Source organism: Chitinophaga sp. 22308, from assembly GCF_052045305.1.
Classification (GTDB): domain Bacteria; phylum Bacteroidota; class Bacteroidia; order Chitinophagales; family Chitinophagaceae; genus Chitinophaga; species Chitinophaga varians_A.
This window is the reverse complement of record NZ_JBQEOP010000002.1, coordinates 806,991-862,267: the sequence shown is the minus strand read 5'-3', so window position 1 is coordinate 862,267 and position 55,277 is coordinate 806,991. Positions and strand designations below refer to the sequence as shown.

Below are 55,277 nucleotides of genomic sequence, written 5' to 3'. Positions count from 1 at the left end.
TAGTATAGAACCGACCAATTACTGCTAAAGGTACAGCATACATCCCTAAAATCAAGAACCCGCTGGCCTGCAGCGGGTTCTTGGTCACTATAAATATTGATTTCCGGGCTTATTCTGTGACATAAAAAGATGCATGGTATTGCACCGTGCCCGTAGGCACTATTCCGTCAAACGCCAATACCTGGAAATACTCCGCCGGAGCTTCCGGATACCGCAGCCGTGCATCAGCCTTAAAACCAAACCGGCCGTAGTACGCTGGGTCTCCCAATACCACACAGCCTTTTGCCGGCAGCTGTTCCAATGCCGCCAACGCCGCTTTGATCAGTGCCGTGCCAATGCCGGTCCCCTGCCGTTCGGGCACAACAGACACCGGTCCCAGACCGAACCAGCCATTTTCCCCGGAAGATATTTCCACCGGAGAAATGGCGACGTGGCCGGTCAACGTACCATTTTCTTCCGCTACCAGCGACAACGTTAACTGTCCACTGGCGCGCAGCGCGTGGACGATCAACGGTTCAGTACCGCTGGAATGGGCCGCAGATAGGAATGCTGACCGGGTTACATGATCTATTTGCGGGATATCGGATATTTTTTCTTTTCTGATGATATATTGGTTTGTATTCATTGCCAGATAATAATTGTCCTGACGCCAGGTTGAGTCATGGCATAACAGGTGTGTATAAATGTTTTTCCTTAAAGCATTCGTATGTAAATTACCGGCGGAGAGCCGGTAACTACGCTATTACAATATCCAGCATCCAATAAAGGTAAGAAATTTATTCCCGTTATTTTGCTACGCTGGCAGTAGAATTATTCGGTAAATTTGAAATATGATCTACCGCCTCCTGTTTATACTCCTGTTCCTGCCAACGCCACCCGGTAAAAAAGTGATTTCCGGCCGTCTCATGGCCGATAAGTCTTGGGATTATGACCACACCTTTTCTCAGGTCGTCGTGAAAAGTAAAGGAAAGATTATTGGCAGGAGCAACATTACCGCACAAGGGACATTTACCTATACTTTCCCGGACGGTATACCTAAACAGGTGGATATTCACTATACAGGGCTCGGTATGGGCACTGATATGTACCTTCAGCATGTTGAACTGACTGACACCCCGGACACCATGCAGCTCACCATTCCTGTTCCGGCACCCACAGGGACAGACAGCACCGGTAAAACTATTTGTCCTAAATGCAAAAAGGCAGATGAGACCAGGCAATTGGTTTATGGCGACGGACAGCTCGTTACGAAAATCAGAAAATGGGGAAGGGTCACCTATAGCCCGATTGTGAAAAACAAATATTACATGGGGACTTGTATACGGCCGGCACAGGGCCCGAAATGGCACTGCAACAGGGACGATATCTTTTTCTAAGCCGGTACCTGCAATACAAATATCACCGACACAGGGGCTTGCGTATCCGGATGTAGCGGTTCCACCAGTTGTTTCAGCGTCAGGCCCGCGTCTGTAAACAGCCGTATCCAGTCTTCCATCGTTCTGAAATACCACTGGTAGGGCTGTACGAACTCCCGTTTCATGCCATTCCAGCTGCCCTCCTTCCATCCCGAAACATAAGGTTCCTGCCGGGCAATCACCAGCGGGTGCAGTGTTTGGATGAACACCAGTCCACTGTCTGTCACCACACGATGGATGTTTTGCAACAATGCTTCCGTATCCGCCTGGTCCAGCAGCGCAAAATTAATGACCGCCGCATCGAACTTTTTGTGTACTGTATAAACGCCGGTGGCGATGTCGTGGAAGCTGGCCACGGCGTAGCTGCCGCCGCCTTTCTCCCTTGCGTTGTCTATCAGCGCCGCCACGGTGTCTACGCCGGCGGCTTGCAGGCCCTTGTGCTGCAGCGCGCGGGTGAGCCACCCTTCACCGCAGCCGATGTCCAGCACAGAAGTCAGCGGGTAACCTGTCACCGTGCGGACAATCGCCTCGTTGGTGACGAGCATCCTTGATTCTATTTCACCATGATCGATGGTAGCGATCCATTGGTCTGCATTGGCATGCCAGGAAGCGATAATAGGATTGGCCTGACTCATATTGGGTAGATTTAGCATCCTCAAGTTAACCTTTTTTCAAAACTGGACCACCCCTATTTGTGGAATCTGGACCACCTGTATCATCCGGCAGGCCGGTACCTTTGGGTCGCAATTATGCAATCAACACAATCCGAACATCATGGAAAAGGCAGTTTTTTATCACGCAGGTTGTCCTGTATGCATTAGCGCAGAACAAGATATTTTAAACCTGATTCCGAAAGAGCAGGTGGAAGTTGTCCACCTGGGCACGGACAAGGCAGGAATCGGGAAAGCAGCGGCAGCAGGTGTAAAATCCGTTCCGGCGCTGGTGTTGGCTAACGGGAACGTGCTACACATTAACTTTGGGGCGTCTATCGACGATCTGAAGTAATAAAAACTCCTGATGGTCCCGGCGCCATCAGGAGTATTTCCCAACATAAAAACTGCTTTAGCCGCCATGAATATTTACGATCTGATTATTACGGACAAAGAAACCACCCGGCTGGAAGATGTGTTCCTACATGAAGAAAAACGGAAAGCCATCGGACAGCTGATCAAAGAACATTATTACGTGGAAGAACTACAGCAGTTCGGTCTGCCGGTCAATAATAAAATACTGCTGCACGGCGCTTCCGGCTGCGGCAAAACCACCACGGCCAAGGCAATCGCCCATGCCCTGGGGAAACCGCTGTTCATCCTCAATCTCAGCAATATCATCTGCGCCCGCATCGGTGAAACCTCGCAGAATATTAAAGCAGTGTTTGACAAGGCCGCACGCGAAAAAGCGGTATTATTTTTAGATGAGTTTGACCAGATCGGCAAAGCCCGCGGGAACGACGACCGCGACGTAGGGGAAATGAGACGCCTCGTCAATACGCTCATCCAGCTGATCGACTACTTCCCGGAAAAAGCGCTGCTGCTCTGCGCTACCAACCATGTGGATATAATTGACAAAGCGCTGATCAGAAGGTTTCAGCTCAACATCCCGTTTGAGATGCCTTCCCCTGCAGAATTAAACACCTATTATGACTCGCTGTTGTCCCGCTTTCCGGAGCACATGCGGCATATACAACGGAAAACAGGCATCTCCTTCGCCGAAGCCAGGGATGAGGTTTTCACCCAGGTAAAAGCCGCACTGATCGCACACCTGGAGGCAACAGCTCCAAAAGTGGACGTATGAACGACGAAATAATAAACAATCTCCAAAAAATAAACAGCAGGATACAACAGGCCTGTATCAACAGTCAGCGGGGCACCGGCAGCGTTAAACTGCTGCTGGCCACCAAAACCGTTCCCGCAGAACGGATCAAAACCGCCCTGCTCACCGGGCATACGTTGATGGCAGAAAACAAGGTACAGGAGCTGAAAGAAAAATACGAGGCCTTAAAAACCTTCCCCCATGAAAATCATTTCATCGGACATCTGCAAACCAACAAAATCAAAGATATCCTGAAATATGAGGTGACTTGTGTACAATCGATGGACCGCCTGGAACTGGCCGAAAAACTGCATCAGCGGCTGCTTTCAGAAAACAAACAGTTGGACGTGCTGATACAGGTAAACACTTCCGGCGAAGAAAGCAAATTCGGCATTTCTCCCGAAGGCGCGCTGCAACTGGTGGAACAGGTATCCCGCCTGAGTACCCTGCATATAAAAGGACTGATGACCATCGGGCTGTTAAGCGCGGAAACGGACAAAGTAAGGCAGTGTTTCCGCCTGCTGAAATCATTGCAGCAGCAGATCACTGCCGCCGCTATTCCCCGCGTAGCCATGGAGGAGCTTTCCATGGGTATGAGCGGTGATCTGGAAACGGCTATTGAAGAAGGTGCCACCATTGTTCGTGTAGGCACGGCCGTATTTGGCCAAAGACCCACCCCTGACGGTTACTACTGGAATGAGTCGATAGCGGTAAGATAATACATGACTGATAACTCAAACACTAAATCATAAGAAATGGTACAAATTGTCAAAGCAGGGATGGAGCATCTCGATGAATTCGCGGAATTATTCAACAATTACCGCATCTTTTACCGCCAGCCATCCGACCTTGAAAAGGGGAAAAATTTCTTACGGGAAAGGATCGCCAATGGGGAATCAGACACTTTCCTGGCCCTGGTAGATGGCAAAGCTGTAGGGTTTGCCCAGCTCTACTCCCTCTTTCACTACAAAAAACTCGAGCGCCAGTGGCTGTTGAGCGATCTCTTTGTTGACCCCAATTACAGAGGCCGCGGTCTTTCCGTGATGATCATCGACCGCTGCAAAGCCTTCTGTGATGAAACCAATGCCTGCGGCCTGCTGTTGGAAACAGAGAAAACCAACGTTATCGGCAATCAGCTGTACCCCAGAACAGGATTTGAAGTGGACAATGAACACAATTATTACAACTGGTGGAAAGCCTAGTTTGATGAAAATACCGGGGTAATGCTTTTACCCCGGTATTAATTTTCTTTTTAGCAGGCACGCGTGCAAAGCAACATGCTGTGCACAGGGTCGCAGGGATTTTCCGTCAACGGATCAGAAATCCTGCGGCCGGCCACATCACCGGTTTGCGGCGTGCTCAATCGCGCAACAATTTTTTTGCTTAAAACGAGCTTTTGCAAATGCATTTTCTTTTTCATGGCTTTTCTATTTGAGGCGTTAGAGAAACAATTGTTCCATCAAAGTACACCTTAATTCTTCGCCACCGTATCCCGTAAAAAAGGGATTTTTCCGCTGACCGGGATACTGTTAACTTTGGGGCTCATCCTATCTTTCATACATGCAGGAAAAGCTGAGGCAACATATAGAAAAAATAGTCCCCCTTACTGACGAAGAGTTTGCATTTGTGCATTCCCATTTCACCGTTAAAAGCCTCAAAAAAAAGGAATTCCTGTTCCAGACGGGTGAAAGTGTCCGGTATTCCTATTTTGTTGTTTCAGGGCTCTTGACCCTGATTTACCACGATGATTCAGGGAAACAACACATTGTGTCCTTTGCGATGGAAGACTGGTGGGAAAGCGACTATGAGGCTTATTTTAAGCAAACAAAAGCCGGCATGTCGCTCCAATGCCTGGAAGACACGGAAGTATACTGCCTTACCCTGGAAAACTACCAAAAACTCTGCGCCGGTCTGCAAAAGATGGAACACTTTTTCCTGCAGAAAGCCAACGGCGGCCATATTGGTTCACAGCGGCGCATCTTGTCTTTCCTGACCTCCAACGCCAAACAACGCTATGAGCAGCTGCTACAGCGGTATCCGGCACTGCTGCAAAGAGTGCCTAAAACCCTGCTGGCCTCTTACCTGGGCGTGTCCCGCGAAACACTCAGCAGACTGGGACATACTTCTTAACCATATTTTCAGCCGTTTCAAAATAGTGAGGTTTGTCACACGAAAAGAATGCTATCCTGCCCACCTTTGCAGGGCATATTTTTTTTAAAATCAAACTATTACAATGGAGAAACGAATCATTAATCCGTGGAAATGGCAGGATGAACGCGGTTATGCGCAGGCTGTTGAAGTGAAGCAGGTAACCAGTACACTTTATTGCGCCGGCCAGGCGGCCGTGCTGCCCGATGGCACGTCATCCACCGCAGACATGCAAACACAGCTGCATATTGCCCTTCAAAACCTCGAACAGGTGATCCACCAGGCTGGATACACCTGCAGCGGCATCGTACGCCTCACTGTTTACACCACCTCTTCTGAAACGTTTGTGAATACCTGCTTTGATGATTACAAGGATTGGGTAGCCAAACACGGGATACAGACTGCGCTGACGCTAACGGAAGTGAAAGCGCTCTTTGAGACGTTGAGCATAGAGTTTGAAGCCACCGTGGTCAGGTAGGAATAATATCACCAGGTAAATTTAGTCAGGCTGACAGTCCCGCTCATATTGAGGTTGTTCAGCGAACAAAAATCAGCGCTCAGCTCTTTCAGCTTCCGCAGGCCATAGATTTTCAATACGGTCATGGGCCTGTTTTTGTATACGCTCAATTCCTCCAGGTCCTTTAATGGCGTGGCATTCAGCTCTTCCAGCAGGTTGTTGTCCAGCCGTAGTTTTTTTATGGCATTGGAGCCTTTAAAGCGGAAGGCGGTCATCATGTTGTCGTTCAACTGGCACTCTTCCAGCAACGGGTGCCCGCCTACGTCCACCACGTTCAGCGTGTTGTTGTGCAGTTGAAGCTCTTTCAGTTTGGGCAGGCCGCCCAGGTCTATGACCGAGAGCTTGTTGTACGGCGCATAGAGCGTTACCAGGTTCGTGCAGCCTTTCACGTTAAGGCTTTGCAGCTGGTTGTTCCAGCCATAGACCACCCGTAATTTGGTCATCCCGGATAAATCAGCGTCCCTGATCTCGTTGTCATAAAAACCGAATTCCTCCAGGTTAGCGAAACTTTTGATGCCATACAGGTTGTTTATATGGAACTTGTTGACATACAGTTTCGTGACCTTGAGGGCTTCTGATAACTGGATTTCGCCGTCATCGTTCAGGTCCACCCCTTGTTCGATGAGTGCTTTTTTGAAATTCTCGTCGCGCATTTTGACGTTTTGGGCCGAGGCCGCCTGGACCGTCAACAACAGGCATATAGTGAGATGGATGAAGCTTTTTTTCATGATATTGTTTTACTAATTGGAGATTACCGCCGACATTTTGCCGTCGCTGGTTACGTCTACGATACCGGACACTTCCTGTTCTACCGCATATTTGTGGGTGTACCAGGTGTAGGTAGGTACGGAATATAATATTTCTCCGTAGCCATTCAGTGCCGTTTCCCTGCCGGTTTGCACTTTGTAATCATAACTCTTCTCATAGTCTATCCAGGTTACGATATAGTACTTGCCTGGCTTCAGGTCCCTGAACTCGAAATGCCCGTTTTCATCTATCACCCTTCCTTCGATGTGATAGCTGAACACGGTATTGCTCATGGTAGCCACCTTTTTACCCTTACGGTACTTTTTCTGTAGTTCGAGGAATTCGGTCAGGTAAGGGGTCACCGGGTATAACTGGATACGGTCGCCCTGCCAGGGGTAATAGGTCCGTCCTTTCTTTTTCAGTTTGGCCAGTCCCAGGATCGTGGACTTGCCATCTTCCATCTGGCTGGCCACTTCCGCCTCATTAAATGCAGCGGTGGGGTAAATGTATTCAGGTGCTTTTTGAGCAGACACGCCGGAAACGCCGGCCACCAGGAGACCCGCCACTATCAAGGCCTGCCGGATACAACAATGCATAACTTCTCTATTTGAATTGATCAATAACCGGTGACGTGTTCAGAAAAATATTACCGGATGATGTCAATTACAAAACTGAGCACAGTTGCGGGCTGTACCAATACCTATAAGATGTGTATTTTTTATACCGGAAAACCAGTATGCTTTCTCCGGTCACAGTTCATCGATCACATCTTTATACCCTCGCCCTATCGGAATGGAAACCCCATGCATGACGATCTCTTCTGCGGTATAAGATTCAATTTTGTTGACAGACACAATAAAAGAGCGGTGTACCCGCTTGAAAGTGCGCGCCGGCAATAGCTCTTCTATCTCACTGGTGCCCATTTTGGAAATATATTCCTGTTTGGTGGTCACAATACGGATGTATTCCCGTTGGCTTTCTACATACAATATTTCTGAAAACGGTATACGCACCCTGCGTTTTTGCACAGTGACGAAAATAAAATCCCGCTCTTCGCCGGAAGATTTCTTTTGCTCTGCCCTTACTTTATTCACGGCAGTCAGGAACCGTTCAAACTCAAAAGGTTTCAGCAGGTAGTCTGTCACGTTGAGGTTAAAACCCTCCACTGCATACTGGTGATAGGCCGTGGTAACGATCACCGCCGGCGGGTCTGCGAGCGTCTTCAGAAAGGCCATGCCTTTCAGCCTGGGCAGGTGAATATCCAGGAACATCAGGTCCGTGTGCTGCTGCAACAGGAAGTCCGATGCCAGCAGCGCGTCTTTAAACACTTTTTGCAGTTCCAGGAAAGGCACCTGCGAGATATAGTCAGTGAGCACTTTCGCTGCCAGCGGCTCGTCTTCTATGACAATACATTTGATTTTAGACATGGCTTGAAAGATTGATTTTCAACGTGGCGGTGAATATATAGTCGCCCCTTTGTATATCGAGGTGATAATCCGTGTAGAGCAATTCCAGCTGCCGCCGGAGGTTAGAAAGGCCGATCTGTGTATTGCAGCTGCCATCGCCTGCCGGCTCTCCTGTGGAGTTTTTTACCACAAAAAACAATTGCCTGTTTTTGATGGAGAGATGGATATCTACAAAAGGGCGCTCTCTTGTTTCAGATGCTCCGTGTTTAAACGCATTTTCCACCAGCGGAATGAGCAGTAACGGAGGCAATGCCTGCTTCATATCTTCCAGGTCGTGGTTAAAATTCACCCGGAGGGAATCATCATAACGCAACTTCTCCAACGCGATATAATCATCAATAATCTTCAGGTCTTTTTCAACAGCGATATACGGCTCTCCGGTTTCGTATAGCATATACCGTAGCATCTTCGACAACCGGAGAATGGATTCCGGCGCCAGGTCCGATTTATCGCGCGCCAGCGAATAGATATTATTCAGCGTATTGAACAAAAAATGAGGATTGGTCTGCGATTTCAGGTAATTCAGCTCCGCCTGCTGGCTCACAATACGCAGCTGTTGCGCATGTTGTTTTAGTTTGATGTAGTTGTAAAGATGCCTGATGATGGCAAAGAACGCCACTGCCGCCACGCTGTAGCCCACCAGTGCGCCCAACCTGTCCTGTATGGGAATAGGATTGCCCAGGGGTGTAAATATATGCAGGGTGACGCCGAACGCGCGCCACAGGAACAGCCCGATGGAATAGGCGAAAAGATAGGACAACAACACCAAGAAACCGTATCCCGCGCGTTTCCAGCTTAGTTTTGGCAAGGCATGTTCCAGCAACCGGTAATTGATCACAGATATATAAAGGGCCAGCCACGTTTCGTTCACCGCCCGCAGCGGGAAGTTGCCGGCGCCTTCTACCAGGTCCTGCAATAGGTTCAACAGCCAGAAAGCAGGGAGCAGCCAGCGGTACAGCTCATAGCGCCGTATGTCTGAAAATCTTTTCATCTTGTTGTTAAGCAGGATAAATGTCGATAATTATTTCCCTATCTCCTAATTACTCACCCTACTTGACGCAACCCCGTCGTTTGTTTACCGTAACCTGCTGTTCGTTGACAGCACGCCATGGCAACGGCGCCCGCTTCCTAATTTTATATCGCCGGCAACCCAATACCAAACAATTACCCTTCAACCTTAACAAACATGAACAAGTTTATCCAATTCGGCGAAAAAGTAGATGGTTATGATATTCCCGTGTTAAATGAGCGGGAGATCAGGGCCGCAGCAGGTATTCTCTTCCTCGCCACTTATACCTCCCTGATGTTTATTCTTTTTGACGGTAGCTTTGTGATGCTCAAATACGTCATCTCCCTTTTCCTGCTTGATCTGCTGATACGGGTGTTTATCAGTCCGCGGTTTGCTCCTACCCTGATTTTAGGGCGATTGATTGTCCGCAACCAGGTACCTGAATATGTAGGCGCGCCACAGAAGCGGTTTGCCTGGAGCATCGGCATCGTACTGTCGGCCACCATGTTTTATCTTTTCCTGATTGTCAATGCCTACAGCCCTATCACCGCCCTGGTATGCTTTATTTGCCTTTGTTTCCTCTTTTTTGAGGCAGCCTTTGGCATCTGCCTGGGATGCCTTGCCTATCCGCTTTTCTTTAAGAAAGCCGTGCAGCATTGTCCCGGTGAAGTATGTGGACCACAGCACCGGCAGGCCATCCAGAAAGTATCTGCCGGTCAGCTGGCCATGCTGGCATTGTTCATCGCGTTGCCGGTACTGGCATCGTTTTTCGTGCACCGGCATTTCAGCAAAGCGCCGCATGCCATGTTCAAATTCTCCGAAACGACTAAAACAAAGTAGTCATGGCATCTTATCCCCTGCCCTGCGAAAGCCGGCTGGAAGACTATTTCGCTGTTTACCGCCGTCATACTATCGGTCTTCAGCAGGTTTTTCATTCCCCTTTTGGCAAAAAAAGAATCGTCTATGCCGACTGGACCGCCAGCGGGCGTGCCTATGGGCCTATCGAAGATATGCTGCGGCAACAGGTACTGCCCTTTACAGGCAATACCCATACCCATACCACTATCACCGGCACGTACATGTCTGAAGCGTATGAAGCAGCGAAAAATATCATCAAAACACATGTCAACGCCACGGAAGAAGATATCCTGCTTTTCTGCGGCAGCGGCATGACCGGCGCTGTCAACAAGTTACAACGGATACTGGGCCTGCGGGTGCCCGGCCGCGCTGCAGACTACCTGCACTGCGCACTACGGCATGAAACACAACGGCCGGTTGTATTTGTCACCCATATGGAGCACCACAGCAATCAGGTGAGCTGGCTGGAAACTGTCGCCACCGTGGAAATCATCGGGCACGATACAGATGGCAACGTGGACCTGCAATATTTCAGCGCGCTGTTGGAGCGGTACAAAGACCGTCCTGTTAAGATCGCTGCTGTCACCGCCGCGTCCAATGTGACCGGCATCCTGACGCCTTATCACGACATCGCGAAACTGGCACACCGCTACGGCGGCTGGTGTTTCGTGGACTTCGCGTGCGCAGCGCCTTACTGTGATATCAACCTGCATCCCGAAGATGCCGGCGCCAGCCTGGACGCGGTCTATTTTTCCCCACACAAATTCCTGGGCGGGCCAGGGACGCCAGGCATATTGATTTTTAACAAAAAACTTTACCATAACGCTGTCCCAGATCATCCCGGCGGCGGCACCGTAGACTATACGAACCCATGGCACGGTCACGACTATACTGCCGATATCGCGCAACGGGAAGACGGCGGCACACCGCCTTTTCTGCAGGGCATCAAAGCGGCGATGTGCATCCGGCTGAAAGAAAACATGCAGGTGCGTTACATCCGGCAGCGGGAAGCAGCGCTGCTGGACATTATTCTCCCACGGCTGGCACGGATACCGCAGTTGCAGGTGTTGGAGCCACGGGCCGTACACCGGCTGGGGATCGTCTCCTTTATTGTGACGGGGGTACATTACAACCTGATCGTACGGCTGCTCAATGACCGGTTCGGCATCCAGCTGCGCGGCGGATGTTCCTGCGCAGGTGCCTATGGCCATATGCTGCTTCAGGTAGACAGGGAGCGGTCTCACGCCATCCGGCAGTCCATCCTTTCCGGGGACCTCTCCCATAAACCCGGCTGGGTGAGGCTGTCCGTTCACCCTACCATGACCGATCAGGAGGTACATTATATACTGGACGCCATTGAAACCACCATTTTCCATGTAAAGGAATGGAGCAGCGACTATCACTACGATGCTTCCTCCAATGAATATCATTTTAAAGGAATAGTTGAAAAATCGCCACAGCAACAGGTATTGGGCTGGTTTAACACAGGGAGCTGATTACCCTTTTTTCCTTTGGCCCTCCGACAGGCAACCGCAGCCTATAGCTGCTGACAGCCGGAAGGCAGCTCCGTTTATAAATAATCTCTCGTTTGTTGATTTTAAAGCTTATCTTTACCAAATTACAAGGCTCCTGCCTGCAGCTTCTTCTGACTTAGTCTGGATCACATCTTTTCTTCCTCAGTCTTCGCTTTTCCAGCCGCCATATTCCTCATATTTTAAATTTACGCTCATGAACATTTTTGTTGGCAATTTAAGCAGCCAGACAACTGAACAACACTTAACCGCCCAGTTTTCCCCATTTGGCATTGTACGCAATTGCAAAATAGTTACAGACAATTATACCGGCCGTTCCAGAGGCTTCGCTTTTGTGGAAATGCCCGTTGATGCTGAGGCAGAACGTGCTATCAGAGATCTGAACGGCACCGCTATCGACTCACAGTCTATTGTTGTTAATGAAGCCAGGCCAAGAGTAGAGCGGGAACGCTTTTCAAGGTCCAGGTATTAATCCTCAGCCACATTTCTTTTCAAATAAATTTTCGCCCCCAGATTAGACACAATAATCTGGGGGATAACTACGCGATCATGCGATTAACTTAAATCAGCAACTATGGGTGATTCTTTTTCAAAAAAAGAAAACAGAAACAAAAAAAATAAAGCAAAGCAAGACAAAGCACAAAAAATGCAGGACCGGAAAACGAACAATAACAAAGGTAAGAGCCTGGAAGACATGCTCGCCTATGTAGATGAGAATGGCAATCTCAGTTCGTTTCCCCCGAAAGAAACCAGAAAAGTCCCGATAGACTCAAATGATATCCTCATAGGCGCTACGCCCCGGCCTCCGGAAGATCCCATCAGAACGGGTGTCATTAATTTTTTCAATACCACCAAAGGATTTGGGTTTATTACGGATGATAAGTCCAGGGAAAGTATATTCTTTCATGTTAACGATGTAGCTGAACCTGTAAAAGAGAGAGACAAAGTGTCTTTTGTACGGGAGAGAAACGCAAAGGGCTATAATGCCACCGCGGTTAAAAAAGCCGGTCCCGAACCTAAAAATTCTTTCTGACCCATCAGTTTCCACTAAAATATACTGAGCTTAGCAAAGGCCAGCTGACAACAATATGCTGATTAGCATTCATGTTGTCAACTGGCCTCTGTATTTTAACAAGCTTTGGTATTTTTAGCAAGCTTTGGGCTGATGACTCAGCCTGATAACTTTTAAAAAAGACAACAGGCGGATAACATAGTACACCGGGTCTACCTCAAACCAGCGCCGACCGAAATTCACAGAAGACGGATGCTTATGGTGGTTATTGTGGTAAGATTCACCCAACATTAACACATCCACGAACAACAGGTTCATGGCGGTGTTTCGTAGCTTGAAATTGATATAACCATATTTGTGCGCAAACCAGTTCACTATCGCTCCGTGGAAGGCGCCCATCGTTACTATAATTGGTAAAAGCAGGTACTGGTACGGATTTGTGGCAAATACGATAAAAAACAGCACATAAGCCGCTACCCAGAGCAGCCGGGAAAGGGCGCTGTTGGCAAACCGGTCAAACCAGCCCCACTCCGGGAGGTTTCTTGTGTACCGCGGCTCGACTTCCATTTTACCATGAAGCACCTGTTGATATACCGTTCTGGTATCCCACATCATCGAAAATATATTTGACGAGTAGGAAGGTGAATGCGGATCCAGCTCTGTATCTGTGTGCGCGTGATGCAATCTGTGCATAACCCCGTAAGCCCTGGGGCTCATATAGGACGATCCTTGCGTGATATAGGTAAATATAAAGAAAAACCGTTCCCAGCCTTTATTCATGGTAAATGCGCCATGAGCGGCATATCGGTGCTGAAAAAAAGTCTGGGAGAATAAAGAAAGATACCAGCTGGCAGCAAAAAAAATAATGATGACCATATTTGAAATTTTTTGAAGCGGGAATAAATCTCAAATATGCCTGTAGAATAAATGAAAGTATAAAACGCTATCCGGTGAGTAAGATGGTAAATATAGCCCTTTAGTTGTTAAGAAAACGGTAAATAGCTATCTTCAATCAAACAAGGTATTTATTTTCGTACAGCAAAGATTAGCAATATGAAACTATTGACATTGGTATTAGGGCTATGTATGGCCAGTCTGACAGGATTTTCGCAAGTTGCCGGCGCTATCAACGGACAGTGGCTTAACCCGGAAAAAGACGGTAAAGTGGAAATCTATGAGTCTTCCGGAAAATATTATGGTAAACTGATATGGATGAAAGAGCCATATGAGGCCGATGGAAAAACACCCCGGAAAGACTCCAAAAACAAAGATGCCAAACTGCGGGAACGGCCGGTCATGAACATGGTGATACTGACCAATTTCAAATTTGAAAAAGGGAAATGGGTAGATGGTGAAGTGTACGATCCCAAAAGCGGCAAGACGTACAGCAGCATTATGACGCTGAAAGGCGATAAGCTGGAGCTCAGAGGTTACATTGGCACGCCGCTGTTAGGCAGGACGGCCATATTCACCAGGCCCTGACATACGAAATTATCATTATCTGCCCCCGTCTTATTCAACCGGGGCAGATAAATACCAGGTCCATTGTTATCTCCCCGTTTTGCAATTATTAACCTACTCTGTGCCCATTTTAACCCATTTATAGATCGTCCGCATTTGTTGTTTATTTTTAACGCGCTTAAAATCATCACGACGTGTTTTCAAAAGAAACTTATATCAACAGAAGGGCCAGGCTGCAGGCTGATATGGGCAGCGGTATTATTTTATTGCCCGGCAACGACGACAGCGGCATGAACTACCGGGACAATATCTATCCTTTCCGGCAGGACAGCACCATCCTGTATTTCACCGGCCTTGACAGGCCGGGGCTCACCTTTGTGCTGGACATCGATCATAACCGGGAGATATTATTTGGCAACGAAGCCACAGTGGAAGAGATCATGTGGACCGGCCCAGTGGACTCACTGGCAGCAGACGCCGCCCGGGCGGGACTGACAGACATAAGGCCACTATCGCAGCTGGGGGATTTTCTGGCGCAGGCCGTACAACAACAACGCCCGGTCCATTTTCTGCCACCCTACCGGCCGGAACACACCCTGAAGCTCTCCGCCTGGCTGGGCATTCCTGCGGCAACGGTAGCACAGCGTGTATCCGTTCCGTTGATAAAAGCAGTCATCAGCCAGCGTGCCATTAAAACAGCTGAAGAGATAGCACAGATAGAGACCGCCGTGAACACCACCATAGACATGCAGCTGAAAGCCATGGAACTGGCCGCTGCGGGGGTGACAGAAACAGAGATCGCCGGCCGCCTGCAGGCCGTGGCCATCGCTGCCGGCGGTAATATATCCTTTCCCGTTATATTGACGGCCAATGGCCAGTTCCTGCACAACCACCCGCACAAAACAGCTTTCCGTGACGGTCAGCTGGTGCTCTGCGACTGTGGCGCAGAAAACGCGATGCGGTATGCCGGCGACCTTACCCGTACCCATCCTGTCAATAAAAAATTCAGCACGGCGCAACGGGAAGTCTACGATATCGTATACAACGCCTATAAAGCTGCCGCCGATGCCGTAAGACCAGGCATCCGGTTTAAAGATGTTCACCTGCTGGCCTGCGAACAGCTGGCAGCCGGGCTGATCTCCCTCGGCCTCATGAAAGGCAATGCCAAAGAAGCCGTAGCAGCGGGCGCACATGCCCTCTTCTTCCCCTGTGGCCTCGGACATATGCTGGGACTGGACATTCATGATATGGAAGGTTTGGGCGAGGAATACGTTGGTTATACAGATACCCTGAAGAAAAGCACGGAGTTCGGATTAAAGTCGCTCCGCCTCGGCCGTGAGCTGGAAGAAGGTTTTGTTTTCACGATAGAACCCGGCATCTACTTCAATCCCCTGCTCAACGCCGCCTGGGAAGCCGAAGACAAACACCGCGATTTTATCTGCTACGATAAACTGGCCGCCTACAATGATTTTGGCGGCGTGCGGCTGGAAGACAATTTCCTGATAACAGCCACCGGCAGCCGCATTCTTGGCCGTCCGTTCGCTAAAACAGCTACTGAAATCGAAGAATTGATCGCTTCTTTATAAAGATCCCAGGGCTGAAGCCCTAGACCGCAGGCTACGTTTAAATACACGCTTATACATGAAAAACACTTTGTGGCTGCTGCCGCTTTTAGTATTGTTCGCCTGCAACACAGGCAAAGAAAAGGATACCGCCAGACAGCAACTTGACCGGCTCGCACAGCAATACGTGCGCCTGGGGCTGAACATCGGTCAGTATGACCCGGATTTTGTAGACGCCTACTACGGGCCGGATTCGCTGAAACCCGCCGCTAAAAAGGACGTCTTTCCGAAAGACAGTTTCCTCGCTGAAGTAGCGACACTCCAAAAAGCATTGCATGACATTGCCGGCACCACCAGCAACGATACGCTGCGAGTGCGTGCCAACTGGATCACCCAACAGCTCACCGCTTTCGGACGCCGTATCCGGATATTCTCCGGTGAACACGAAGCGTTTGATGAGGAATCCAAAGAATTGTTCGGGGCCGTGGCGCCTGTGTACCCGGAAGAACACTACCGTGCCCTCATCGCAGAACTGGACAGCCTGCTGCCCGGCAAAGGCCCTGTAGCACCACGCTTTCAGCAACTGGCCAACCACTTCGTTATCCCGGCGGACAGGCTGGACACCGTTTTTAAAACAGCTATCGCCGAAGCGCGCAAACGTACTTTGCAGCATTATGATCTTCCTTCCACGGAGAGCTTCACGCTGGAATATGTCAGCGGCAAACCCTGGATGGGTTACAACTGGTACAAGGGAAAATACCAGAGCCTCATCCAGGTGAGCGCAGACCTCCGGATTTTTATTGAAAAAGCGATAGACCTCGGCTGCCACGAAGGTTATCCCGGTCACCATGTGTACAATATGCTGCTGGAAAAAAACCTGTACCATGATAAAGGATGGACGGAAATTTCGCTGTACCCGCTTTTCAGCCCACAGTCGCTGATTGCAGAAGGCAGCGCCAACTACGGCATTGAACTGGCTTTCCCCGGTGAGGAGAAAACCACCTACACGAAGAATGTGCTGCTGCCGCTGGCAGGTCTCGACACCACCGGCATCACCACTTATTTCAAGGCACTGGACATCAAAGGCCGCCTCAATTACGCACGCAATGAAGTGGCCAGGGGCATGCTCAATGGCACCATGAATGATTCCACCGCCGTGCAGTGGTTGCTGAATTATACCCTGCTCAACCAGGAAGCGGCGGAAAAAGGATTACAGTTCATCCGCAAAAACCGCAGTTATGTGATCAACTACAATTATGGACAGGAGCTGATCAAAAACTATATCGATGCGAAAAGCCCCGCCGGACAACCGGAGAAAAGATGGGAAGCTTTCGGTTATCTGCTGAGCAACCAGATCACCCCGGCTGACCTGATCAAAGCAGGAGCTGCTAAATAATATTATTCAGATATCATAAAAAAAGTCCCTTGCAGCGACCGTCTGCAAGGGACTTTTTTATGATTGCGCAAAGATGGTCCTTAAAATAAAATTATGTCGCAATCAGCCCGCTAAATTGTCTTATGCTGCCTCCCTCCAAATGCAATCTTCTTAGCATCTTTGTTGTGTTGATATCAAACAGCAAAAATGGAGCAGCCACCATTCAAAAAAACGGGCGGGACCGAAAAGCCAGATGAGTAGGATACAAAAAAATATCTTATGTCAGACAATACTGTTTCACTACACAGAGTCCTTAAGACAACTCCTGAGAAAGTATACCGCGCTTTCACTCAACCACTGGCCCTTGCAGCCTGGCTGCCTCCCTACGGTTTTCTCTGCACTGTCCATGAAATGGACGTGAAAGTAGGTGGCAAACACAGGGCGTCATTCCATAACTTCTCTACCGGCAATGGTCACTCTTTTGGAGGAACATACCTGGAGCTGAAGCCTGGTGAGCTGATAAAATATTCGGATAAATTTGAAGATCCCAATTTGCCGGGAGAAATGACCACCACCGTCTCCCTCCGGAAAACGATAGCCGGCACAGAAATAAAAATTACCCAGGAAGGAATTCCTGCCGTCATTCCTGTAGAGATGTGTTACCTTGGCTGGCAGGAGTCACTGGAGAAACTGGCGAAATTAGTAGAGCCGGAGATACCGGACGCATGATTTTCATAAAAGTATTGACAACACCAAAGCCGCATCAATCCTGTGATTTATGTGGCTTTCGTTATGTAGCTTACGCCCGCTTCCTGTATACCCGCATGGCAAACGCATAAGCCACAAGCATAATACCGAGGCACCACGCCAGCGCCAGCCAGATTTCCCCACCCACAGGCTGCCCGGACAACAATGCGCGGATGGCTTCCACCATTGGCGTCAATGGCTGGTTCTCCGCAAATGCACGGACGCCTGCCGGCATCGTTTTAGTGGGCACAAATGCAGAACTGACCAGCGGCAGAAAGTGAATAGGATAAGCAATGGCACTCGCACCATCCACCGATTTCGCGGACAAACCCGCTATCGCCGCCACCCAGGTCAATGCCAGCGTGAACATAGCAAGGATACCGCCCACCGCCAGCCATGACAGCACGCCCGCGGGAGAACGAAAACCCATCAGCAACGCGACCAGCACGATGACCGTCACAGAAATAACGTTAGACACCAGTGACGTCAGCACATGCCCCCACAACGCTGCAGAGCGCGCAATCGGCATGGAGTTGAAACGTTCAAATATGCCGCGTTGCACATCGGTAAACAACCGGAAAGACACATAGCCGATACTGTTAGCCACGGCGATCAGCAGTATGCCCGGCAACAAATAATTCACATAGTTGTCAGTGCCCGTTTGAATGGCACCGCCCAGTACATACACAAACAGCAGCATCATGGCGATAGGCATGATTGTTACCGTGATGATGGTATCCATGCTGCGAAAAACATGACGCAGGGAACGTCCGAGCATCACGCTCATGTCCGAGAGATAGTAGTTTTTTACGGCTTCCATTATATTTCAGTTTTTTGGCCAATAATTGACAGAAAGATTTCTTCCAGCGTGGGCTGTTTTTCAATGTATTCCACTTTCGCCGGCGGGAACAGCTTTTTCAGTTCTCCCAGCGTACCGTTCACAATGATCCTGCCTTTGTGCAGAATGGCGATCCTGTCGGCCAGCTGTTCAGCTTCTTCCAGGTACTGCGTGGTGAGGAATACGGTAGTGCCGCTGCCAGCCAGTTCTTCGATGATCTTCCATACCTCTATGCGGCCTTCAGGGTCCAGGCCGGTGGTGGGCTCATCGAGGAATATCACGGAGGAATTGCCCACCAGGCTCATAGCGATATCCAGCCGGCGGCGCATACCACCGGAATAGGCTGACGCCCGGCGATGGGCCGCATCGGAGAGGCCGAAGCGTTGCAGCAGGTCGTCCACGATCAGGTCGGGATGCGGAAGATGCCGCAGCCGGGCCATCATCATCAGGTTTTCCCGTCCTGTCAATATCTCGTCCACTGCAGCGAACTGGCCGGTCAGACTGATAGACTGCCGCACGTGGCCGGGCTGTGATACTACATCAAACCCGTTGACGATAACCTGGCCGCTGTCGTGCTGAAGCAGCGTGGCCAATATCCGGACGATCGTCGTTTTGCCGGCACCGTTAGTGCCCAGCAGTGCGAAAATACTCCCCTTCTTCACCTCGAAATCCACGCCCGTGAGTACCGGAAGGTCTTTGTACGATTTTTTTAATCCCTTTACAGAGATAGCGATTCCATTTTGAGACATGTTACTTGTTTTCTATGCTGTTAACAATGTGATGCCACTCACGTCCGCTTTCCCGCTTTTCAGGAATTCGTAGGTGATACGGTCAGCCTGGCAATCCACAAAACGGAGTTGTTTCAGGCTCCTGCATTTAAAGAAAGTGTTGATGAGTGTTGAATTCTGAAAGGTCACCCTGGAAAACCCGCAGTTGTCAAAAGCGCAGTCCGTTAACGTCCCTTCAAAAACCAGGTCGGCAACCGAGGAACTGATAAAAGCGGTACCGCTCAATACTGCATTGACCATGGTGTTTTTCTGGAAACTGCTCGATTTGAAAACCACCCCGGTTAAATCCGCGCCGGAGAAATTGCAGCTTTTAATATGGCTTCCCGAAAACTCAGCGGCCTTCAGCGAGCATTCCTTAAACAGATTGGTGTCCAGGTGGGAATGTTGAAACTGGCTGTTGCTGATATCAGCCTCAGAAAAGTCGCAGCTGACAATATGATTGCCCCTCAGCAGCAGTCCCGACAGGTCAGCTCCGATGAATTTGCAGCGCTGCATGTTGGAAGAACTGAATTTTTCATGCAGGTGCTTTAGTCCTGAGAAGTCGGCATCCACCCAATTTCCCATGGACATGTCCCAGCTGTGCTTGTTTTCCGGCTTTGCGGCTGGCGGCTCTTCCACAAACTCCCTGGCTACAGCATCTGTGCTGGCCGACAGGAAGTGTTCGGAAAAATAGTTTAGGTCCACCCCTAATATAGGTGCCAGCCGGTTCATGGTAATAATGTCCGGAACAGACTCTCCCCGCTCCCACTTTCCGACAGCCTGCGGACTGATAAACAGCTGTTGAGCCAGTTGCGCCTGGGACATATTAGCCTCTTTTCGTGCTTTGGCGATTTTATTGCCGATGATCTTTGCTTCCATTGAAAGTGTTTTTTCGATACAGCAAAGGTATTGGGGTTCTTTTTCAGAAACGGAAAAACAACCGCTCCCGTTAGTTGTAATGTTGCCACTTACAGTTGTAATACAACAACCACCGGTAGTATATAATTGAATTTGAGCAGTTTATAAACTCAGGAGCTCTGAGCGCCAATCAGAGCGATTGTCCATTATAACAAGCCCGGCTGGCAGGAAAATATCCTGCCAGCCGGGTTATCTGAGATAATTGTACCTTTAGGATGTACATTTTTTGTTTCTCCATTGTCCCGCCACAATACGCCAGAACCTGCCAAAGCCCCGATAGCGAGGAAAATTAAACGTCATGTGATAAACATTTAAACCCCTGCTTTATGCCTAAGTATGTTATTGAACGCGAAATCCCTGGTGCCGGCAAATTATCAGGAGAGCAACTAAAAGCCATCTCACAAACATCCTGCGGTGTTCTGAGGAACATGGGCCCGGAAATCCAATGGGTACACAGTTATGTGACCGGGGATAAGATTTATTGCATTTATATCGCGCCCAATGAAGAGATGGTCCGTGAACACGCCAAACAGGGAGGCTTTCCTGCCAATTCGATCAGTGAAGTAACGGGCGTCATTGACCCTACTACCGCAGAATAACAATCACGGCAAGGGCGTCTGTAGCTGTTGTAACAGGTAACCGGATTGGTGACCCGGATAATTCCGTCTGTCACCAATCCATGTTTCCTGTGGCCTATTCCCCTTTGAGCGCCGATATCCCCGAACTTTCCCTACTTTTGACCATCATATTTCCAAACATTCCTTATGTCGGCAAACAACCACCTCGAACTCATTGCACAAACCTGGCTTAATGCTTTTAATGAACGTAACCTTGAAAAATTACTGTCCCTATATCACGACCAGGCAGTGCATTACAGCCCCAAGCTAAAAATACATCAACCGGAAAGCAATGGTCTTGTGAGTGGCAAGGAAGCGTTAAGAAAATGGTGGCAGGACGCTTTTGACAGGCTTCCTGAATTGCATTACCAGATAAATACCCTCACCGCCAACGAAAAACGCGTTTTTATGGAATACATCAGACAGGTGCCCGCTGAACCGGACATGCGGGTTGCGGAAGTGCTGGAAATAACGGACGGGCTCATTGTTGCTTCCCGTGTGTATCATGGATAGGTGAGCTTATCCCTGCATTAAACGCTCATATAGGTGTGAAGATGCCTGATCCATACGATATCATCCAGTTTTGCCGTGTTGTACGCGCTATCCCAAAACCGGATAAAATTCAGGCTGGTCACATCTGCATAACGTTTCACACTTGTATCATCTCTGCTTGCAGCGCTGGCATTGTCAAATCCACGTAATGAAGTAGATACAGGCGCAAATGGCAGGCCTTTGAAAACAATAAGATTCGTCAGGCCGTTTGTTACCTGAATTCGCTGCAATAAAATTTCCAGCGTGATAATGACCATTTTCCCGATTCTGGCATACCCTGCCTGGTCCAGCCGCCATATTTTATAATCCGGGGAGGAATTGAGCGGGTCGAGTGTTGGTACCCAGGTACCGTCTTCATAAGCCGGGACGTCCGTTGCCAAAGCGATCGTACCGCTTTTATCCGGGAAGTTAAAGGTACGGGCACCTGTATTGGAAAATTTGAAGAAGCTGTCGTAAGACAATGCCGAATCTTTAATTGCCAGCCCGGCGCTGCTGCCGTAGATAGCGTATCCATTGCCCGTATTTTTATATCCATCAGATTTATTTAAACAAATGGACGAATTGAAAAAGGCGAAATTGCCGAACGTCTTTTCACCCGCCACAGTTTCGTTACCTGTGAGGTGAACGACATCCGTGTTGTTCGCTTTGGTGTTCAATGCGGCCTGCTGGGCAGTGCTGACGGGCTTGTCAATATCCTTTGTATTGTCTGCATTGCCTAACGCCACATCTGTTTTGTCCAATACTATCGCTCCTATTTTGTTGTTCACCGACACTACTGCATCAGTGTTGCTGACTTTCTTCCAGCCGGCAGTCCCGTTACTGATGATCCAGTCACCGGTTTTATAGGCTTCGCCGTTATTGTTCCCGGCTTCATTGATCAGAAAATACCAACCCAGATTGGCGGCACCGGCTGCGGGTAACGGCTGCCCATCGATAGTTGTATCCGAAGAGCTGATCAGATCTTTTACGGTGGCATAAAAGCCCTTAAATTTCACATTGCCTAAAACGGCATCCGGCAGTTGTGATATTACTATCTTGCCGGTTGTGCTGTCCAGACTGGCTTTTGTTTGCAGCTTATTGTCCATTTCGGCTTTGATGGCGCCGGCCTGCTCACTTATTTTACTGTTCAACTGGTAAACAGCCGCACTTGTTGCCAGCACATCGGACGCATTCTGGTCAGTAGCATCAGAGACCGCGTTGGGCACATTGGCCAACCCCACCTGGGCTTTCGTCACGTTATGCGGATTGTTCTGGCTGGCCACGTGATTGGCAATGGCTTCCTGGTCAGCCTTGGCGTTTAGTATTGCCCGTAGTCCGGCTATATTATCAATGGGCAGCTGGTCTTCCGTCAAATGGAAATAAGAGTCCATCAAATCCCAGAATTGTTGTTGGGTAGGATAATCTCCTGTCTCAAACCAGGATTTCAGCCTGTTTCTGTTTTGTAAAGCCATAGTTTTTATTGAGACAGCCAACCGGCATCATCTAACCGATGATACCGGTATATGCTGAATTATTTACAGTTCGTATAAAGGGATAACATTAACAATAGGTCTGTCGGAATTACATGCCGGCATTGCCGTTTTCCGGCGCAACCGGCAGTGGCAGGTCTTTCCAGGCGATATTGGCATAAGCCAGCAGCTCTCCGCCTTCCTGTCCAACGAATTCTCTGTCCAACAATGAGTCTGGCGACAGTGCCCGGCGCACCGGGTTTCCGAATCCTATCATTTCACCGGAAGCGTTATAATACGGTTCTTCCCATTTAGCGTGAATGATTTTGTTCGATAAGATTTCAACGGATAACTTCTTCATGATTGAATATTTTATTTGGGGGTAACAGTATTATACAAATTGTTTAAAGCCGGCAAAGGGATAGGTTTCTCCCACCAATCTGTTGGCGCCGCCGGCCACCGTGTCTGTAAACGGTTCGAAGGACATACGGCTCACCAGCATTTTCTGGTATCTCCAGTCTGCCACAGGACCGGCCCAGGCGCCCAGCGGGTCTACCTTCCAGGGTTCATTACGGTCAGGTTTTGACGGAAACCAAAGACCTACCGTCCACCTGCCTGGCACGTCTGGTACAAAATGACTGTTCACCTGTACCCTTGCACCGTCCACAAAAAACTCCACCCTGTCTGCATACCAGTCGAACCGGAATTCATGAAACTGGCCATCCCATACGTTTTTGTCGAGGCTTGTCAGCATGGCCAGGTATTCGTCCTGGAAAGGGTCTGTGCCGAACGTAAAGCCGTTACCGCCTCCCAGTTCACCTTTCCAGTTATTACATTTCATGTTGAACTTCGTAGGTTGATAGAGCCGTTGTATCTCATCATTGATTTTTACCCAGCTCTCTGCCAGATTGGGCTTTGCGGCATTGATCAGTTTCCAGGTGCCGTTTTTGGCGGTATCGGGATCATTGGCCACTGCCACCAGTTCGCCGTTCCATACGATGTTGTAGTTAGGCGTCAGCATTTCCGCCACTGTAGCAAAAACGTACATGGCGTTGTGGCTGGGCAGCTCAATATCAATTTCATTGTTTTCCACGATGTAGTAGCCGTCCTCGTAGCTTCCCTGCCGGCGCAGACCTTGTGCCAGCAGTTGTTCATAGCGTGGGTCCTGCGGATATACTTCCCCGTAGTGGAAAGTCCAGAACGCGGGCGCCACGCCGATCTTTTCCGGTAATTTCGCTGTAATCCTGAAACTGCCATAGCCACAATATTCCTTCGTAGACATCACCGCGCCTACTCTCTGCGTCCATAGCGCACCGTACCTGGGATCATTCGGGATATCATGTACTTTGGGGCTGCCATCCCTGTTGTACCCTTGTAACTCTCCATCATAAGCATCGCCATGCGCCTCAAACACCAGCAGGTTGTCCTGTATGTAGATGTTTTCAGGTGCCACACCACCATTGGCGCCACCCCAGGCTTTTGCCATCGGGTAAAACGCATTGACCACGGTACGTCCGGCCTCTGTGGGGTTGTTTTCAAAATCCGCGACTATTGGAGCCAATGCCTTTGCATCGGGCAATATCTCTATGTCTATCGGCGCAGTCACGCCTGAGCTGTTTTGGATGTAAAACTTCCGGCGGCCCACCGGAGCGTCAGGAGGTACGGTACATACAATACGATCGTTGTTCAGTACGATCATGTTCTTCCGGAGTATCTGGTATTTGTTGGCCGGGTCAGTAATGTCCTCCAAAATACCGATAGGATATGGCGGGTCCTGATACTTTCCGGCAATATTACCATCCATGATGATATCGGTGAAGTAAACATATTTGAACACACCGCCCACCGCGCTCATCACAGTGCTGTTATCTACCGTTTTATTGCCGATTTCCAGGTTATGCAAATTGTTGTCCACAAAGGCGGAAGCATTGCTGAACTGTCCGGTGGCAGCGTCCACATAGTTGAGCCACATTTTGGACTGTGCCGGGTCCGCCGCTCTGAACACCAGTATTTTATTCCAGCTGTCGGGGTTGATGGTCCCGTTACTGATCATCTCCTCTGTTGCGGAAGCGCTTTTCTGTCGCCAGTGGATTTTACGCGTCGCACAGTCTACATACACATATATCCCGTTTTCCGCCGCGGCCATTACTGAGATGAGCGGCCATTCGCCGGTGGCAGGCAGGTCTGCTGCCGCCACATAAAAGTGTACGCCGATGGAATAATATTTGTTTCCGGTGTTGCTGGTAATATCCGCCAGGGTTATGGGCACAACAATCCCGTCTCCTTTTTTACCAACTTTCAATCCGATATGGTCCAGCACCTTTACCGTGTTGCCGGCCGAGCTACAGTTGGAAAAATTTCCAAACCAGTCCCTCATAGCGTATTCCAGCGAATAATATGCGCCTATTTTGGGTGGCAGCATGGCATCCCTGAAGCCGCCGGCCGGTTTATTATAAATAAGTTCTGAATTATGATAATATTTCTGCGGAATGTCAGCTGTTTTAAATTCAGTGGGCACGTTGACCGTCATATCCAGCTTGCCGCCGGCGGGGTCGTTGTTGATCAGCCTGAAGACATAGTTCTCACCACTCTTTAAGTCACTGATAGCGGGTGGGTTAAACACTGTTCCGTCAGGCAATACCATCAGCGCGTTGGATATGGTTGTATAATTACTCTCCACATCGGCGGCTTTTGCTTCCCGGACTTTCAGTGTCATCACCTGCAACTGCGTAGCCTCTTTACCGGGTATCCAATTGATTTTCTTAAGCTCAAAATTCATGTAATAAATTTTAACAGTGTCCGTTAAACGAAATTATTCAGTTCCATACTGCCGATCACGCCCGGACTGTTACCCGCGCCCTTAGTCATATACAACCGGAACCAGAGATAGTTTTCGTCATCATACTTTTCATATAATTCGCCGCCACCATTAATTTTAGGACAAATTACCTGTGTACCTTTTACCGCTTTGGGGTATTGGGTGTTCAGGTCGTCGTCAGACAAAGGGCTGGTGATATCGGTCCGCACTATTTTTGTGGTACGGACTATCGTTTCCTGCAGCAGTTGAAAGAGCGTGGTATATGCCTCCTGGTCAGCCTTTGCAGCCAGCAGTTGTCGTAGGCCGGTGATATTATCGATACCGATCTGGTCTTCTGCTTTATGTAAAAAGCTGTCTATCCATTCCCAGAATTGCGTCTGTGTTGGATAAGCGCCTGTTTGGAACCAGGACTTCAGCTTATTTCTTGATTGAATGGCCATGATATTTTTCCTTTTTAAAGTTTCATAATCCAGAGGGTCACGAAAAACGGCGGGCGGTTTTCGTGCGGGTACCCATATCCTGAACTACTGGTGGTACCGTTATAACCAAGCCTGTTGGGGTTTATTAACCATCCCGGTCCGTAGTCGTTTTCCTCTGCGCCGTCTCCCCAGGTATTATTGTCCTGATGAGGGGAAGCATAGCCGTGGGTGTGAGGCCCATTCTGTTCGGCCGTTAATGACACCCAGTCTTTACCGCCGGTTTTTCCGAAATCGTTATAGTCAAACTGTAGGGGATCGTAACCTACAGCAAATCGTCCGCCACGGTTTTTGGTGCCGTTGGCGCCATTACAAACAGCCCATCCGGTCCGTTCATTAATACCTAAACCGGTACTGTCAAAATTGGCCTGTAAATACGGCTTGCTGCAATCAATTTCTATTACGTCCCCTCTTTTCCAGACATTGTCTATTCTTTGGCCAAGCCTTGTTTCCAGCGATGTGATGGTGTTTTTTAACCCCAGCAGGGTTTCGATGCGTTGCAGGCTGCTGTAGGCAATGCCGCCGGCAGCAAAACGTGCCTGTCGGGTAAAATAAACGTTCCGGTCTACCAGGTCGGCAAATTTCCGGGGCTCTGCCAGTTCCTCCACAATCCAGGTGGATTGTTTGGGCCCGCCAATAAAGGGCAGCAGTTCACCGTTATAACTGATCCATCCGTTAGCCACTGTGCTGCCGGTTTCTTCCATTCCCGACACAATTACTGCACTACCTACCAACCGGGCCAGTGCGCCCAAAGATTCGCGGTAAGACTTCTGCATAAAGTCCAGCGTATACTGGGTCATCGGGAATCCGCCTAGGTTTGTTAATTCTTCTATTCTGTTCATGCTCTTTGTATTTTATAAGTCTTACCAGCTAATTTGTAGTTATTGATTAAAGCGCCCATTTCGTTTTCATCGAAGTACAGGTTACGGGGAGTGAACACATAAAAACTCACGGGGTTGCTTCCCACCTCTTCTTCCGTATACAGGTACAGTGGCTTATTTTCGGACTCCTGCCACAGGTATACCGGTTTTTGTTCAATTTCCTGGTAGAGAAAAACCGGTTCGTAGATCATCCCGTCAGAAATTTTAATTCTTCTTTGCGAAATGTCGTACCGGTCGTTTAAAAGACGTTCCAGATAGACTACCTGCGGTGTTATTTTTAACCGGTACAGGTTAGCGTCCCGGTTGCGCCTGAATTGCTGATACAAATAATTCACGGGGTTGCACAGTGCCAGCAGCCATGCCACATGTCTCATTTTACGCAGCCGGGGCGGCATCAGTAATCTCACCAGTTTGGGAAAGTCTATTTCATAAATCCTGCTCATATAATCACACTTTGTGGGAGGTATTCAACATGCAAATCGTCCTTCGGCGTTTTTATTCTCAGGTAGCCGGCATCCGGACTGTACTTTACATCAAATGCGGTGAATGGTACGTCGGAATAGCTAGCCTGCGCCTGTACAATGTGAGGGATCACGACACCATCTACTTTTTGCAGCGCATCCACGAGGTAAGACAATACAAATACACCGTTAAACGGCAGGTTTCTCAGGTAGGTTTTGATACAAGTCAGTACCGGTTCTGAGTCCGTGCCATCCAGACGGGCACCGTCTTTGTCCAGCACCAGCGGGTTATAGTAGATTTTCAGCGTTAGTTTGAGGCTGTCAGCTTCACGGCTTTCCACGATCAGCGGGTTTACGCCGGCATCCTTGATGCGCTGCATATACTCCCCGAAGGCATCCAGTTCCGTCGCTGTCAACGGGGCCAGGTCAACGGCGTTCATTTTAGCCACTTTCATTTTCAGGCCTCTTGTCTGTTCTACCACTGCGCAGAAGGCCACAATCTTTCTTGCGTTGATCTGTTCTTCGGTCAGCCCTGTGGTATCGTAGTAGTCTTCGTCCTGCACCAGTTCAGCGCCATACTGAAAGTCTTTTGCCTTATTGGCGTACCACCGCAGGTGATGCGGCGAGCGTTCATCAATCAGGCTGGTCACTTCCGCCTTATGCTGGTCGAAAAGGTTTTCCACCGCCCATACGGTCACGGCCACCACATAGGTCCACATCCGCCAGATAGCTGTTTTGCTGGTACTGGTCAGGCCAGACAAGGTAGCGGACGTATTCACCCTGTCGATGATGTCTTCCTGTATTTCAGTTATTGTTCTTGCCATAATAAATGTTGTTCTGTTTCTGCGCCTGGTTTTAACTTACCCGGAAATCGATCTGTATTCCCATATATCCGATGCCTCCTTTGATAGCTGCATCGTCTTCAGCCGTAAATGCATTGGCGGGAAAGATCTTATTATCTCTCAAATATTGAAACACTCTTCTGTCGGTCACCTCCACATCGGGCACCAGTAGATATTTTCCCGGCACCAGGTTATCGGTAATGCTCAGTTCATTAGCGCCCGCAAATCCGAAGAGGGCATCAATTCCGCCTTTTGTCTGCATAGCAATGTCCAACAGGCATTGATGCGGTTTAATGTCAACTGTTTCCATATGCTGCGTCTATATTTAGTTCTCCTTTATCGTTGATATCAACTGATTTCACCTGCATGCCGTCTCCTGCAAACTGCATTTGTAGTTCGCGCAGCAGGTCACCGATGTTGTTGTCCTGCAGGTAACCGAAGGCATCCACTCCTATGGTGGGAAACTCCTTGAAGGAGCCTTTGTTATTGATCAGCAGCATTTCCTGATGTTGCAGGGTACTAAAGCCAGCTACCAGGTCTCCATTGGCTATGTCCAGATCGATGTCTTTATTAAATAATATATCTTTCATGATAATTGACCGTTAAAAACGCCTGTTACCGGTCCCCCGTTAGGGGGCGCCGTTAACCCGGCCGTGTAATTAATCTGTGCGGTTTTCACATAGGTATCCACCGCTTCTGCCAATTTGCTGCAAAACATCTCCAGGCTTTGTTCTTCATCCGCATCAGCATCCTTTACATCTTTGAATACCTTTTTAATATCTGCGGCTAATGTGCTTTTATTCAGTGGCATGGTATTATTTTAGAATTTTGGACAAACGGTCTTTGATCGCAACAAACGCTGCTTTGTTCATGGGTGCATAGATTTTTACGATTTCGTCCAGCAGATCGTCCAGGCATTTTTTCAGCGTGTCATTGCCGTTGCTGACCAACAAACCGTCTTTGTCAAACTCCATGTATTTTTTATCAGCGTTGTATTTTACCTTTTCGATTTTTTCTGTGCTGATCACCACATAGTCATCGCTGCCATTGATACGGCCGATCAACACACTGGAACCTTCCGGCGGAATAGCTGCTATCCCGTCATGCGCACCGGTTACGGAACGCAGGCGAACGTTGGCAATGTTTAATCCGGTAGCCAGCTGTACGTCCACCACACCTGCTTTTTCATCTGTTGCGATAACCTTGGCCGGAATAATGGTAGCATGGGTTTGACTAAGCTTTCTTAGTCCCTGCACCAGTTGTGCCTGTTGTTTGTTCATCTTTCTTAGTTATTTTATCGCCAATTCCACAAACCCTTCTGGCTCCGCCGGTGCCAAAGGTCACCTCTGTACTGTCGAGCAAATATTCACCGTCTCTGTCGGTATAATTCTGGTCTGTTAATGACACCGCAAATCCCGGTAGTGCAAATGGTTGCAGGAAGGCCGTCACTTTTCCATCATAGCCATCGTAGGTCAGATCTTTCAGCATCCTGAGCGCCGCCCCCTTCAACCCTTCTTTCGGGTCTATACGGGGCACATAAAATGTCCGGATATCTCCCTTTACTCCAACCACTTCATTCTCGGCTACGTTCCTGCTGGTAAAATGAATTACCTTCACCTTTAACGGTGCGTCGGCAGCTTTTCGGAACCGCAATTGGTCGCTGCTCACAAGGTTCGTCCCTATGGCATATTTCACGGTTTTTTTAACCTCTTTATATTCCAGGGGCTCCGGCTTATTTCCCGTCCATTTTCTATTTTTCTTATAGGCAGCCCTTTTTCCCAGTTGTATATCTTTCAGCCCGGCATACAATTCCGGCCCGTTGAAATAAATAGTCACATAGGCATCCTTTTTTAATTTTTCCAATGCCTCCGTTCCTGTCTCACCGTTGAAACTCATGCTCACCAGCGGAATATCAGGAATGTTATCACTCAGTACGATATCTGTACCTTGCCTGATGAACTCCAATACTTCCCTGACAGTTGTCCCGGGCGGTTCTTTATTTTCAGGATCTTTTTTACGGTAGTCCTGCAGTTTTTTTAAGCATGGAAATTCCTTTGTAATCACCTTGTTTCGCAACTGCCAGCTATAACCTTCGCATTCGATCTCGCAGGGGGTAGTGAAATTTATTCTGCTGACAAAACCTTCAAACTCCAGTTCAAGCTCGCTGTCATATCCCAGCCATATTTCTACATGATCACCGACGTTAAAGAATGAAGCGGTATTCTCCTGCAACCTCTGTCCTACTCCCTTAATGGCTTCTTTGGTAATCGTAAATTTCCTGTCTATATCATTCTCTCCCGGTTTCAATAAGGAAGGGGTGTTCAGCTCTCCTGCCTTAAACAGTACAGCAGAAGTGGGTAGCCGTATATTGGCAGTATCCACAAATGAGTAAATGCTTCTCTTTACTTTCACCTCATTTACTTCATTGAAGCGGTGCCGGCCTATTCGTATTTCACAGGTAAGTCTGAACATCAGTCAAGAATAAGTTTAAATTTACTGTCAGTAATCAGGTTTATTTCATAAGGCTTCACGTTCTCTACGCCCACTACCTCGGGCCAGGTAATATCTGTAAAGACCACCCTGTCCCCATCTTTCATAAAGAGATCGGTTAACGCACTTCGGATAAAGAATGCCATATTCTTTTCGAAATAGTCAGTTAGCTCTTTGATCTCCTCCAAAGGATACATGTTATCTTCTCTGATGATGATACCTCTGATGTTGATTTTGTAATCCTCTGTGTTAATCAGCTCCTTAACCGTACCCGCACGGTTTACCATGGCGGTTTCCACAATGGTCTTACGACAGGTTATTTTCATCACCGGGTTCCGGAGCACCAGGTCATTGCTCTGTGGTGTTGTGCCAATACTTACCGGCATAAAATAGGGGCGGCCAAACTGTTCCCTTCCATAAAAAGGGGCCTTGCTTCCACCCGCGGCGTTGCCTGGCTTATGTATAATATCAAAAGGCGGAGGATTATAATTCCAGATGTCCTTAAAATACTTCTCTAATAATAACTTGGTTGTCATATATTGATGGCGTTTGCACTGTTTAACACACGGAGGAAGGCTTCTGTCACCATTTGTTCCACCTCATTGGCCCCTTCTTTCAGTTGGGTAGTGTGAATGTTGATGTTATCAAACAATTTCTGCAGGTTGATGATAATATTCTTATTACCACCACCGGTAATCCCTTCTGTTTTATTTTTAGCACCTTCCAATCCGCTGAGCTTCGCTCCGGCAGCCGTATTTCCGGCTCCTGTAAAGCCTTCCGGCATCACCGGCGTGGCAAACGGATTGCCGAGTTTTATTTTCGGGGCATTGACTCCTTTTCCATACCCTTCGTTAAATGCGGCCTTCACTTTTCCGCCATTGTTATAGGCGTTCTTTATGGCGGTAACCCCGGTCAGGTCAGCCACCGCTGTTTTACCCACTTCCCATGCCTGGCTCCATTCACCTTTGAACATGTGCATGAGCGCCTTCCCGATGCCACTGAGGCCGGACGCTACTCCTTTCAGGCTATCAATAAGGAAATCCTTTATCAACCCGATAAATGCTTTCATGGCTTCCCAGGTGCCCCACAGTCCGCCTCTGAATTTCTCAAAAGTGTTCCAGCAATAGATGACAACACCAATCAGGGCGACGCCGATACCTACCATCAGGCCCATCGGACTGAGATTCATCACCAGGTTCAAAGCCGCCTGCCACATCGTCCATAATTTATACCCGAGGATCAGGCCCCCTATCGCCGTGCCCAGAAAGCCAAACCAGTCGGCGTTTTGCGTAAGCCATACGGCTGCGGTTTGCAACCAGGTAGCGATCGGGATCAGGGCGTTATCGATAAAATCCGCAGCAATAGGTAATAGCGCAGAACCGATAGTTGTCTGGACTGTTTGCAAAATATCATTGAACTGTCCCCATCTGGATGTCGCGGATTCACTCTGGGCCGTCATGCCGTTGGCGAAAGCGCCATTACCGGAAGCTGTCGCCGCCATCACTGTTGTCAGTTGCTCAGCAGAAATTTTTCCGGCAGCCAGGCTATCCTTTAAATCCTTTACTTTAACGCCGGTCTTTGCGGCAATCTGTTCCAGGGGATTAAAACCTGCCGCAGCCAGTTCTTTTACGGTATCAGCGGTAAGTTTGCCGCTTTCCGTGATCTTGCCATACGTCTTCACCAGCTCGGCCATTTTTTCCTTGTTGCCGCCGCTGACATTGCCCAGCATCGTTAAGGTGGGAATAATATTCTTCGCTGCCACGCCGCTTTCCATTAGTCCCTGTGCATTACCAATGAGCTCATTGGTCCTGAAAGGTGTGCTGGCGCCCATACGCTGCAGGTCCGAAATCATCCCTTTGGCATCCTTTGCGCTTCCGGTGAGCTTCGTAAACGCCAGTTCCGTCTGCTCTATGTCCATGCCCATTTTGATAAGGCCAGTGGCCCCGCTGATCACCTTGTCGATGGGGAAATTGTACTCACGTTTTTCCTTCTTCTTCTTTCCGGCATCTCCGGTGTCGTCAGCGGAGCCCGGCAGGGAGGATGACGATGCCATGGCGCTCGCAGCAGCAGTGGCCTTGTTCAGCTCATTGATCGTGCTGCTGAACGTATTAACACTGTCGATCCTTCCCTGCAGACTGGTCTTTACCTTATCCAGCGCAACAATCGAGGCCATGGATTTGGAATTGCTTCGTAAGGCTTCTATTTTCTCCAGCTTTTTCTGGATTTCCCCGATAGACATGCTCATGGTGCCGTTGTTGGCAATCACTTTCCGCTGCCAGTCAGACACTTTGCCAAACGCAGCAATAGCAGCTTCGTTCATCTCTCCAAATCCTACGCTCATATCGTTACTCTTTTTTGTTTTTCCGGACCAGTCCTTATCGGAAGGACTGTCCTTTTAATTCTCTTTGCCTTATATCGTGCAGTTGCGCGAACTTCTGCGCCCACTGCGCATCCGTCAGCTGCGAGGTGTCTACCTGCGGCAAATAATATTCAAACAGCGTTTGTATATAACCCAGCGGATTACTTTCAAAATCGCCGGACGCCTCGCTTAGAGCTTTTCCACCTCTACTTTTTTGGCATCCAGCAGTTTGTCCAGCTGTGCGCCCAGACCGTAGAGATAAGACTTGTCTTCCACTATCGCTTCATCACCGCCCAACCAGGTGGCTTTCAGAATTGTTTCGTGATATGCCAGCGGATCACCTGAAATCAGTGTCATGGCATAGCTCACTTCATCCCTGTTGGGTTTTCTGCAATACCCGACTTTACCATCAGCGGCAGTCAGTTTGAAGACATCTTTATATTTCTCTTTCCAGGCCTGAATGTGTTCATTCGTGATCTTTACCGCTTTTTCTATTGTCATGATTTTAATATTGATAATGATGAATACTCAAATGGATGATTACATGTTCTGCTGCAGGCCCATGAAAATGATAGGCAAGGTGATTTCCATGAATTTGGCGCCCTGTTCCCAGCCTTTTTCAAACTCTTTAAACTGGAAGCCTTTGATCAGGTCAGTGCGTGGCAGCGAGCCGTCTTCTTTCACATAAGCCACCACGATGTCGCCACTGAAATCCAGCAGGTCTCTGCCTTGTGACAGGCGGACAATATCCACCAGCCTGTCGAACTGGAACTTCAGCAATTTGATTTCACCTTCGTAGGTACGCTTACCGCGCTGGATGCCGATTGGCTCATCACCTGCGCCATGCAGGTGTTCTTTTTCCTGCGACAATTTGTATTTAATGCCCCTGATACCGGTCAGCTCCTGTCCCATTACCACCACTTTCATATTGGCCCAGGTACATTCTTTACTATCAAACATATTTTAGACTTTTAAATATTATACAATCTGGTTTATTTGTTCAGCGCCGGATTTTCAAAGCCCAGTAACACTTCAATCTGTTTGGTGTATCCCACCGGAACAACAGACGCCGCAATGGTGATTTTACCGGTGCTGATCACGTTCTGCTCCGCGTTGATGTACGCGCTGAAGGAACTGATCTCTTCTGACATGGCAGTATTAACAGCATTCTCAATCTTACCCTGCAGGTATTTGATGACTGCCACATTGATCCTGCCCTGCGCATCCACTTTAATTTCATCGTTCAGTTCTTCCAGGTATGTCTGATAGCAGATCAGCGTCACCTTGTCGATCACACGGCCCAGTGCCAGCTGGCTGTAATCGTCCGTTACAGGCGCGCAGGTAGCGTCATCGTTAAAGAAATAGCCGGAGCGGCCAACGAACGTGCGCAGGAAAATGTAACCTTTGTCATGCACCTGATCGGCAGCCGTGAAGTCTTCCACTTTTTTGGTGTTAATAAAGGCTTCCAGTACAGGCAGCGCGCCATCTTTTACACGGCCCAGGTTACGCTGTACAGGAATCACTGCTGCACGGCCCAGTGCCAGGCCTACGGAAGCGCTCGCGTCACTGGCAGTGCTGCCGATCACAATGGCCACATGGTTGGCAGACAAAGTGCGGAGGTCTTTTAACTGGGCGATATTTTCCGTATCTACAGCCCGGCCTTCGATCAGGATGCGAACGGGTTTGTATTGCGCCGCAAAAGCCAGCGCCAGTTGTTGTGCTTTGGTGACAGCGTCCAGTACGTCTTTATCGATACCGTCTGTCAGCACCGGTGTATAACCGGCAGCTGGTTTTCTGGTGAGGCCCAGTAATCTGATACGGCCCTGAGCAGCGTCCAGCAGTTTTTTGGCGCTGCCGGCGTCTGCCAGGTCGGCCATTTGCGTGAGTGTTACGGTATCGGCCACCAGCATGATGTACAGCTCGGCGCCTTCGCCTGCCAGGTCATAAAACTCCTTAATGTGGCGGTATGCGCTGGCGTTGGTGCTGCCACTGGTGATACCCAGGCTTTCAGCATCGCTTACACCGAAGATAACTTTTGGCGTGCCTAACGGAAGGCCTGTTGCAGCCACACCGGTCAGTACCAGTCCTGCTACACCATCAGCAGTTGCAACGCTTCTACCGAGGTTGCCATTTCCTAATTTAACTTCTACTTTTGGTAATCCCATTTTAGTCTATTTTAATCATTGTACTTGTTTACATCCGCGTTTTTCCATTCACCCCTTTGGTGTTTTTTTCTGGCAGGATGCAGTTATTTATTGGACTCGAAATTGTTATTTGACACTGCTGTATTTGGCCTGGCTGAACAGATCGTACAGATGTTGTTTTTTGGTGTTGCCGTCCAGCTCGCGCAGCAGGATGCCTTGCAGCTTTTGTAATACGGCCTCTTGTAGTGCCGGAGAGGTTTTTCTGAGCTCCGTCACAAAACAAAGCAGCTTCGCTTCTACCGTAGCCTGTTGCTGGCAGGTTTGTACAATACTCAGTGCATGAATGCCTGTTTCCAGGGCCTGCAATATTTTATTTTTCAGCATGGTATCAGCGTCCCCGGGGATGATGGATTCCAGTATGTCCACCAATGGGTTTTCCAGTGCGCGTTTTATGGCTTTGGTAATGTTTAGCGCCGTTGTTGCATATTCGTCCATATGCTCGTCAAACTGCTGTAAGGCCCATTTGATTTTCAATCTCATTTTTTTACAAAAGGACATAGGTATAGGGGTTTATAAATCTTCAAATTCTTTCCGCGCATCGAAACTGGGGCATGCTTTTTTTACAAATGGAAAGTCCCGGTGCCCCTGCACCCGCGCTTCGGGGTATTGTCGCTTTAATCGGGACACAAGTTCTCTCATGGTTTTACGCTGTGCATCTGTCCGGTTGTCCAACGGCCTGTTTGCCGCATCTACGCCGCCAATATAGCTGACGTGAATACTGTGGGCATTATGCCCGGCAACGCCGTTGCATATACGGTCCTCTGTTGCTAACTGTATTGAAGCGCCGAACTTGTCTATCAGGTAATGATAGCCGGGACTTTTCCATTTTAGTTGTTGTTGCCAGTACTGCTGGATGGCAGCTGGCCTGGTATCTTGCGGGGTGGCCGTACAATGGATGACAATAAAATCTATACGCCTCATCTGCTACATTTTGGGGTGATTACTGTCCAGCACTTCTTCCAGCCGCTCCATTACTTTGGTGTTGTTATCAATAACACCCATCATCTTGTCTCTGTCTTCATCCAGATACTGTGTAAGACGATCTTCCAGTTTGATCTGGCGCTTCCATAATATCCTGGCAATTACCACCAGCACTAATATTGAAAAGGCCTGATCTCCGAGCCGCTGCCAGATATTGCCGGCAGGATCAATTTGTAATAATATATTCAGTAGTTCCATACGGTGTCCACTATTATCAGTTTCACATTCGTCATGATGTCCCCATTTTTTTGTTTACACCTTATGTACTGATATCCGGTTTCTTTCGGGGCACCTGTTATTGTTCCAGGTGATTTACAATACAAAGAAACAACCTATCCGGACACCTGAAAAATCCGAAAACAATGATTAAACAGTCCTTGTATAATCATTTGCAACAGGCTGTCCAATCATTAAAAGCACTTTTCAAAAAGAGGCTTATTCCATGGAAATTTGCTGTTATTAAACAGCCGATTTACCAGCAGGATGAACACTATCCTGTTAAACACTTAAAAAGCAGAAAAATGAACAGTTTATTCGCAAACATGTATGCAGCATTAGAATCCCGCATTATCGCCAACATCCCTGAAATAAAAGGCGTGTATCCGGAATTACAACAGTTAGACAACTACAAAGGGCAACCGGACGTATGGCCCTGTGTATTCATTGATTTCACCACTTTTGAATTTGAAAACCTGGCGCAACATGAACAGACGGCCAGCGGTATATTGAGCTGTAAACTGGCCTTTTCGGTCACCAAAAGCGGTAGTACCGATTTTATCGATAAACAAACAGCGTTAGATTATTATGAGATAGAAACCAAATTGCACCAGTTATTACAGGGCTGGAGCAACGGCAACTGCGCGCCGCTGGTACGGACTAAAATAGATACCGCAGACAGAAAGGACAATTTCCGGGTAAGAACTTTATCGTATAACCTATCCTTTGAAGAAAGCATAGTAACACCTCCCGGCACCAGCACACCGCGTCCGGCAGCAGAGTTTCTGTTCCGGGCATAAACATTCCATAAAAACGGCATACATATTGTTTATAAATTATTCATTACCTTTACTACATATAATTTTTAATTAAAATGAAAATTTATTCTGTGATGTGCCGGTTTATGTTGGCCGCATTGTTTGTACTCATCTGTAGTAACGCAAAAGCACAAACGTATAGTAAGCTCATAGGCACTCCTTACAAGGAGGCATTAAAATTTAATGAACAGGTAACAAAAATACTTAACCTGCTTGTGGACAATGAGCCGGAAGAGAGAACGAAAGGAACTTATGAGTATGAATTTTACAATACTTCGGACAGCCTTCGGGTGAACCTGCATATCAGATATGGCGTTTACCCGGAAACAGGGCTTGTGGGCGAAGTTCTCCTGTATGGCAGTAAAGATTATCTTAACAAGATTTACAAAACGCTTTTTAACGACAAATTTGCTCCCAAAAACCCTAATTCTGTGCTCGCTCATGTAATCCGGGGCAATGAATATATCTCCATTAACACCGGCTTCGACGATGGTAATATCAGGATAGAGGAAAAAGGGAAATGATATTTACAGTACATAAAAAAAGGACGCAGCGTGCTGCGTCCTTTTTTTATGCCGGACAGCCGCCATCACCACGTCCACCAGGGGTATTGCAGCCGCAGCTGTTTAACAGCCGGCTGTTCCTGTTTCATGATCTGTTCCAGCCGGCTGGTATTGCATTGCATGCGGTAGATGATATTGCTTTCTTTCACCCAGAATTCCTTTGATAACTCCTGGATAGCTACCTCATATCTTTTACCCTGCAGTTTGATGTAATAATAATATCTGTATAACAAACATTCATCCCGTAGGGCGATCATATCTGCAGAACGTCCTTTTCTTACTGTTTTTTCCTCTTCCTTGCGAACAAAGCTGTTGAAGAGCGATTGTTGTCCTCTCATGTTTCTAAGATATTTTCCTGCTTACCTGCGCCGGTCTTCACCGTCAAGGGTAATCATGTTAAACATTTCCCGCATCCTGGATTTCACGCGGGTCCCATAGTACTGTTCAATTTCAGCCGCCGTCAGGTTAGTGGTGATATGCGTATGGTGCCAGGGTGTTTGCTGGTTATCATATCTGTTGAGAATGATTTCCGCCATCACGTTTACCTGGTTACCATAGTTTTTCTTTAGTTCTTCCGTTCCGAGGTCATCGAAGCAGATGCCGGCCTGCCGCTGGTAGAAGGTGTCTGCCGCCGTAGGCAGCGGTACCGGGCTGCTGTAGCGGTAAAGCATATCATGTCCCTGCTCCGCGAACAAGGCGCTGAGTCGTCGGCAATTCGCCACCTGGTAACAGCGGCGGGGGTTTTTATTGAACGCCCGCATGAGGGTTGTTTTTCCGGTACCTACGTTGCCAAACAGGAGCAATCCTTTAGACAACTTCCACGATTGGCCGTCCGTATTCATTCTCTCGAAAGCGGGATCTTCTGTAAAATAATAACACAGCGCTTTTACCGCTTCCCGGTTCATATCGTCCACCACAAACCCTTCCGGCACTACCTGGGTGCGTGATAAAATAAAATTGAATAAAGTATGACTGTTCCATTGCATGGCGGAAGACGATTGATGTTTATCACTGTCATGGCGCGGCCTGTTCAACTCAGAGCTGCCCGAATTTTCTGACACCAGGGGTAATAACGCCTGCAGGCTGTCGAGCTGACAGGTTCTTTTTTCCGGATGTTGCATACTTTTTCTCATTGAAGTGATAATTAGCAATAAAATTATTGGCGAAGCCGGTCCAGTTACGGATAGGCGTATAACCCTGTACCCATCCCAGTCCTTCCCATTTGTTCCAGAATTTATTGGCCATTTCGTTGTTGGCGCCGGCGGCGGCAAAAAATTGCTGTACCGCTTCCAGGCTGGGCCTTACGGAGGGGGGACACGCGGCAGCAGCGGGGGGAGGCATGTCCGCCGTTCCGGCCGCGTTTTTTGTATTTACCGATGCGGCAGCGCCGTATGGATATTCCTTACTTTCTTCTTCTTTTTTTTCTTCTGCTTTACTTTGTGGGATTAATGCTGTTGCTGCCGTTGTTTCTTCCGGAAGAAATGCCGTCTCACCATGATCAACGTCACCGATAAGGTTATGTAGCGGGTTAATTACCGCTTTGCGTTTGGCGTCACGAATAATTTTCTGCCAGCGTTTCTGGATGCCTTTACTGGTGAGGATAGAAAACCGGTTGTACATCCGCTCGTCAAAAAAGCCCTTTTTAACCAGGGTATGTACCACGGCCGTTACAAGCGCGCCGGTAACGGCGTTACCTATACGTTTGGCAAAGATGTACGACATTTCATCGTTCCAGTTCGTATAATATCCCTGCCGGTAAATCCAGCATAACAATCTGAGGGCAATGTATCCTCCCTGAATACCATGCTCCTCTTCTACCATCAACAACTTTGGATCATCAAAAAGATCCACGTCCATAGGAAAATACATCAATCCTTCTGCAATTGGTCTTGCCATCGAATATTAGTTTTTGATCAAACAATCACAGTGCCGGCCACGGGTGCCCGCACAGTCTATTTCAACTCCTTGTTTCAAAAGTGCCGCCTTTGGCAGCCAGGTATAGTTATTCTTGCTTTGAATTTTTTACGGTGCGTATTCATCAGCTGCAACGCAGCCAACGCGTTCCGTATATTGGTGTGTACAGGAATGAGGCCTGTATATCTTTTACGGTTTTCCAACCGGGTTAACAAATACATATCATAAATGCGTGCAGTTTTGTGTCAAAGGTGGTATCCGGCATTTTCTGCTGACGGCTTTCATTGTAGGATAACCGGTATTTCCCGACAGTAAGGGCTGTGGGGTTTTAAAAAACAGAATGCGCCTGTGCTGCTGTGGAAATCTCTAAATTGTCTGACATAGCGATTGTGTTTGTTGTCTTTGGGATAAAGTGGTTTGAGGGTTAAAAATGAGGGTTTACATTCGAACAATGCTGTCTTTTACGTTTGGCCGTTATCAAAAATGGTGGTAAATCCTTTTTTTGACTACATTTGCGCCAACCATATTGCCAGTATAAAGTAAAAGAATATTTGTCTTTTGACAAAATATATTTGTCTCATTATTTATTAATTTTTCCTGAAAAAAATGTCAAAAAACGAAGGCGATATACTCAGAAAACTTGTTAAATCAAGCGACTATCAGGTGAATGAATTTGCTGAAATGCTTGGGATGTCAAGACAGAATCTCAACTATTTGTTTAACAGGAAATACATAGAGCAGGAAACGAAAGAGAAAGCCGCAGCCATAGCAGGCAAAACTGTTTCCGAGGCTTTCTATGAAACAACGGGCAGTAATGCTACAAACGACAAAGAGAAAGAGACTTTAAGGGAATTAGTAGAAGCTCAAAAACAAATCATCTCGTATTGGCGCGAGTTCCAGATCGCGCAGCTCATAAGGAACGAGGCATATCTTTCGGTAATTCTCCGCCGCCTGGCGGAATTACAGTTCCAGCTGGACGACCGCAAAAAGAAACGGGATCTTGATACTGTCCTGGACGAAGCTGAACGGGCCGTTCAAGAAAAGATAAAAGAACTGAAAGGTCAATTGCAACTGGTTGTTTCCTGATATTTTCACTATTCATTTGCCACATAGCAGTTTTTTTGAGGTTACAATTACAATATTACGCCTTTCCTTGCTATAGGTTTTGCGTAGTGGTTTTTTTATGGGAAAAGTTTTTCCACATTTTTATTTTTTATAAACATACAAAAAAATATGCTTTCTTATTTGTGATTATTTGCAGGGAATTACAGATAAGGAAGCATGCAGATAATTCCCCCGGAACACTTAACCACAAAGTATTTCAAAAAACAAAGCCGCTACCATTCGTTCCGTCAACCAGTATAAACTATTGTGCGTTTTCAGGCAACTTATCTTATAGCAAATTTTGCTATCCAAATGCAGAATTAGTTAAATTTGCGTTCAGGCTGTGCTGATTGGTTTTCCCCCAAACTGGATGAACGTTATTCTTAACCTCACATACTTTGCGCTATGAAAATCACGTACATTATCCGGTGTTTATTTTTGGTGACTGGAAGCTTTACTTCCCAGCTTTTGTTGGCCCAGGATATTTACCTGTCTGCCTACCAGGGCGCCGTTCAGACAAGTAATGTGGCTGTCGGGAATATCCTGAGAGAAGATGTGGTAAATGAAGAACTTGAATCCAGAACGCATAACAACATCAGTTCTTCTGGAAAGCAGGCGAATATATTCGCCAAACTGCCACCGGCAAGGATTTCCTCCGTGCCGGTAAAAGTCAGCAGCGGAAAATTCATACCGGATCCGGCTGTGGCCCAGCGTGTCAATGCCAGGTTTATTGATCAGATAGCCAAGGCAAGTCCTGATAAAAAAAATGAAATTGCCAAAATTGTTAACGGTGGGGCATTACAGAAAGATGCAAGCAAGCGTTTGAACAATCTGGGATTAAATATCAACAACATTGTAGATGTTACGGTGACCTACTATACGGTCATGTGGCAGATCATCAATGGAAAAGCCGCATCTGACAAACAAATCATAGCCGGCTATAACCAACTGGCACCGGGGTTATCGGCCAGTACATTTTTGAACGGCATGAGCGACCGGGAAAAACAGGAGATCAGCGGGAATATGGTGTTGGTTGCCATGATGGCGATGACAACTTATCAGGGATTGGTGCAGCAACATGATGCCAAAAACCTGCAGCGCTTACAAAAAGGGCTAAACGACATGCTGCTGCGACAACAGGTGGACCTGTCTTCCGTCCGTCTTACCGATGCCGGATGGGTGAAGAATTAATTATATCTGAAAACAAAGCTCCAGGCCCCTCGCATTGATGTGGAAGAGCCTGGAGCTTTTAACCGGCGGCGCTTTATTTCAAGGTGCAGGTCAGGGTCCCGTAACCCAGCTGATCATAACCGCCGCTGTTGGGCCCATAATTGCCGCCACCGCCTTCGGGGCGTACTTTTTGGGCAAACCGGGCACAATTGGGAGCAGCCAGTCCCTTGCGGTTTACATAATGGTTGTATACCAGTTCCCAAACAGGCCTGTCATTTCCCCGGCTCCCGTCGCTGATAACCTGCTGTACTACGCCAACACAATTGGCGTAGGGTTTAAAGGGCACGGAATCGCCAAGATTGTACGCTGCCACATACTCTGCCCCCCGCAGAAAGCGGTTGTTGTCGTAACCATACATATCGTCGCCCTGGTTCCATGCCATCTCACAAAACGAGCCCATTAAGCCGATGCCAAGGGTAGTATGTCCCTGATCACGGCCGCTTTCCTGCCACTGCCCCAGACCATTGGGGTGAATAAAGTAAATGGCATTGGCCACAGCACCATTACCCGCGCCGTACTTAAAATAGTTGATCGCTTCATTATAGATGTCCCGGTCGTCGCACAATACGCCGATGGCCAGGATGGAATTCATCACACACAGGTCCCAGTTCGCATAGAAATGGCTCATACATCTTTCCCTTCTTGTCAGAAAGGCGTGGTTCATAGGATAAAAAACGTTCAGCATCATTTTCCGGAACCGGGCAAAGTCCGCCGGCGCCCATCCCTGGTAAGTACGCATGATTTCCGCGGCGTTGGCAAACTGGTAGCCGTATAGCCCTGCCGCCAGATTAGCGTCGTTATTACCGGCAATTCCCTTTAGTCTGGCCGACCATGCATTCATGATCGCTATCGATTTATCGGCATATTTATCATCGCCGGAGACTTTCCATCTTAAAGCAGTGGCATAAGCCGCAGCGATGTCGTTATAGAGCTGGCCATAATTTTGACCATGAACACCGTCATCACCCCGGTAAACAGTGTCCGCCGGATTGGGTTGCCAGGCGAGCGCGCTGTGTGAATTGGTGATCAGCCGGTTCCAGCCCGACAGCCATGGTTCTGCCCCGGCATCCACTTTATTTTTCATGCGGTCAAAGTCTGACTGCTTATGTAAGAGTCCAGGATGCACAAAAACAGTGTCATGGTCGTTTAATACCTGCTTCTCTGTTGCATTCACCATTTCCTTCCTGCATGCCGTTATCAGGAAAAATAAAAGCGCTCCCCCAAGGGCGCATTGTCTAATAGCTTTCATAGGTTTTTCAATTACAATTGTTAAAGTGACAATTATATTATACGGTAGACAAGTAACGCTGGTTGCCTGGTTATATTATCAGGAGATGAAGATTTTTTTAGCTATCAGGCGAGCATCATGGTTGCCGCTTTTCTAAAATCAGCCGCCGCCAACTGTTTTTTATCCGTTTGACGATATAGCTCCCCCCCTGCCTGTATGAGGCTGGACCGCGTGCAGCATAGCTTTCGGCGTCCCTGGGGCCTGTCTCTCTTGCTTTCGTTAAATCCACAACGGCCAATGCGGGTTGGTTCATATAGATATACAGATTTCCCCGCTGACGATAGGCCAGCGCATGTTGGGTTTCTTTGCTGATCACCGTCGTAAAGTCCGCGACGGGCTGTTCATATGCTGCCTTTTGATAATAGGCCAGCGCGCGGTTGTAATGGTACTGTGTGGCGTCCGGATTGAGTTCAATGGCTTTGTTGAGCGCAAAGAGGGCATTTTTATCGTCTCCCTTCCGGATATAGGCCCATCCGAGGTTAGCATAGGCCGAATCAGTCGGATAAAGGGCTATCGCTTCGGTGAACCGGCCGATGGCAGCGTCAATTTTTTCTCTCTCAGCAAATCTTTGCCGGTGTTATAGATCAGTCCGGCATTAACGGTTTTCTCTGATACGTCCTGCTGCGCACAGGCCACAGATACCGTCATTATGGGTATTGCCATGCACAGGCAGGCCGACAAGCTGACGTTGATTGTCTTAAAACAGGCTTCCTAAAGTTGATGGCTTGGTTAACAATGCAGGAACCTCCACAGCACAAATCGAATCAAAACGAGAACGGCGTTATGGCTAAAAAGTTCCTGTCAAATTTATTTCACCCCAACATATATGTGCACAAGGCCCAATATAAGCAGCAGAGATCTTTCGTCGTAATGAATAATAACCTCACCTCCTTTAAAGAAATTCTGTCAATTTTTCTCCACTGAGGTGTAAGTAACTAACTCCTCACTACCTTCATCCTACAAATCAATACAGAAGGATTCCTTACAAACTATCCAAATACCCTTTAAAAAAAATTTTCAAGGCATCGGTGTATATCCCAAACACCAGCATCCTAACACTACATATCAACCCCATAGCGTGGAGCTTACTTCCCAGTAGACGGCGGATATCTGGCCCAATAAACCATTTAAAAATAACTTTATGCAACCCAATTATGAAGAATATCTGAATAACCACCCCGTTTATCAACATATAAAGGAATTGCGGGGAGAAGACCAGTTTCATGAAGACGTTGATTCCATTAATATCCTTCGCCTCTTTTTTCCGGCAACTGTCAAAGAGTTGGTATTAGGACTATCGGACATAACATCCGTTTTCTACGGACTGCTATTATCTGGAATTGCCAGAAGATACGGCAACGATGGCATTGATGCTATCTCCCAATCAGCGGTATTTGAAATAGGAAGGCGAAAAGCAGAACAGGCACTGGTCATAGATCCCGCTATCCCCCGGGATGCCTGCGGAATTTGTAATGTATTTATATCTGCTATTTATGTTTCCAGCCCGGAATACAAAATTAATGTAACAACATACCAGTCGGATGAAGTAACGCTAATACTAACCGGCACCGACAGATACCACCGTTCCGCACAAATGCTTAATCTGACAAAACACATAACCTGGCCAATCCTGACTCCATTTTTCTATGGCGTTTGCAGCGCATGGCATATATCATATCAGGCAGACCTTCAAGTAGAAGAATTAGATGAACATAGCAGATGCCGCTACAACATCCACATCGCCAGGAAATAGAGACAAGTCAGGCAATACGGCGCCCGGGGCTCCGACAGCATGAAAACCGCAAAATCCCGGCCCAAATTGATTTTAAATCTTGCAGCGCAGGGCAGAAGCAGCACTATATACGAATTTTGACTTATAGCCTGGCCTTTCCTGAAAACCTTATTACCGGTACTCTCTCAATTACCTATCAAATAAATCCTACCACATGAAAACATCTCTATATTTTTTTAATTCTGTGCTACTATTGTTATTCGTATCCCTTTTTCCTTCCGGCAGCTACGGACAAACCGTATACGCGAATAGCCAATCCAATTCCATCACCGGTTTATGCTTGTTATGCAGTATCAATAACCCCAACAATGCCGTTGATACTGATCTCACCAATTACTCGGAGTTTGTGGTGCCGGTAGAATTATTAAGTGCAAAATTATCCCAAACACTGATTTTTCCTTCCGCAGGAAGTGCTGCCTGCGATTCACTCATTATAAAAGTGGCCAGTACTTATTCATTGAGCGTCGGTGCTTTTAGCAATATTACCGTACGTACGTACAATGGCAGCACTGCCAATAACGATTCCCTCTCTCCCTCCGCAGCGCAAATACATATTCTGCCGGATAATACGCAGGCAGAACTTTTATTACGTCCCGGTCAATCATTTGACAGGGTAGTAATAACCTATAATACAGGACTGGCCGGCCTGCTGGGAAACTTCAGGATATATTATGCACTGCGTAAACAGTCATTACCGGCACCAGTAACCATACCTGCAAAAGATACTACAATATGTCAGGGTAATACTGTAAAAATACGTCCACTGCGTAATGTCAACACCATATACCGCTGGTACGATGCAGCAACAGGGGGAAACCAGATCTCATCTGACCCCGGCGATTATTCCATTTCTGTCAGTCCTCCAAGTACTACCACCTATTATGTTGAAGGAGAAAGCGGAGGATGTACAAGTCAGCGCACTCCGGTAAAGGTAGTTGTCAATCCCAGGCCTGCCAATCCCGTGTACTCGGTACCCCAGTCTATTGCCTGTGGCAATACCGCCATATCCGTGACCAATTATCAGTCTGGTATAAATTATAATGTACGCCTTAAATATTCCGGACTTTTTGGTCTCATAAAAGACACTTCTTTTACTGTAACCAACAGTGGCATTGTAAATGTGGCAGACATTGCATATTTCTTCAACGCTAACGTTGACATCTATTTACAGGCGGTAAACGCCCTCACCGGCTGCCAGTCAGACAGTGTACATATGGCCTTTAGCATAGGTGGCCATGCCACTTATGTAGCGTTGGACGCAGACAGTGTCATCATCTGTAAAGGAGACAGTGCTACTCTTCATGCATTTATCCATAATGATCCTGGTGATGATATCGCTATTATCCGTTGGTATGATGCTCCTACAGGAGGTCATTTACTGGGCACCGGGAAGTATTTCAAAGTAAGTCCTGCTACTACCACCACCTATTATGTGACCGCTGCCTATCAATGTGAATATCCTGTTCGCGTCCCCGCGACTGCAGTAGTCCGCAAATTACCTGACCCGGTATATACTGTTCCCCAGGGAATGGTTTGCGGCAGTCAGACATTAACGGTCCAAAACCATCAGGCAGGCTTCAACTATCGCGTACACGTATTGTACAAAAATTTTTCAGGTATATTTCTTGACACCGCTTATCTGATCACCAATAGTGGTACTATTACGCCCCCGGCATTCTTACCTCCTGTACCCTCCCAGGTCAATGTCTCCCTGCAGGCAGTTGATCCTGTTTCCGGATGCAGGTCTGATACCATTTATAAATCCTATAACATGGGTGGTTCGTCCCAACGCCCAAGCGTTGATGCAGACAGCATTAATATATGTTTGAATGACAGCACTACGTTACATGCATTTGTTCCCGTATTTACATTATCAATTATTAGGTGGTATGATGCTCCAACAGGCGGGAATCTATTATTTACAGGCAACTATTTCAAGGTCAGTCCAACAACCACCAGGACCTATTATGCGAGTGCGGGTTACGAATGTGAATATCCGGTAAGAAAACAAGTGAAGGTGGTCGTTAATCAGTGCCTGTCCGTCAGGAAAACTGCCGGCACATCACCGGAGTTGCTCGAGTGTTATCCTAATCCAACCAGCGGCAGGCTTCAGATACGCCATAAGGAGAATTTGGAAGGCAGTATTATCCGAATACATGATCTCCAGGGTAAACCTGTTTATCAAAGTGTACTGAAAGCTAATTATGTACAACTGCCATCTTCCGTTCCAACCGGTATTTACACCATCCAGGTACGAATAAAGACGGGGAAAATACTGATTGGAAAGGTCATTGTAAATAAATAGGTATACCAACGCAAATGGTCCCCCTGCCGCTGGGGATTCAAAGAGCCCTACCAGTGAAGGGGATTGATAAATCTTGACTTGCGTTCATAGCCTGCTAAGTTGGTAGAAAAGCCGCTTAAATCGTAGGATTTAAGCGGCTTTAATTTCCTTTGGTATTCTTGTGGTGGTCCCGCTGGGATTATATCGTAGTCTACGTCACCAGGCAAGCACACTGATTTTGGAAAAAAATTAGTCCCGCAACTGATAGTGTCCTGAGCCGTTTGTAGCAATGACTAATCGTCATTTCACCAATTCGACTTTGACGGGTATTTTTCCCCTTTTTTTACCCGGCCACACTTCCGCCAAAATAGATGCATCGACCAAACCATCTGTACCAACAATCAAATTATTCTTTAAACACATACAAAATTAATACACATTTAAAATTCGCTCTGGCAACCCTCTTGACTAAATGTTTTTTTTATCTATTTTCGATTACATAAAAGTAATGGATTACCATTTTTTTCATCACTCTAAACCTCAAATAACTGTAATACAAATGTTGTGGAATTACCCTCAGAAGGCAGTCCTGTATTAACTTTCCTTTAGGCGTTCATTTCTGCAAGACTTCTTTTCTATTTCCTGATGGATACGACAGCCGGACAAAGTACCAGATATCGACAGAACAGACGACAAAACGAAAGTGTATATAGATGCATTTGAAAAGCTGGAGAAAGCAGAAATAAAAAAGGAATACGTTGATATTTAGAGATTAAATTATTTCTCAGAAAGTCCTTATTCTTACTATAGTAAAACCGGATCTTCCATAACAATAGTTAGTAAACCTACTAATTTAAAAGAAAAAAATTTTAGGACTAATTATTTTTTAACAGCTTCAGTTACCACCGATCACCAAAAAGACATCAGCTCTATTTGAATGATTCAATGTAAGTGTTTACCCATAGCATTTTCAACTAACATTTTAAACCTCATATAACCAAAGTTCACAACCTCTTTTATTATAATACCCGCGTATTGATGCCAGTATTTTGCATTGTTGCAATTATCTGAGTTTATTGTCCTGGCTGAACCGGCATGCATAGCGTGTCTTTGGCGGAGCTATGCTACTGCGTTTCCCGCTCTCTGATCTCTTCCAGTGCATGAGTATACTGATTGTCTTACCCATAAAATGTTGTCTTATGAAAAATGGCATCTCCTATTTCTTTCATAGCAACCATTGCAGAGATGGTCCTGCTAATTCTTCTAAAACCCTTTTCCGTGGCTGAATTACGTATAAATATCTTTCAGCCTTTTCTTTTACAACATTAATATAGGCTATGGAAAATTTAAATGAATGCAACACTTGTAATTGCCATGTCAGGCATTCCGGTGAGCAGCAATCATCGGGGACGATACCCTCGAAAACCGTCAGGAGCGTACCTTCGGTCATACTGAGCATCCTGATTGCTTTTTTCCCGAAATGTCCTATGTGCTGGGCTGTTTATATGAGCATGTTCGGTAGCCTGGGATTGGCGAAGCTACCTTATATGAAATGGCTGCTGCCCGTAATGATGATCTTCCTGGCGATACATCTTTTCTTTTTGTATAAGCGGATAAGAGTGGCAGGATACCTGCCTTTCCTTATCAGCATGCTGGGTGCGGTTTTTATTATGAGCAGCCGCGCATTCTTCCCTGGCACACAATGGTCGCTGGTTGCGGGCGTTGGCATGATCCTGACAGGATCTTTACTGAATAATTTCCCCAATGTATCCTTGAAACTCATTCACAAGAAACACAAAATTGCTTAACTATGAAAAAAAATGGCATAGGCGTTCGCCGCTCTATAATTGAAATTCAGAATGATTATGATGCAGGCATCAATAATGATCTGGAAAAACTAATGACAGCATGGGCGTATATTAAAGCGTTACCCCCCACTGACCCTAACTCTTTTTTTGTGATAGGCGGGTATCACGGAGAACCATTTGCCGGGGAAGGCGCTACAAACCCGGAATGGTGGGGTGGTTACTGTAATCACCAGAATGTGCTTTTCCCAACCTGGCACAGGGTATATGTATACAAGCTGGAAAAAGCCCTGCAGACCACTCCTGGTTGTGAGGACGTAATGCAACCCTATTGGGACGAGACAGATTCTTATTCAACCACATATGGTATACCGCGTGCGCTTACAGCTCCGAAGTTTACATTCAAGGGAGAGTTCCCGGAGTGTTTGCGTGATAAGGGAATTGTACCTGATGATAATAATGCCATCGATAATCCGCTGGCCTCATTTACATTCCCTAAAGAAATAACTGACCAGGTGAACAACGACGACTCGGTTTATAGCAAACCACAGGGTTACCAAACAGTAAGATACCCGCTGTCTGGCCTTGTGGGCACGCCGGAGGCCCAAGCTACTACTTACGAGTATAATGCTAATTTCTTTGATCCAAACGCCAATATTGCCTTGCTGAATGCGAATGTATTACAATGGCTTAATAATGTGACTTACTACATACCCGGATGTGGCCCGGGAGACGGAACAACACGACCGGCAGGTATAGCAAAGTCATTCAGTGATTGTCTTGACGCTCCTAATTATACAATATTTTCCAATACGCAATCTGCTGCTTATTATGGTCAGGGGTACACTGCACTGGAGCATCCGCACAACGATATTCATTTGGCAGTTGGTGGTTTTACTCTTCCTACCGGTATAAATAACGGAGGCTATGACGCATCTCAGCTACCGGACGCAAATGGTGATATGGGTGAAAATGATACGGCAGGCCTGGACCCTATCTTCTTTTTCCACCACTGTAATATAGATCGTGTGTTTTGGTTATGGCAGCAAAAGCAGGGTTTTACAGAGCGTTTTGACATCATCGAAGACTCCGCAGATCTGGGTACCTCAAATGGTTTCAATGGCGGCGCCGGACAAGGCCCTGCCAACGGGCAAACGGAGAATGAAACACTGACTATGACAACTGCACTGAAACCATTTATAAAAGCAGATACTACCTATTTCACATCAGAAGACTGCATAGATATTGAGTCACAGCTGAATTATACCTATAGCGATGGCTCATTGTCGCAAAACGATGTTGTTGCAGCTGCAAGAGCTGCCAGGGCTGTCAAGTCAAAGAGAAGCAATCTGCATCTCTATATTTCAGGGCTTAGCAGAGGAGGTATCAAAGGCTCCTTTATTGTTGGTGTATATGCCACCAAAGGGGATGGCAAAAGATATCTTGTCGGTTATCAGTCTGTACTGAGCCGCTGGGATGTTGGTGGTTGTGCTAATTGCCAGGCGCATCTGGGAATATCCGGAGCCGTTAGTCTGAATCAGTACACGGAGGAAGAGGTCAGCGGAATGAAATTTCATCTGGAGATTTTTGGCCGGGAGAAACAGAATACAGAACGCTTCAAACAGTTCAGAGCATTGGTTGCGGCGGATACGCCGCCTTATAAGCTGGAGGTAAGGTAGAATTTCTATTGATAAAAATAAAGAGGGCGTCTCAAATAAAGTGCCCCCGAAAAGTTAGACAGCTTTTTTAGTTAGGCGGCTTGAGTTCTGTATTGTACTGGTCTCAAGCCGTTTAGTTATTGTTTGATTCTGTCATTATTGAAATAGCCTGATAAACAATATCCACATGTTTTTCAACCAAAGCAGATAATGCGCCCTGCACCACAGTATCATCCCCGCGGATGACTCTGTAATCATGGCCCGGTTCTCAATGCATAACCCTGCATACATCTTCTTCAGCTCCGCATGTTCGGCTTCAAGGTCTTTGAGACGTTTTACGTCACTAGCCTCCATATTTTGCCTTCCAGTTATAGAAGGTCGCTTCACCTATTGTCTGCCCAAAATTCCTGCTTTCACAAACTCATAGAAAAAGAAATCCTGCCAATTGTGGCAATTTCTGGAAGTTGATAAAAAGAAGTATTTACGTTCTCTATATTAAATACATTCAAAGCGGATCAAAAATCCAGATTGGCATGGCTGCATCATATAAGCAGTTTACCCGGGTGCGCCTTAAACCAGACATAAATGTAACATTTCACACCATATTCTGTAACATTTAACTACCCCATTTTAAAACGCATTATGGTAACTTCATTCTGTTGAGATAAGAGAAAGATTCCTGTTATGAAAATACTCCTGCTGTGCTGCCCTTTCCGGGTGGCCTGTCTGCTACGTTATCTCGCCAGAGCTTTAAGTACAACCCATCATTTGATATGGAATTCCCGTTTTGATTTACTTAAACTATCTAAGCTTTATGAAAACAATGTTACCTCTAATGCAATCGTTTGTTGCCGCGTGTTCTATGTCGGCTAAAACATGGTCGCAAGTCCTGCAAAAGGCGCTGACCTTTCTCTGTTTACTTTCTCCTGCTATTTTATTTCAGTCCCACCTGGTGGAGGCCCAATCCGGATATGTCTGGAAGAATGCACCTGTTGGTGGTGGGGGATTTGTAACAGGCATCGTTACGCACAAGGCCACCGGCGACAGGTATTGTCGCACGGACGTGGGTGGCGCTTATCGCTGGGATGCGGCAAACAATAGATGGATTCAACTACTCGATTGGCTTAACGAATCGGAAAATGGATTTATTGGTGTAGAAGCCCTGGCATTGGACCCGCAAAATGCCAATAATGTTTATATGCTCTGCGGAACCTCCTATATAAACGGTGGTAGAACGGCGATATTAAAATCTACAGACAAAGGAAATACTTTCACCTATACAGATGTTACGGCTAAATTTAAGGCGCACGGGAATGGCAATGGACGCGGCAATGGAGAACGGCTCGCAGTAGATCCGCAAAACAGTAACATATTATTCTGTGGAACGAGGGCTAACGGACTTTGGAAAAGTACAGATGGGGGCGTTTCCTGGAACCTCGCCTGGAACGGCGTAACAACTACTGCCAATGAAAACGGAATATGCTTTGTTGTTTTCGATCCATCTGGTGGCGTAGCAGGCGGAGCTAGTCAAACTATCTACATAGGTGTCTCGCGGACAGGAAGCGCCAATATCTATAAGAGTACCAATGGCGGCGCCACTTTTACCGACATCTCCGCTACGACGACCTTTATGCCGCACCGGGCCGCGCTGCAAGGAACGACCATGTATGTTACCTATTCTGATGATGCCGGCCCGCAGTCTAGCGGAGGAAATGGGAAGGTATATAAGCTCAACACCGCTACTGGTGTATGGACCAACGTTACACCTGTTTCTTCGAAAGATTATGCCTATGGAGGAGTAAGTATAGATCCTACGAACGTTAACCGGGTCATCGTTTCTTCCTGCGGCTTGTATTGGAACAACCAGTTCGGTACCGGCTGGGGGGACTTTATTTTTCTCTCTACCGATGGTGGATCATCCTGGACACTTAAGAACGGTACAAACGCTACGTATGATAGCAATGGCATTCCATGGACAAACGGCGGCGCTGTTAACTGGATGGACTGTATCGAGTTTGATCAGTCTAATTTATTGAAAGTACGCGTCATTGGTGGAGGCGGTGTATATACCTGCTCCGATATTACTGCTGCAAATCCTTCCTGGAAATATGATGTAATCGGACTCGAAGAAACTGCGTTCCTTGACGGTATTAGCATTCCCGGAGGACCATTTATTTCCTCCTTTGGAGATGTAACGGGCTTTGTACATGAGCCGCTGACTTCTTATCCCTCCAGGAAGCTTTCCCCTTCTGATGGAAACAACCAGAGCATTGCCTACGCTGCAGGAAACACCAACAAAGTAGTGAGAGCTTCCAACGGGGGAAACGTTATTTACTATTCGAACGACAAAGGCGCTACCTGGACGGGGGCTGCAACCAATATGGGGGCGCAGGGAAAAATTGCCGTTAGCGCAGATGGAGGCACCATCCTACACTGTCCCGGAGGTTCAACCACGACTTACTATACCACGAACAATGGCGGCAGCTGGTCCGCCTGCTCCGGTGTATCACTTGGAGATGCTGCGCCGGTAGCTGATCAGGTAAATCCGAACTATTTTTATATATACTATCCCTCTAACGGGCAGCTTCTGAGAAGCTCCAATAAGGGTATCAATTTTTCTGTAGCAGGCACACCGGGTGCGTCAACGGCGAACTATCCGTGGGAATCAGCCCAAATTCGGACTGTTCCCGGCTTTGAAGGGCATGTATGGGTACCCCTTGGCGGTAATGGGTTAAAATATTCAACCAACTACGGAGCTGCCTATATGACTATTTCCAATGTAAGTTATTGTAAATCGATTGGCATAGGAAAAGCAATACCCGGATCCAACTATCCTACGGTGTTCATTTGGGGAACAGTATCAGGGATCACAGGACTATTCAGATCAACCGATCAGGGGGGTACCTGGACCAGACTGAATGACAATGCACATCAATTTGCAGGTGCTCCTTTGCTGATTGGAGACCTGAATGTTGCGGGAAGAGTATATATGAGTGCCGGCGGAGGACGAGGTATCATTTACTGGGAGCCTGCTGCTTGTACACCTACGGCTATCACCCCCTATGTACAGGTCAATGGCGGAACATGGCAGCAAACAGCCAACGCAACTATAACCGTGGGAAACAGTGTACAGTTTGGTCCTCAACCTACACAGGGAGGGTCCTGGAGCTGGAGCGGCCCCAATAATTTCAGTGCTTCCACCCGTGAAATATACCTCTCAAATGTGCAGGCCAACCAAACAGGGAGCTATGTAGCCACCTATACCAACAGTGGCGGATGCCAAAGCACACAAACCTTTAATATAAGTCTTACGACTGGCACTATATTGAGAGAAGTATGGGCGGGTATTAGTGGTACTACTATCAGTAGCCTCACCTCCAATAGTAATTACCCCAACAATCCTACCAGCAGAGACCAGCTCACCAGCCTGGAAGGCCCAACAAACCAGGCGGATAATTATGGCACCAGGATCCGCGGATATATACACCCTCCTGCCACCGGAAGCTATACATTCTGGGTCGCAGGAGATGATAACACCGACTTATACCTGAGCCCCAGCGACAACCCCGCCAACAGCTCAAGAATAGCCTATGTGAATGACTGGACCGATTCCAGGCAATGGAATAAATACGGCACACAGCAGTCTTCTGCCATCAACCTGACTGCGGGCCGGAAATATTACATAGAAGTAGTTCACAAGGAAGGCAGCGGTGGAGATAACGTAGCGGTAAGCTGGCAAGGACCGGGCATTTCTCAACAAGTCATCAGCGGTAATTATCTTTCTACGTTTGTTCCGGGGGCAGGCGCCGTATCCTTTGCAAAAATGGCATCGGAGGCCGGTATGAGTGAGGATGCTGTTAGTCTGTATCCAACCCCTTCAATAGCAGGAAAATTCACCATTCTACTTCCGAAAATTTCAGAAAATATGCTGGTAAGAATTTTTGACAACCAGGGTAGAGTGGTTTATGAAAAGCAAGTTCGTGGCAGTAATCAGCTAGTGATCGATTCGGGACTTAAAGCAGGGTTCTATATTGTTGTGATCGACATTAAAACAGGCAGGGTCACGAAGAAGCTGATTGTTCAATAATATAGACAGCCTCTTATCACATACTGGAAAGGATGATGCTGATTTAACAGGACAAATGAGATTCACTCTCTTTTGTCCTGTTTTTGTCGATTTAATCTAACAGATGGCCCCATTCGTCTTAGCTATGAGATAAAACCTTAACTATTTTGACCCGTGATGAACAATATCAACCCGACTGTTAGACTAAATCACAACTTCTTCACTG

At 47.4% G+C, this 55,277-nt stretch carries 63 protein-coding genes and 1 pseudogene; 26 read left to right on the top strand and 38 right to left on the bottom strand.

Annotation, left to right across the window (positions count from 1 at the left end):
- Nucleotides 1–109: 109 nt before the first annotated feature.
- Nucleotides 110–625, bottom strand: a complete 516-nt coding sequence (locus ACTJJS_RS10360) for a GNAT family N-acetyltransferase (RefSeq protein ID WP_440663620.1) — start codon at nt 623–625, stop codon at nt 110–112.
- 205 nt (nt 626–830) lie between these two features.
- Here ACTJJS_RS10360 and ACTJJS_RS10355 point away from each other — a divergent pair, with 205 nt between their 5' ends.
- Nucleotides 831–1,376: a hypothetical protein gene (locus ACTJJS_RS10355; RefSeq protein ID WP_440663619.1), complete on the top strand. Its 546-nt coding sequence runs from the start codon at nt 831–833 to the stop codon at nt 1,374–1,376.
- Here the strand turns inward: ACTJJS_RS10355 and ACTJJS_RS10350 are convergent.
- Nucleotides 1,373–2,050, bottom strand: a complete 678-nt coding sequence (locus tag ACTJJS_RS10350; RefSeq protein WP_440663618.1) for a class I SAM-dependent methyltransferase — start codon at nt 2,048–2,050, stop codon at nt 1,373–1,375. The two genes, ACTJJS_RS10355 and ACTJJS_RS10350, sit on opposite strands and share 4 nt — an antisense overlap.
- A gap of 139 nt (nt 2,051–2,189) precedes the next feature.
- Between ACTJJS_RS10350 and ACTJJS_RS10345 the strand changes: the two genes are divergently transcribed.
- The 4 genes from ACTJJS_RS10345 to ACTJJS_RS10330 all read left to right on the top strand — a co-directional run bounded on the left by ACTJJS_RS10345 (nt 2,190) and on the right by ACTJJS_RS10330 (nt 4,429).
- A complete protein-coding gene (locus ACTJJS_RS10345; protein WP_168872856.1) occupies nt 2,190–2,420 on the top strand; it encodes a thioredoxin family protein in 231 nt (76 codons plus the stop codon).
- A 66-nt stretch (nt 2,421–2,486) separates the two neighbouring features.
- Nucleotides 2,487–3,209, top strand: a complete 723-nt coding sequence (locus tag ACTJJS_RS10340; protein ID WP_440663617.1) for an AAA family ATPase — start codon at nt 2,487–2,489, stop codon at nt 3,207–3,209.
- Entirely contained in the window at nt 3,206–3,946 is a 741-nt protein-coding gene (locus ACTJJS_RS10335; RefSeq protein ID WP_440663615.1) for a YggS family pyridoxal phosphate-dependent enzyme, read from the top strand. Before ACTJJS_RS10340 ends, ACTJJS_RS10335 begins: the two co-directional genes overlap by 4 nt.
- Nucleotides 3,947–3,982: 36 nt before the next feature.
- Nucleotides 3,983–4,429: a GNAT family N-acetyltransferase gene (locus ACTJJS_RS10330; protein ID WP_168872853.1), complete on the top strand. Its 447-nt coding sequence runs from the start codon at nt 3,983–3,985 to the stop codon at nt 4,427–4,429.
- Between the two features lie 50 nt (nt 4,430–4,479).
- On the opposite strand, the gene ACTJJS_RS10325 is transcribed toward ACTJJS_RS10330, so the two are convergent.
- A complete protein-coding gene (locus ACTJJS_RS10325) occupies nt 4,480–4,647 on the bottom strand; it encodes a class I lanthipeptide (RefSeq protein ID WP_168872852.1) in 168 nt (55 codons plus the stop codon).
- 140 nt (nt 4,648–4,787) lie between these two features.
- On the opposite strand from ACTJJS_RS10325, the gene ACTJJS_RS10320 reads away from it, so the two are divergent.
- Nucleotides 4,788–5,357 (top strand): Crp/Fnr family transcriptional regulator, encoded by a 570-nt coding sequence (locus ACTJJS_RS10320; protein WP_440663614.1) that lies wholly within the window; start codon nt 4,788–4,790, stop codon nt 5,355–5,357.
- Between the two features lie 103 nt (nt 5,358–5,460).
- Complete coding sequence (locus tag ACTJJS_RS10315) at nt 5,461–5,853, top strand: RidA family protein (protein WP_440663613.1); 393 nt, start codon at nt 5,461–5,463, stop codon at nt 5,851–5,853.
- Nucleotides 5,854–5,861: 8 nt separating this feature from the next.
- On the opposite strand, the gene ACTJJS_RS10310 is transcribed toward ACTJJS_RS10315, so the two are convergent.
- The 4 genes from ACTJJS_RS10310 to ACTJJS_RS10295 form a co-directional block, all read right to left on the bottom strand.
- Entirely contained in the window at nt 5,862–6,620 is a 759-nt protein-coding gene (locus ACTJJS_RS10310) for a leucine-rich repeat domain-containing protein (RefSeq protein ID WP_440663612.1), read from the bottom strand.
- A 12-nt stretch (nt 6,621–6,632) separates the two neighbouring features.
- Nucleotides 6,633–7,235: a hypothetical protein gene (locus tag ACTJJS_RS10305; protein ID WP_440663611.1), complete on the bottom strand. Its 603-nt coding sequence runs from the start codon at nt 7,233–7,235 to the stop codon at nt 6,633–6,635.
- 153 nt (nt 7,236–7,388) lie between these two features.
- Nucleotides 7,389–8,066 (bottom strand): LytR/AlgR family response regulator transcription factor, encoded by a 678-nt coding sequence (locus tag ACTJJS_RS10300; protein WP_440663610.1) that lies wholly within the window; start codon nt 8,064–8,066, stop codon nt 7,389–7,391.
- Complete coding sequence (locus tag ACTJJS_RS10295) at nt 8,059–9,096, bottom strand: sensor histidine kinase (protein WP_440663609.1); 1,038 nt, start codon at nt 9,094–9,096, stop codon at nt 8,059–8,061. Before ACTJJS_RS10295 ends, ACTJJS_RS10300 begins: the two co-directional genes overlap by 8 nt.
- Before the next feature lie 195 nt (nt 9,097–9,291).
- Here ACTJJS_RS10295 and ACTJJS_RS10290 point away from each other — a divergent pair, with 195 nt between their 5' ends.
- The 4 genes from ACTJJS_RS10290 to ACTJJS_RS10275 all read left to right on the top strand — a co-directional run bounded on the left by ACTJJS_RS10290 (nt 9,292) and on the right by ACTJJS_RS10275 (nt 12,537).
- A complete protein-coding gene (locus ACTJJS_RS10290; RefSeq protein ID WP_440663608.1) occupies nt 9,292–9,954 on the top strand; it encodes a DUF4395 domain-containing protein in 663 nt (220 codons plus the stop codon).
- 2 nt (nt 9,955–9,956) lie between these two features.
- The gene (locus ACTJJS_RS10285; RefSeq protein ID WP_440663607.1) at nt 9,957–11,468 is read left to right on the top strand and encodes an aminotransferase class V-fold PLP-dependent enzyme; all 1,512 of its coding nucleotides are present in this window, start codon (nt 9,957–9,959) and stop codon (nt 11,466–11,468) included.
- A gap of 232 nt (nt 11,469–11,700) precedes the next feature.
- On the top strand, nt 11,701–11,976 hold the full coding sequence (locus ACTJJS_RS10280) for an RNA recognition motif domain-containing protein (RefSeq protein WP_168872844.1): 276 nt from the start codon (nt 11,701–11,703) through the stop codon (nt 11,974–11,976).
- Between the two features lie 174 nt (nt 11,977–12,150).
- A complete protein-coding gene (locus ACTJJS_RS10275) occupies nt 12,151–12,537 on the top strand; it encodes a cold-shock protein (RefSeq protein WP_440663606.1) in 387 nt (128 codons plus the stop codon).
- A gap of 114 nt (nt 12,538–12,651) precedes the next feature.
- On the opposite strand, the gene ACTJJS_RS10270 is transcribed toward ACTJJS_RS10275, so the two are convergent.
- Nucleotides 12,652–13,392 (bottom strand): acyl-CoA desaturase, encoded by a 741-nt coding sequence (locus tag ACTJJS_RS10270; RefSeq protein WP_168872842.1) that lies wholly within the window; start codon nt 13,390–13,392, stop codon nt 12,652–12,654.
- A 177-nt stretch (nt 13,393–13,569) separates the two neighbouring features.
- On the opposite strand from ACTJJS_RS10270, the gene ACTJJS_RS10265 reads away from it, so the two are divergent.
- The 4 genes from ACTJJS_RS10265 to ACTJJS_RS10250 all read left to right on the top strand — a co-directional run bounded on the left by ACTJJS_RS10265 (nt 13,570) and on the right by ACTJJS_RS10250 (nt 17,643).
- Entirely contained in the window at nt 13,570–13,998 is a 429-nt protein-coding gene (locus ACTJJS_RS10265; RefSeq protein WP_440663604.1) for a DUF2147 domain-containing protein, read from the top strand.
- A gap of 173 nt (nt 13,999–14,171) precedes the next feature.
- Complete coding sequence (locus ACTJJS_RS10260; RefSeq protein ID WP_440663603.1) at nt 14,172–15,563, top strand: aminopeptidase P family protein; 1,392 nt, start codon at nt 14,172–14,174, stop codon at nt 15,561–15,563.
- A 55-nt stretch (nt 15,564–15,618) separates the two neighbouring features.
- The gene (locus ACTJJS_RS10255) at nt 15,619–16,935 is read left to right on the top strand and encodes a hypothetical protein (RefSeq protein ID WP_440663602.1); all 1,317 of its coding nucleotides are present in this window, start codon (nt 15,619–15,621) and stop codon (nt 16,933–16,935) included.
- A 258-nt stretch (nt 16,936–17,193) separates the two neighbouring features.
- Nucleotides 17,194–17,643, top strand: coding sequence for an SRPBCC family protein (locus tag ACTJJS_RS10250; protein ID WP_168872838.1), 450 nt, complete (start codon nt 17,194–17,196; stop codon nt 17,641–17,643).
- 70 nt (nt 17,644–17,713) lie between these two features.
- Here the strand turns inward: ACTJJS_RS10250 and ACTJJS_RS10245 are convergent, their stop codons facing one another.
- Genes ACTJJS_RS10245 through ACTJJS_RS10235 form a run of 3 tightly spaced genes read right to left on the bottom strand, consistent with a single transcriptional unit; the run spans nt 17,714 to nt 20,145 of the window.
- Nucleotides 17,714–18,481 carry an ABC transporter permease gene (locus ACTJJS_RS10245; protein ID WP_440663601.1) on the bottom strand — a complete coding sequence of 256 codons (768 nt, stop codon included), beginning with the start codon at nt 18,479–18,481 and terminating at the stop codon, nt 17,714–17,716.
- Complete coding sequence (locus ACTJJS_RS10240; RefSeq protein WP_168872836.1) at nt 18,481–19,248, bottom strand: ABC transporter ATP-binding protein; 768 nt, start codon at nt 19,246–19,248, stop codon at nt 18,481–18,483. Before ACTJJS_RS10240 ends, ACTJJS_RS10245 begins: the two co-directional genes overlap by 1 nt.
- 12 nt (nt 19,249–19,260) lie before the next feature.
- Nucleotides 19,261–20,145: a pentapeptide repeat-containing protein gene (locus ACTJJS_RS10235; protein ID WP_440663600.1), complete on the bottom strand. Its 885-nt coding sequence runs from the start codon at nt 20,143–20,145 to the stop codon at nt 19,261–19,263.
- Nucleotides 20,146–20,510: 365 nt separating this feature from the next.
- Here ACTJJS_RS10235 and ACTJJS_RS10230 point away from each other — a divergent pair, with 365 nt between their 5' ends.
- Nucleotides 20,511–20,783 carry a DUF4242 domain-containing protein gene (locus ACTJJS_RS10230; protein ID WP_440663599.1) on the top strand — a complete coding sequence of 91 codons (273 nt, stop codon included), beginning with the start codon at nt 20,511–20,513 and terminating at the stop codon, nt 20,781–20,783.
- A 165-nt stretch (nt 20,784–20,948) separates the two neighbouring features.
- The gene (locus ACTJJS_RS10225) at nt 20,949–21,314 is read left to right on the top strand and encodes a nuclear transport factor 2 family protein (RefSeq protein ID WP_440663598.1); all 366 of its coding nucleotides are present in this window, start codon (nt 20,949–20,951) and stop codon (nt 21,312–21,314) included.
- Nucleotides 21,315–21,331: 17 nt separating this feature from the next.
- Here ACTJJS_RS10225 and ACTJJS_RS10220 read toward each other — a convergent pair whose 3' ends face one another.
- From ACTJJS_RS10220 to ACTJJS_RS10125, 20 genes are all read right to left on the bottom strand, one after another.
- The gene (locus ACTJJS_RS10220; RefSeq protein ID WP_440663597.1) at nt 21,332–22,804 is read right to left on the bottom strand and encodes a hypothetical protein; all 1,473 of its coding nucleotides are present in this window, start codon (nt 22,802–22,804) and stop codon (nt 21,332–21,334) included.
- 109 nt (nt 22,805–22,913) lie between these two features.
- Nucleotides 22,914–23,162 carry a hypothetical protein gene (locus ACTJJS_RS10215; protein WP_440663596.1) on the bottom strand — a complete coding sequence of 83 codons (249 nt, stop codon included), beginning with the start codon at nt 23,160–23,162 and terminating at the stop codon, nt 22,914–22,916.
- 30 nt (nt 23,163–23,192) lie between these two features.
- Nucleotides 23,193–25,580 (bottom strand): glycoside hydrolase family 16 protein, encoded by a 2,388-nt coding sequence (locus tag ACTJJS_RS10210; RefSeq protein ID WP_440663595.1) that lies wholly within the window; start codon nt 25,578–25,580, stop codon nt 23,193–23,195.
- A 23-nt stretch (nt 25,581–25,603) separates the two neighbouring features.
- Complete coding sequence (locus ACTJJS_RS10205) at nt 25,604–26,059, bottom strand: hypothetical protein (RefSeq protein WP_440663594.1); 456 nt, start codon at nt 26,057–26,059, stop codon at nt 25,604–25,606.
- Between the two features lie 14 nt (nt 26,060–26,073).
- Nucleotides 26,074–26,937: a hypothetical protein gene (locus ACTJJS_RS10200; RefSeq protein WP_440663593.1), complete on the bottom strand. Its 864-nt coding sequence runs from the start codon at nt 26,935–26,937 to the stop codon at nt 26,074–26,076.
- On the bottom strand, nt 26,934–27,419 hold the full coding sequence (locus ACTJJS_RS10195; RefSeq protein ID WP_440663592.1) for a hypothetical protein: 486 nt from the start codon (nt 27,417–27,419) through the stop codon (nt 26,934–26,936). The genes ACTJJS_RS10200 and ACTJJS_RS10195 overlap by 4 nt, the downstream gene beginning before the upstream one ends.
- Nucleotides 27,416–28,261 (bottom strand): hypothetical protein, encoded by an 846-nt coding sequence (locus tag ACTJJS_RS10190; RefSeq protein ID WP_440663591.1) that lies wholly within the window; start codon nt 28,259–28,261, stop codon nt 27,416–27,418. The genes ACTJJS_RS10195 and ACTJJS_RS10190 overlap by 4 nt, the downstream gene beginning before the upstream one ends.
- Before the next feature lie 31 nt (nt 28,262–28,292).
- Nucleotides 28,293–28,589 (bottom strand): hypothetical protein, encoded by a 297-nt coding sequence (locus ACTJJS_RS10185; protein ID WP_440663590.1) that lies wholly within the window; start codon nt 28,587–28,589, stop codon nt 28,293–28,295.
- Nucleotides 28,576–28,869: a hypothetical protein gene (locus ACTJJS_RS10180; RefSeq protein WP_440663589.1), complete on the bottom strand. Its 294-nt coding sequence runs from the start codon at nt 28,867–28,869 to the stop codon at nt 28,576–28,578. Before ACTJJS_RS10180 ends, ACTJJS_RS10185 begins: the two co-directional genes overlap by 14 nt.
- Nucleotides 28,866–29,090 (bottom strand): hypothetical protein, encoded by a 225-nt coding sequence (locus ACTJJS_RS10175; protein ID WP_168872823.1) that lies wholly within the window; start codon nt 29,088–29,090, stop codon nt 28,866–28,868. Before ACTJJS_RS10175 ends, ACTJJS_RS10180 begins: the two co-directional genes overlap by 4 nt.
- 4 nt (nt 29,091–29,094) lie before the next feature.
- Nucleotides 29,095–29,559: a hypothetical protein gene (locus ACTJJS_RS10170; protein WP_440663588.1), complete on the bottom strand. Its 465-nt coding sequence runs from the start codon at nt 29,557–29,559 to the stop codon at nt 29,095–29,097.
- Nucleotides 29,513–30,751, bottom strand: a complete 1,239-nt coding sequence (locus ACTJJS_RS10165) for a hypothetical protein (protein ID WP_440663587.1) — start codon at nt 30,749–30,751, stop codon at nt 29,513–29,515. The genes ACTJJS_RS10170 and ACTJJS_RS10165 overlap by 47 nt, the downstream gene beginning before the upstream one ends.
- Nucleotides 30,751–31,305 carry a DUF6046 domain-containing protein gene (locus tag ACTJJS_RS10160; RefSeq protein ID WP_440663586.1) on the bottom strand — a complete coding sequence of 185 codons (555 nt, stop codon included), beginning with the start codon at nt 31,303–31,305 and terminating at the stop codon, nt 30,751–30,753. The genes ACTJJS_RS10165 and ACTJJS_RS10160 overlap by 1 nt, the downstream gene beginning before the upstream one ends.
- Nucleotides 31,302–33,110, bottom strand: a complete 1,809-nt coding sequence (locus ACTJJS_RS10155; RefSeq protein WP_440663585.1) for a tape measure protein — start codon at nt 33,108–33,110, stop codon at nt 31,302–31,304. Before ACTJJS_RS10155 ends, ACTJJS_RS10160 begins: the two co-directional genes overlap by 4 nt.
- 207 nt (nt 33,111–33,317) lie before the next feature.
- On the bottom strand, nt 33,318–33,629 hold the full coding sequence (locus ACTJJS_RS10150) for a hypothetical protein (protein ID WP_168872818.1): 312 nt from the start codon (nt 33,627–33,629) through the stop codon (nt 33,318–33,320).
- A 39-nt stretch (nt 33,630–33,668) separates the two neighbouring features.
- Nucleotides 33,669–34,088: a hypothetical protein gene (locus ACTJJS_RS10145; RefSeq protein WP_168872817.1), complete on the bottom strand. Its 420-nt coding sequence runs from the start codon at nt 34,086–34,088 to the stop codon at nt 33,669–33,671.
- Between the two features lie 32 nt (nt 34,089–34,120).
- Nucleotides 34,121–35,293: a DUF2586 family protein gene (locus ACTJJS_RS10140; RefSeq protein WP_440663584.1), complete on the bottom strand. Its 1,173-nt coding sequence runs from the start codon at nt 35,291–35,293 to the stop codon at nt 34,121–34,123.
- A gap of 105 nt (nt 35,294–35,398) precedes the next feature.
- Complete coding sequence (locus tag ACTJJS_RS10135; protein WP_440663583.1) at nt 35,399–35,812, bottom strand: hypothetical protein; 414 nt, start codon at nt 35,810–35,812, stop codon at nt 35,399–35,401.
- A 30-nt stretch (nt 35,813–35,842) separates the two neighbouring features.
- A complete protein-coding gene (locus ACTJJS_RS10130) occupies nt 35,843–36,253 on the bottom strand; it encodes an N-acetylmuramoyl-L-alanine amidase (protein WP_168872814.1) in 411 nt (136 codons plus the stop codon).
- A 3-nt stretch (nt 36,254–36,256) separates the two neighbouring features.
- Nucleotides 36,257–36,511 carry a hypothetical protein gene (locus ACTJJS_RS10125; RefSeq protein WP_168872813.1) on the bottom strand — a complete coding sequence of 85 codons (255 nt, stop codon included), beginning with the start codon at nt 36,509–36,511 and terminating at the stop codon, nt 36,257–36,259.
- 323 nt (nt 36,512–36,834) lie between these two features.
- On the opposite strand from ACTJJS_RS10125, the gene ACTJJS_RS10120 reads away from it, so the two are divergent.
- Both ACTJJS_RS10120 and ACTJJS_RS10115 read left to right on the top strand, forming a co-directional pair.
- Entirely contained in the window at nt 36,835–37,329 is a 495-nt protein-coding gene (locus tag ACTJJS_RS10120; protein ID WP_440663582.1) for a hypothetical protein, read from the top strand.
- A 74-nt stretch (nt 37,330–37,403) separates the two neighbouring features.
- Nucleotides 37,404–37,871 carry a hypothetical protein gene (locus ACTJJS_RS10115; RefSeq protein WP_440663581.1) on the top strand — a complete coding sequence of 156 codons (468 nt, stop codon included), beginning with the start codon at nt 37,404–37,406 and terminating at the stop codon, nt 37,869–37,871.
- Nucleotides 37,872–37,936: 65 nt separating this feature from the next.
- Here ACTJJS_RS10115 and ACTJJS_RS10110 read toward each other — a convergent pair whose 3' ends face one another.
- The 3 genes from ACTJJS_RS10110 to ACTJJS_RS10100 are packed head-to-tail and all read right to left on the bottom strand — an operon-like array spanning nt 37,937 to nt 39,806.
- The gene (locus ACTJJS_RS10110) at nt 37,937–38,248 is read right to left on the bottom strand and encodes a hypothetical protein (RefSeq protein WP_343744201.1); all 312 of its coding nucleotides are present in this window, start codon (nt 38,246–38,248) and stop codon (nt 37,937–37,939) included.
- A gap of 21 nt (nt 38,249–38,269) precedes the next feature.
- On the bottom strand, nt 38,270–38,896 hold the full coding sequence (locus tag ACTJJS_RS10105; RefSeq protein ID WP_440663580.1) for a hypothetical protein: 627 nt from the start codon (nt 38,894–38,896) through the stop codon (nt 38,270–38,272).
- 49 nt (nt 38,897–38,945) lie between these two features.
- Nucleotides 38,946–39,806, bottom strand: a complete 861-nt coding sequence (locus ACTJJS_RS10100) for a DUF4373 domain-containing protein (RefSeq protein ID WP_440663579.1) — start codon at nt 39,804–39,806, stop codon at nt 38,946–38,948.
- Nucleotides 39,807–40,430: 624 nt separating this feature from the next.
- On the opposite strand from ACTJJS_RS10100, the gene ACTJJS_RS10095 reads away from it, so the two are divergent.
- A complete protein-coding gene (locus ACTJJS_RS10095; RefSeq protein ID WP_168872807.1) occupies nt 40,431–40,910 on the top strand; it encodes a hypothetical protein in 480 nt (159 codons plus the stop codon).
- A 423-nt stretch (nt 40,911–41,333) separates the two neighbouring features.
- Nucleotides 41,334–42,119: a DUF6683 family protein gene (locus ACTJJS_RS10090; protein WP_440663578.1), complete on the top strand. Its 786-nt coding sequence runs from the start codon at nt 41,334–41,336 to the stop codon at nt 42,117–42,119.
- Between the two features lie 73 nt (nt 42,120–42,192).
- Here ACTJJS_RS10090 and ACTJJS_RS10085 read toward each other — a convergent pair whose 3' ends face one another.
- The 3 genes from ACTJJS_RS10085 to ACTJJS_RS10075 all read right to left on the bottom strand — a co-directional run bounded on the left by ACTJJS_RS10085 (nt 42,193) and on the right by ACTJJS_RS10075 (nt 44,094).
- Nucleotides 42,193–43,407, bottom strand: coding sequence for an alginate lyase family protein (locus ACTJJS_RS10085; protein ID WP_440663577.1), 1,215 nt, complete (start codon nt 43,405–43,407; stop codon nt 42,193–42,195).
- Between the two features lie 115 nt (nt 43,408–43,522).
- Nucleotides 43,523–43,960, bottom strand: a complete 438-nt coding sequence (locus ACTJJS_RS10080) for a tetratricopeptide repeat protein (protein WP_440663819.1) — start codon at nt 43,958–43,960, stop codon at nt 43,523–43,525.
- Nucleotides 43,957–44,094, bottom strand: a complete 138-nt coding sequence (locus tag ACTJJS_RS10075) for a hypothetical protein (protein WP_440663576.1) — start codon at nt 44,092–44,094, stop codon at nt 43,957–43,959. The genes ACTJJS_RS10080 and ACTJJS_RS10075 overlap by 4 nt, the downstream gene beginning before the upstream one ends.
- 493 nt (nt 44,095–44,587) lie before the next feature.
- Between ACTJJS_RS10075 and ACTJJS_RS10070 the strand changes: the two genes are divergently transcribed.
- From ACTJJS_RS10070 to ACTJJS_RS10055, 4 genes are all read left to right on the top strand, one after another.
- A complete protein-coding gene (locus ACTJJS_RS10070; RefSeq protein WP_440663575.1) occupies nt 44,588–45,199 on the top strand; it encodes a hypothetical protein in 612 nt (203 codons plus the stop codon).
- A 193-nt stretch (nt 45,200–45,392) separates the two neighbouring features.
- Nucleotides 45,393–47,543: a T9SS type A sorting domain-containing protein gene (locus ACTJJS_RS10065; RefSeq protein WP_440663574.1), complete on the top strand. Its 2,151-nt coding sequence runs from the start codon at nt 45,393–45,395 to the stop codon at nt 47,541–47,543.
- A 1,526-nt stretch (nt 47,544–49,069) separates the two neighbouring features.
- The gene (locus tag ACTJJS_RS10060) at nt 49,070–49,330 is read left to right on the top strand and encodes a hypothetical protein (RefSeq protein WP_440663573.1); all 261 of its coding nucleotides are present in this window, start codon (nt 49,070–49,072) and stop codon (nt 49,328–49,330) included.
- Nucleotides 49,331–49,332: 2 nt separating this feature from the next.
- Entirely contained in the window at nt 49,333–51,006 is a 1,674-nt protein-coding gene (locus tag ACTJJS_RS10055; protein WP_440663572.1) for a tyrosinase family protein, read from the top strand.
- 234 nt (nt 51,007–51,240) lie between these two features.
- Here ACTJJS_RS10055 and ACTJJS_RS10050 read toward each other — a convergent pair.
- A pseudogene (locus ACTJJS_RS10050) lies at nt 51,241–51,376 on the bottom strand (transposase); the annotation flags it as partial.
- Nucleotides 51,377–51,799: 423 nt separating this feature from the next.
- On the opposite strand from ACTJJS_RS10050, the gene ACTJJS_RS10045 reads away from it, so the two are divergent.
- On the top strand, nt 51,800–55,072 hold the full coding sequence (locus ACTJJS_RS10045; protein WP_440663571.1) for a PA14 domain-containing protein: 3,273 nt from the start codon (nt 51,800–51,802) through the stop codon (nt 55,070–55,072).
- Nucleotides 55,073–55,277: the final 205 nt, after the last annotated feature.

Coding starts and splice junctions, on each gene's coding strand:
- ACTJJS_RS10360 (WP_440663620.1), bottom strand. CDS start 625: ATGAATACAAACCAATATATCATCAGAAAAGAAAAAATATCCGATATC.
- ACTJJS_RS10355 (WP_440663619.1), top strand. CDS start 831: ATGATCTACCGCCTCCTGTTTATACTCCTGTTCCTGCCAACGCCACCC.
- ACTJJS_RS10350 (WP_440663618.1), bottom strand. CDS start 2,050: ATGAGTCAGGCCAATCCTATTATCGCTTCCTGGCATGCCAATGCAGAC.
- ACTJJS_RS10345 (WP_168872856.1), top strand. CDS start 2,190: ATGGAAAAGGCAGTTTTTTATCACGCAGGTTGTCCTGTATGCATTAGC.
- ACTJJS_RS10340 (WP_440663617.1), top strand. CDS start 2,487: ATGAATATTTACGATCTGATTATTACGGACAAAGAAACCACCCGGCTG.
- ACTJJS_RS10335 (WP_440663615.1), top strand. CDS start 3,206: ATGAACGACGAAATAATAAACAATCTCCAAAAAATAAACAGCAGGATA.
- ACTJJS_RS10330 (WP_168872853.1), top strand. CDS start 3,983: ATGGTACAAATTGTCAAAGCAGGGATGGAGCATCTCGATGAATTCGCG.
- ACTJJS_RS10325 (WP_168872852.1), bottom strand. CDS start 4,647: ATGAAAAAGAAAATGCATTTGCAAAAGCTCGTTTTAAGCAAAAAAATT.
- ACTJJS_RS10320 (WP_440663614.1), top strand. CDS start 4,788: ATGCAGGAAAAGCTGAGGCAACATATAGAAAAAATAGTCCCCCTTACT.
- ACTJJS_RS10315 (WP_440663613.1), top strand. CDS start 5,461: ATGGAGAAACGAATCATTAATCCGTGGAAATGGCAGGATGAACGCGGT.
- ACTJJS_RS10310 (WP_440663612.1), bottom strand. CDS start 6,620: ATGAAAAAAAGCTTCATCCATCTCACTATATGCCTGTTGTTGACGGTC.
- ACTJJS_RS10305 (WP_440663611.1), bottom strand. CDS start 7,235: ATGCATTGTTGTATCCGGCAGGCCTTGATAGTGGCGGGTCTCCTGGTG.
- ACTJJS_RS10300 (WP_440663610.1), bottom strand. CDS start 8,066: ATGTCTAAAATCAAATGTATTGTCATAGAAGACGAGCCGCTGGCAGCG.
- ACTJJS_RS10295 (WP_440663609.1), bottom strand. CDS start 9,096: ATGAAAAGATTTTCAGACATACGGCGCTATGAGCTGTACCGCTGGCTG.
- ACTJJS_RS10290 (WP_440663608.1), top strand. CDS start 9,292: ATGAACAAGTTTATCCAATTCGGCGAAAAAGTAGATGGTTATGATATT.
- ACTJJS_RS10285 (WP_440663607.1), top strand. CDS start 9,957: ATGGCATCTTATCCCCTGCCCTGCGAAAGCCGGCTGGAAGACTATTTC.
- ACTJJS_RS10280 (WP_168872844.1), top strand. CDS start 11,701: ATGAACATTTTTGTTGGCAATTTAAGCAGCCAGACAACTGAACAACAC.
- ACTJJS_RS10275 (WP_440663606.1), top strand. CDS start 12,151: ATGCAGGACCGGAAAACGAACAATAACAAAGGTAAGAGCCTGGAAGAC.
- ACTJJS_RS10270 (WP_168872842.1), bottom strand. CDS start 13,392: ATGGTCATCATTATTTTTTTTGCTGCCAGCTGGTATCTTTCTTTATTC.
- ACTJJS_RS10265 (WP_440663604.1), top strand. CDS start 13,570: ATGAAACTATTGACATTGGTATTAGGGCTATGTATGGCCAGTCTGACA.
- ACTJJS_RS10255 (WP_440663602.1), top strand. CDS start 15,619: ATGAAAAACACTTTGTGGCTGCTGCCGCTTTTAGTATTGTTCGCCTGC.
- ACTJJS_RS10250 (WP_168872838.1), top strand. CDS start 17,194: ATGTCAGACAATACTGTTTCACTACACAGAGTCCTTAAGACAACTCCT.
- ACTJJS_RS10245 (WP_440663601.1), bottom strand. CDS start 18,481: ATGGAAGCCGTAAAAAACTACTATCTCTCGGACATGAGCGTGATGCTC.
- ACTJJS_RS10240 (WP_168872836.1), bottom strand. CDS start 19,248: ATGTCTCAAAATGGAATCGCTATCTCTGTAAAGGGATTAAAAAAATCG.
- ACTJJS_RS10235 (WP_440663600.1), bottom strand. CDS start 20,145: ATGGAAGCAAAGATCATCGGCAATAAAATCGCCAAAGCACGAAAAGAG.
- ACTJJS_RS10230 (WP_440663599.1), top strand. CDS start 20,511: ATGCCTAAGTATGTTATTGAACGCGAAATCCCTGGTGCCGGCAAATTA.
- ACTJJS_RS10225 (WP_440663598.1), top strand. CDS start 20,949: ATGTCGGCAAACAACCACCTCGAACTCATTGCACAAACCTGGCTTAAT.
- ACTJJS_RS10220 (WP_440663597.1), bottom strand. CDS start 22,804: ATGGCTTTACAAAACAGAAACAGGCTGAAATCCTGGTTTGAGACAGGA.
- ACTJJS_RS10215 (WP_440663596.1), bottom strand. CDS start 23,162: ATGAAGAAGTTATCCGTTGAAATCTTATCGAACAAAATCATTCACGCT.
- ACTJJS_RS10210 (WP_440663595.1), bottom strand. CDS start 25,580: ATGAATTTTGAGCTTAAGAAAATCAATTGGATACCCGGTAAAGAGGCT.
- ACTJJS_RS10205 (WP_440663594.1), bottom strand. CDS start 26,059: ATGGCCATTCAATCAAGAAATAAGCTGAAGTCCTGGTTCCAAACAGGC.
- ACTJJS_RS10200 (WP_440663593.1), bottom strand. CDS start 26,937: ATGAACAGAATAGAAGAATTAACAAACCTAGGCGGATTCCCGATGACC.
- ACTJJS_RS10195 (WP_440663592.1), bottom strand. CDS start 27,419: ATGAGCAGGATTTATGAAATAGACTTTCCCAAACTGGTGAGATTACTG.
- ACTJJS_RS10190 (WP_440663591.1), bottom strand. CDS start 28,261: ATGGCAAGAACAATAACTGAAATACAGGAAGACATCATCGACAGGGTG.
- ACTJJS_RS10185 (WP_440663590.1), bottom strand. CDS start 28,589: ATGGAAACAGTTGACATTAAACCGCATCAATGCCTGTTGGACATTGCT.
- ACTJJS_RS10180 (WP_440663589.1), bottom strand. CDS start 28,869: ATGAAAGATATATTATTTAATAAAGACATCGATCTGGACATAGCCAAT.
- ACTJJS_RS10175 (WP_168872823.1), bottom strand. CDS start 29,090: ATGCCACTGAATAAAAGCACATTAGCCGCAGATATTAAAAAGGTATTC.
- ACTJJS_RS10170 (WP_440663588.1), bottom strand. CDS start 29,559: ATGAACAAACAACAGGCACAACTGGTGCAGGGACTAAGAAAGCTTAGT.
- ACTJJS_RS10165 (WP_440663587.1), bottom strand. CDS start 30,751: ATGTTCAGACTTACCTGTGAAATACGAATAGGCCGGCACCGCTTCAAT.
- ACTJJS_RS10160 (WP_440663586.1), bottom strand. CDS start 31,305: ATGACAACCAAGTTATTATTAGAGAAGTATTTTAAGGACATCTGGAAT.
- ACTJJS_RS10155 (WP_440663585.1), bottom strand. CDS start 33,110: ATGAGCGTAGGATTTGGAGAGATGAACGAAGCTGCTATTGCTGCGTTT.
- ACTJJS_RS10150 (WP_168872818.1), bottom strand. CDS start 33,629: ATGACAATAGAAAAAGCGGTAAAGATCACGAATGAACACATTCAGGCC.
- ACTJJS_RS10145 (WP_168872817.1), bottom strand. CDS start 34,088: ATGTTTGATAGTAAAGAATGTACCTGGGCCAATATGAAAGTGGTGGTA.
- ACTJJS_RS10140 (WP_440663584.1), bottom strand. CDS start 35,293: ATGGGATTACCAAAAGTAGAAGTTAAATTAGGAAATGGCAACCTCGGT.
- ACTJJS_RS10135 (WP_440663583.1), bottom strand. CDS start 35,812: ATGAGATTGAAAATCAAATGGGCCTTACAGCAGTTTGACGAGCATATG.
- ACTJJS_RS10130 (WP_168872814.1), bottom strand. CDS start 36,253: ATGAGGCGTATAGATTTTATTGTCATCCATTGTACGGCCACCCCGCAA.
- ACTJJS_RS10125 (WP_168872813.1), bottom strand. CDS start 36,511: ATGGAACTACTGAATATATTATTACAAATTGATCCTGCCGGCAATATC.
- ACTJJS_RS10120 (WP_440663582.1), top strand. CDS start 36,835: ATGAACAGTTTATTCGCAAACATGTATGCAGCATTAGAATCCCGCATT.
- ACTJJS_RS10115 (WP_440663581.1), top strand. CDS start 37,404: ATGAAAATTTATTCTGTGATGTGCCGGTTTATGTTGGCCGCATTGTTT.
- ACTJJS_RS10110 (WP_343744201.1), bottom strand. CDS start 38,248: ATGAGAGGACAACAATCGCTCTTCAACAGCTTTGTTCGCAAGGAAGAG.
- ACTJJS_RS10105 (WP_440663580.1), bottom strand. CDS start 38,896: ATGCAATGGAACAGTCATACTTTATTCAATTTTATTTTATCACGCACC.
- ACTJJS_RS10100 (WP_440663579.1), bottom strand. CDS start 39,806: ATGGCAAGACCAATTGCAGAAGGATTGATGTATTTTCCTATGGACGTG.
- ACTJJS_RS10095 (WP_168872807.1), top strand. CDS start 40,431: ATGTCAAAAAACGAAGGCGATATACTCAGAAAACTTGTTAAATCAAGC.
- ACTJJS_RS10090 (WP_440663578.1), top strand. CDS start 41,334: ATGAAAATCACGTACATTATCCGGTGTTTATTTTTGGTGACTGGAAGC.
- ACTJJS_RS10085 (WP_440663577.1), bottom strand. CDS start 43,407: ATGAAAGCTATTAGACAATGCGCCCTTGGGGGAGCGCTTTTATTTTTC.
- ACTJJS_RS10075 (WP_440663576.1), bottom strand. CDS start 44,094: ATGACGGTATCTGTGGCCTGTGCGCAGCAGGACGTATCAGAGAAAACC.
- ACTJJS_RS10070 (WP_440663575.1), top strand. CDS start 44,588: ATGCAACCCAATTATGAAGAATATCTGAATAACCACCCCGTTTATCAA.
- ACTJJS_RS10065 (WP_440663574.1), top strand. CDS start 45,393: ATGAAAACATCTCTATATTTTTTTAATTCTGTGCTACTATTGTTATTC.
- ACTJJS_RS10060 (WP_440663573.1), top strand. CDS start 49,070: ATGAAATGGCTGCTGCCCGTAATGATGATCTTCCTGGCGATACATCTT.
- ACTJJS_RS10055 (WP_440663572.1), top strand. CDS start 49,333: ATGAAAAAAAATGGCATAGGCGTTCGCCGCTCTATAATTGAAATTCAG.
- ACTJJS_RS10045 (WP_440663571.1), top strand. CDS start 51,800: ATGAAAACAATGTTACCTCTAATGCAATCGTTTGTTGCCGCGTGTTCT.